The following is a 57,671-nucleotide window of genomic DNA, read 5'->3' on the forward strand; positions in this document are numbered from 1 at the left end:
CTAAAAATTTATTTATATTTGCGTAAATATTGATGATTATATGATGTTGAAAAAATATTTTTTATGGTTAATTTTATTGAGCAGTTCTATTCTATTTGCTCAACAAAATACTGTTTCTGGTAAGATTTCTAGTAACGGTGAAGAATTACCATATGTGAATGTTTATTTGAAGAAAACCAAAATAGGAACATCTTCAAATGATCAAGGATTTTACAGTTTAAAAAATATACCTAACGGAAATTACACAATGATAATTAGTAGTATTGGTTATAAAACCAAATCACTAAACATCAACCTAAAAAATAATCAGAAACTCATAAAAAACATTTCTCTTTCACAAGACAATTCTTTAGATGAAATTGTAATTTCAGGAACTTTAAGACCAGTTAAAAAAGCAGCAAGTCCTGTTCCTGTAGAAATTTACAGCAAGTCTTTTTTTAAGAAAAATCCTACGCCTTCTATTTTTGAATCCATGCAAAATGTAAATGGAGTTCGCCCACAATTAAATTGTAACGTATGTAATACTGGTGATATTCATATCAACGGTTTAGAAGGTCCTTATACGTTTGTATTAATTGACGGAATGCCTATTGTCAGCGGACTTTCTACTGTATATGGTTTAACTGGAATTCCACAAGCCTTAATAGAAAGAGTTGAAGTTGTTAAAGGACCAGCTTCTACTTTATATGGTTCTGAAGCTGTTGGAGGTATCATTAATATCATCACCAAAAAACCTACAAACGCTCCAAAATTAGCAACAGATGTTTTTGCAAGTTCTTGGGGAGAAGTGAATACAGATATTGGTTTACGATACAAAATCTCTGAAAAAACACAAGGTTTGTTGGGTGTTAACTATTTTAATTTTCAGAATAGAATCGATAATAATAATGACAATTTTACTGATTTAACGTTACAAAACCGAATCTCGATTTTTAACAAAATAAACATCGAAAGAGAAAGTAATAAAGTATTTACAATTGCTGGAAGATATGTGTATGAAGATCGTTGGGGTGGCGAATTAGATTGGCAAAAAAAATACAGAGGTTCTGATATTAAATATGGAGAAAGTATTTATACAAACCGTTGGGAAACTTTTGGAACTTATCAATTACCAACTTCAGAAAACATCAATTTTCAATTTAGCGCCAACGGACATTATCAAGATTCTTTTTACGGAATGGATGCTTATGACGCCGAACAATTAATTGCTTTTGGACAATTTGTTTACAGCAAGCAAGTAAAACAAAATCACGATTTATTAATCGGTTTAGCGTATAGATATACTTTTTATGATGATAATACTTTTGCTACTTTTCTAAATGATGGTATTACAAATAATCCTTCAGTTACCCATTTACCTGGAGTTTTTATTCAGGATGAAATCAGTTTAAGCAAGAGAAAAAAATTATTACTTGGCGCTCGTTGGGATTATAATAACAACCACGGAAGTATTTTTTCTCCAAGGATAAATTATAAGTGGAATTCTAAGGATAATTCTAACATTTTTAGAGCAAGTATCGGTAACGGATTTAGAGTTGCCAATGTTTTTACAGAAGATCATGCAGCCTTAACTGGTGCTCGTGAAGTTGAATTTGAAGGCGATTTACAGCCAGAAACTTCATGGAATGCCAACATCAATTTTGTAAAAAAAATAAATACCGAAAATTCCTTTATTACTTTTGATGCAAGTGCTTTTTACACTTATTTTGATAATAGGATTTTACCTGATTACGAAACTGATTTTAACAAAATTATTTATGCAAATTTAGACGGACATTCCGTTTCTAAAGGAATTTCTTTAAATACAGATATCATCTTTACAAATGGATTAGCAATTAGTGCAGGCGCTACTTTAATGGATGTTTCAGTTACCGAAAACAACATAAAAACGAGACAATTATTAACCGAAAGTTTTAGCGGAGTTTGGTCTATTTCTTATAAATTTAATACTAATTTTAAAATAGATTACACTGGTAATTTATACGGTCCAATGCGTTTGCCTTTATTAGGTGATAAAGATAAAAGAGCAGAATTTTCTCCTTGGTTTAGCGTTCAGAATATACAATTAACAAAAAAGTTTTCTAATAGTTGGGAAGTTTATGGTGGTGTAAAAAACTTGCTAAACTTTACACCTGCAGCCAATAGTATTAATAGTTCAAATAATCCTTTTGATGTTGGTGTGGATACAGAACAAAATCCAGAATTGGCTTTTGATCCAAGTTATGTATATGCATCCAATCAAGGTATTAGAGCGTTTTTAGGTGTACGTTATACTTTATTTTAAATTTGATTGATGAAAAAAAACATACTTCTTTTTCTGCTTTTCTTTGGATGTTTAACCTTAAACGCCCAAAATAAAAATATTGAATTAAAAGTTCATACATTTTCTGAGGTTGAAAAATTGCATCAGCAAAACCCAAAAACATTGGTAGTGTTTATCTATACAGATTGGTGTAAATTTTGTCATGGAATGAAAAAAACAACTTTTAAAAACGAAAAAGTAATTCAACTTTTAAATGACAACTTTTACTTTGTAACACTAAATGCTGAGCAAAAAGAATCGATTACTTTTTTAGGAAAAACATTTGTTTTTAAATCTAATGGAAGTTCAGGCATTCATGAATTAGCAAAAGAACTCGCATTAAAAAATGGTAGAATCAGTTACCCAACAACAACTATTTTAAATAATAAATTTGAAATTGATTTACAAGTTGATGGCTATATAAATAGTAAGAAGATGACTAGGTTTTTAAAATCTTTCAATTAATCTCTATCCCAAAGTCTTCTTTCTAAGACTCTAGAACCAAAACTATAGACAAAACCTACAGAAACTTGGGCATGAGATTTCATACTTTGATATTCGGCTGGAGAAAGTTTATAGGTAAATTGTGTGTTCATCCCTATATGTTGGTGAAACCAGAATGTTGCACCAGAAATAAAATTGTATGTGTTCGTTAATTTAGAACCAGGTATGGTACTCGGCGCTCCAACAAGGCTTCCACCAATTCCTATATAAGGCACAAAATTTTCGTTAGAATTGTTAAAATCGTACCGAATAGCCCCATCAATAGAAAAGTAAGAAAAAGCGTTGCCGTAAAAACCTTCAATTCTATCAATTAAACTTAAAGAGAATCCTGCATCTAAAATTAATCCTTTAGAAAAATACCTTGAAACGTTTATTTTTGTAGTCTGAAAATTGAAATTTTCGCCAATAATCTTAGCATCTTCGTCGTTAAACTTTACCATAGCCAAACTATACCCTGCTGTCCATTTACTTTCCTCATTTTGAGAATAAATGATGCCAACACTCAATAAAAAGAACATAAAGCCAATACCTAGCTTTCCCCCGAAGCTTTTAATCATGTAGATAGTCCTATTAGTTACTTGGTTAATTAACTATATTTCACCAAAAATATTGTTTTTTATTAGAATTAAAAGGATAATTTCAAATTAAGAATTTATTTTTGCACAAATATTTTTTCCGTTGAATACGCAGACAATTGTCAATTCATACCAAAAATCTGCAAAGACAAAGCAGGTTTTAGACCAACTTCAACAAGAACAAAACCAATTTCAGATTACGAATTTGGTCGGTTCTTCGTTGTCTTTTGTTATTTCAGAAACTTTTAAAGCCATAGAAAAACCTTACTTATTAATTTTTAATGATAAGGAAGAAGCTGCCTATTATTTAAATGATTTAGAGCAATTATTAGGCGATAAAAACGTGTTGTTTTATCCGGGTTCTTACAGAAGACCTTATCAAATAGAAGAAACTAATAATGCTAATGTGTTATTACGTTCGGAAGTTTTAAACAGAATTAATTCCAGAAAAAAACCTGCGGTAATTGTTACCTATCCAACAGCGTTATTTGAAAAAGTAGTTACTAAAAAAGAACTTGAAAAAAATACACTAAAAATTAGTATTGCCGATAATTTATCTCTCGATTTTGTAAACGAAGTTTTATTCGAATATCAATTTAACCGAGTAGATTTTGTTACCGAACCTGGAGAGTTTTCCGTGAGAGGTGGAATAATAGATGTTTTTTCTTTCTCAAATGATGAACCATTTAGAATTGAGTTTTTTGGTGATGAAATTGATAGCATTAGAACTTTTGATGTAGAGACCCAACTTTCTTTAGAGAAGTTGAAGAAAGTAAACATTATGTCTAATGTAGAAAACAAATCTTTGCTAGAACGAAGAGAAAGTTTTCTAAAATACATCTCATCAAAAACTAGAATTTTTGCTAAAAATGTTGATTTACTTACAGATCTATTAGATAAATTTTATGCAAAAGCAGAAACTTCTTTTACCGAATTATCTTCAGAAATAAAACATGCAAAACCCGAAGATTTATTTTGTAATGGTGATTTTATAAAAAATCAATTGAGTGATTTTACTGTTGCTCATTTTGGTGCTACGCGTCACGCTGAAACTAGTTCAGCGTCTCAACAGAATGAGATTCCGAAACAAGTTCGGAATGACAAAATTATTTCTTTCGATACAAAACCTCAACCTTCATTTAATAAAAAGTTTGAGTTACTAACGCAAAACTTTAACGAGTTTTCTAATGCTAATTTTACCAATTACATTTTTTGTGCCAACGAAAAACAAGCACAACGTTTTGATGATATTTTTGAAGATTTAGAAAAAGAAGTAAGCTATCAAACGGTAATTTTTCCTTTATATCAAGGATTTATAGATCTTGATGAAAAAATAGTTTGCTATACCGATCATCAAATTTTTGAGCGTTATCATAAATTTCGTTTAAAAAACGGATATGCTAAAAAGCAATCCATCACATTAAAAGAATTAAACAATCTTCAAATTGGCGATTATGTAACGCATATCGATCATGGAATTGGAAAATTTGGCGGCTTACAAAAAATTGATGTAGAAGGCAAAAAGCAAGAAGCCATCAAACTAATTTATGGAGATCGAGATATTTTATATGTAAGTATTCACTCGCTTCACAAGGTTTCTAAATTCAACGGAAAAGACGGAAAGCCTCCAAAAATTTACAAACTTGGTTCTGGAGCTTGGAAAAAAATCAAACAAAAAACCAAAGCTAGAGTTAAACATATTGCGTTTAATTTAATTCAATTATACGCTAAAAGAAAACTCCAAAAAGGATTTGCTTTTGGTCCAGATACGCACATGCAACACGAGTTGGAAGGTAGTTTTATGTACGAAGATACGCCTGATCAATTTTCTGCTACGCAGGATGTAAAAACGGATATGGAAAAAGAGCAACCCATGGATCGATTGGTTTGTGGAGATGTTGGTTTTGGGAAAACAGAAGTTGCTGTAAGAGCTGCTTTTAAAGCCGTTGATAACGGAAAACAAGTAGCTATTTTAGTACCAACAACCATTTTAGCTTTTCAACATTTCAAAACTTTTTCTGAGCGTTTAAAAGGCTTTCCCATCAAAATAGATTATTTAAATCGTTTTAGAACTGCAAAACAAAAAACAACAGCAATTGATGGCGTAAATAGCGGTGAAGTTGATATTATTATTGGTACACATCAACTTACAAATCAACGTATAAAATTTAAAGATTTAGGTCTTTTGGTGATTGATGAGGAACAAAAGTTTGGAGTTGCCGTAAAAGACAAATTAAAAACCATCAAAGAAAATGTTGATACGCTAACGTTAACTGCAACGCCAATCCCAAGAACCTTACAATTTAGTTTGATGGCTGCGCGTGATTTATCGGTCATAAAAACACCGCCACCAAATCGTCATCCTATCGAAACAAACGTGATTCGTTTTTCTGAAGAAACCATTAGAGATGCTATTTCTTATGAGATTTCTAGAGGCGGTCAAGTATTTTTTATCCATAATAGAATTGAAAACATAAAAGAAGTTGCTGGCTTATTACAACGTTTGTTGCCGAGTGCAAAAATTGGTATTGGTCACGGACAAATGGAAGGCAAAAAACTAGAAGGTTTAATGCTTGGTTTTATGAATAATGAGTTTGATGTTTTGGTCTCGACCACAATTGTAGAAAGTGGATTGGATGTACCAAATGCCAACACAATCTTCATCAATAATGCCAATAATTTTGGCTTGTCGGATTTGCATCAAATGCGTGGTAGAGTTGGGCGTTCTAACAAAAAAGCATTCTGTTATTTTATTACGCCGCCGTATCATATGATGACGGATGATGCAAGAAAACGAATTACTGCTTTAGAGTTATTTTCTGATTTAGGTAGCGGAATTAACATTGCCATGAAAGATTTAGAAATTCGTGGTGCTGGAGATTTATTAGGTGGTGAACAAAGCGGATTTATTAATGACATTGGGTTTGATACCTATCAGAAAATACTACAAGAAGCTATTGAAGAGTTAAAAGAAAATGAGTTTAAAGAATTGTACTCATCCGAAGTTAAAAAACCAAAAGAGTTTGTAAAAGAAGTAACTATTGATACTGATTTTGAGATTCTTTTTCCTGATAATTATGTGAATTCAATCTCAGAAAGATTGAGTTTATATAACAATTTAGGAAGTCTTAAAACCGAAGAAGAATTATTGGTTTTTGAACAAAATTTAGTGGATCGTTTTGGTGAAATTCCGAATGAAGTGAAAGATCTTTTATATTCGGTTAGAATAAAATGGTTGGCAAAAAAACTAGGTTTAGAAAAAATCATTTTAAAACAAAAAAGAATGATTGGGTATTTTGTTTCCGATCAACAAAGTGCATTTTATCAATCGGTACATTTTACAAAAATGCTGCAATACGTTCAGCGAAATTCTAAAAGTTGTGTGATGAAAGAGAAACAAACTAAAAATGGTTTGCGTCTATTAATTACCTTTATAAAAATAGATTCTGTAAAAACTGCATTTAATATTTTAGAGAAAATCTAATGGAAAACTCGCACTTAAAAAATCTTTCTGGTTTACTTTTAGGAACACTTTTTATAAGTACTTCAGGTGTTTTAGGGCGATATATTGACATGCCCACAGAAGTAATTATTTGGTTTAGATCTTTTTTTGCGATGCTTTTCTTATATGCTTATTGCAGGTATAAAAATATCGATTTAAGCATTAAAAAAAGAAAAGACTACGGCCCATTTTTACTTGGCGGCATTTTTATGGCTGCGCATTGGGTTACCTATTTTTATGCGTTAAAACTTTCTAATGTAGCACTTGGTATTTTATCTTTATATACATTCCCTATTATTATTGCACTCTTAGAGCCAATCTTTTTAAAAGTGAAATTTAATCCAATTTATATTTTATTAGGATTAATGGTTTTGGCAGGATTATATATTTTAACGCCAAGTTTTAATATCGAAAGTACCCATACAAAAGGTATTCTTTTCGGTGTTTTTTCAGCTTTTTGTTACGCAATAAGAATTTTGATTTTAAAGAAACAAGTTGCTAATTACAACGGAACAATGTTAATGTTTTATCAAGTTGTAATTATTAGCGTGCTATTGATTCCTACATTATTTTTTATGGATTTATCGAATGTGAAAAGTCAATTACCGTATTTACTACTCTTAGCTTTATTAACCACAGCAATTGGCCATAGTTTAATGCTACATTCTTTAAAGTTCTTTTCTGCTGCAACAGCTAGTATTATAAGTAGTTTACAACCTATCTTCGGAATTATTTTAGCCTTCTTTTTCTTGAGTGAAATTCCTTCTATGAATACCTATATTGGAGGTGCATTAATTTTAGCAACAGTTATTATTGAAAGTTTAAGAAGTAAAAATCAATAATTATTTGGTACTAATATCTAAATAATTACGCTTTACAAAATCTAAAATTGTTTCTAATATTTCTCCCATATTATTACATTTTTTAAATGCTAAATCATTGGTGTAATTTCCTACTTCACTTTTTAATTGCTCAATATTTTCTGGATAAGAAATACTATCATTTTTCATACATTCTATCAATTCTTCTATTCGATCTTGAAAACTAATCATTCGTTTTGCAACAATAGAACGTTCTTCAATTTTGTACTGATCTACCGAGTTTTCTTGCAGTCTTTCAGTAACCATTTTTACCATTTTATAGTTCTCTTTAAAAAACTGAAGGTTGTATACTTTTAGCTTTCCTTCAAAACATTGCTGATCAAAATCAATCGCTCTAATTTTATAAACTATATGATCAAAATCATGCGTTGGAACAACAACATAGTTATACGAACGCATATCACCTAACAAACGAATCATTGAACGCTCATTAAATTTCACAAACTCCTTAGCTAATTGTGCTTGCTCGGAAGATGTACATTTTGGTAAAAAATCTTTTATAAAATCGTCTCCAGGAATTCCTGCAATATGCTCTTCAATTAAAGTGTCTTTATAGACTAAAAAATTCAAATTATATGGTGATAACATATGTTCTAACTCCAATCCGTAAACACGTGAAGCATCAGTTTTTTTTACATAAAAATATGTGAAATTATCGTTTAAAATATTCCTGATTTTAATACGAAAAGGCTTAGAATTTCCGAACGTACAATAATCAATAGCATCTACATTTAGAAATGGAATAGTATCTTCATTTCCGTTAGAATGCAAAATGGTATAGATTTTTTTAAGACTTAAATCAATTTCTATACGATCAAATTCTGAGTAATACGTTCGTATCCAAAGTGTGTCTTTATCATTTTTATCATACACTGTAATTGACCCTTGAAAACGTAATAAATCGTCATAGAAAATAGGGATTTTTATATCTCTATTATATTCTTTTAAATAGATATTCAACATTTCATTCAAAGGAAATGCTGGTTTCTTTTTAGACATTAATTTTTCTTCTGACGACATTTATCTAGGTATATTGTCAAAAGTAATAATAATTTGTTCAATAACATTTAACATTTTATTTAACATAATTTTAAAAATATTTCTTCTAGTTTTTTCTAGGTTTAGAACTCGAAACTACTAATACTATGACACGTTTTTTCTTTTTTTTGCTGATTATTTTCTTTGGATGTAATCAAAAACCATCATTAACAAGTAAACAAATCTTAGAAAAAAGTATAAAAAAACACGACCCTTATAACAATTTAAAAAGTTTAAAATTTAAACTTCGAATTCAAGAACCAAGAATAAATAATCCTGAAAGATTGTCTATTGTAACTCTTAATAACTCAACAGGTGAATTTGAATTACAAAGAAATAGAGATACACATATTTCAACACATAAAATTGATAAAAATGGGGATGCTATAACTTTTTTAGATGATAAAATTGAAAAAGATTCTTTATTAATAAAAAAATACAGATTACAACCTAAAAGAAATTCAAATTATAGAAGGTTTTATCAAACCTTTTCTTTACTTCCTATGTCATTGAAAAACGAAAAATTTGATCTTAATGATAACGTAGTTGTTGTTGATTTCAATTCTAAAAAAGCTTTTAAATTATCTATAGAATTACAAAAACCTATATTTTCTAAATCCTTAAATTTATTTTTTTCAAAATCAGATTATCAATTTTTAGGATTAGAAATTATGTATCCAGAAAATTCTGGAAGAGAAGGGCAAAGAGTAATCTTTGATGGAGTTTTTAATATTGTTGATGTAAATTTCTCACGCTTTCATCATTGGTTAAATTTAAAAAATGAATACCTTGGTTCAGACATCTTTGTAAAAGAACTTAAGTAGCTTCAAAAACCTTTCCTGGTAGTGGTTTTATAACACCTTTTAGTTCCATTTGCAATAAAATAGATGATAATTGGCACATAGGAATTGTAGTTTCTAAAGAAATAATATCCAAGATTTGTTTGCCAGTTTTTTGTAAGTAGTTATAAATTTTTTGTTCTTTTTCTGTAAGACTTACAAATAATTCTTTTTGTCTAGGAATAGATGCTTTCGACACATCCCAATTCAACATTTTAATAATATCGGAAGCTGAAGTTAGCAAATGTGCTTTATTATTTTTAATTAAACTATTACAACCCTTACTATAAATATCTGTTGTTCTTCCAGGTACAGCAAAGACATCTTTGCTGTAAGAATTTGCAATATCTGCAGTAACTAACGAACCTCCTTTTTCTGCAGATTCTATAATAATTGTAGCTTTTGATATTCCTGCAACAATTCTATTTCTCTTTAAAAAATTTTCACGTAAAGGTTGTTCTTCACTCCAAAATTCAGTAATAAAACCACCTTTTTCATTAACTTGATTGATATACTTTTTATGAACCTTCGGATAGATTTGATCAAAACCATGAGCCAAGACTGCAAAAGTTTGTAATTTGTTTTTTATTGCAGCTTTGTGCGCACAAATATCAACTCCATAAGCAAATCCACTTACAATAATTGGATTATGTTCTGTTAAATCTTCAATAAGTTGATTACAAAAATCGCGTCCATAAGATGTTATATTTCTTGTACCAACAATCGATATTATTTTCTGATTGGAAAAATCGATATTTCCATCTTTAAAAAACAAAATTGGAGCATCAATACAGTGCTGTAAATTGACTGGGTAATCGTCTTCTAAAAAGTAAGAATAATCAATTTTATTATCTTGAATATAATTGAGTTCTTTTTCTGCTTCTTGTAAATTTTTAGTATCAAATAAATGATTCGTTACATGAGAACCGATTCCATTTATCTTTTGTAACGTAGTAGGTTTTTCTTTAAAAATTTGTTCTACATCTCCAACTTTAGCAATTAACTTTTTAGCCAAAATATCGCCCACGGCCTTACTTCTTTGCAGTCTTAAAACAGCAAGCAACTTTTCTTTTTGCATATCATGAAATATCAACACACAAGATACAAAAAGGTTCTTATGACAAAGTTACCTACTGTACAATAATTTTTTTGCTGATATTTTTATTGTTTTTAGTTTTAATATGCACCAAATAAACTCCTTTAGAAACTCCTGAAATATCTAAATTTTTAGCTTTAGATACTCTAATTTTTCTGCCGTTTAAATCTAAAAGAGATAACTCTCCAACCTCAACTCCAGAAATAATTACTCTATTTCTAGTAGGATTTGGATGAACAGAAACTTTACTTGTTAAAAGTTGTTCTACTTCAATATTTAGAATACTGTTATAATCTATTTCTGGTTTAAATAACAAGCCATAATTTGTATTCATAAAAGTGGCATATTTATAATTTGAATAGCCAATAACTACCATTTTATAAATTTTAAAATCGCTTGGTAAATTATTGAATTCAGACCCTGTAATATTTTTTGTTTTTAGTACTTCATCTGCATTAGAGTTTTTTATTCTGTTACCCACAGTACCATCTTCATGTGCTAAATAATGCCCAAATCTTTTTCTTAAATGTTTTAAAGCATCATTTGAAGCTAGATTATCATCATGAATCCTAAAAATTCCAACAATACTATTAAAAAAAACTCCAGCATCATCATAAATTTCATCGTCTACCCATTTATCATCAACCTCTTCTAAAGAATCTACTTCTCCATCCTTATTTTTATCAGCACTGTAAAAAAACTTAACAGGTTCATTACTTGTTTGACTTATACTTGCAATTCTTTCCCCATTATCACTAATTATATGGGCTTTTGGATTGTTTACACCATCTGAGCGTGTATCATCTAAAAATGCAATATCTCTTACAATATTTGTAACTATTTCTGAGATTAATGTTTCTAAAACTGGTGTGCCATTTCTAGTCGCTTTATCAAGTTTTATTATTTTTATTGCATTTTCGCCTGAGTTGTTTTTTTTAATAACTCCACAAACTAATTCTGTATCAGAAGTTTCTTGACAACTAAATGTAACATTGCTTGTTAAATTTCGATCATTAGCAAACATCTCTGTTGACTCACTACAAGTGTTCTCAGAAAAATCACATTCTTTATAAAATATTTTTCTATCACTACCAACAAACTCGCTATATACAAACTGGGCTTTTTCTGTTATAGAAAAGCCTCCTTTTTTTGTTTTAATTAAAGAGCCTGCATTAAAGTTTTCTATTGTAGTTACACTATTATCTTTATCTACTTTTTGTATTTCTTTTTTATTGTTTGTGACTAAAAATTTGTCTTTATGAGTTAATACATCATATTGAAATGTGCTTACTGGATTTGGAATTGGCAGTGTTAGGTTTGCAAATTGTTGTTGATGAGGCGCGATATGTACATTTAAAATATTAAACCCTTTATTATTGGTAAAACCAACATCGATTGTACCAGAAGCTTTTCCTGGTCTTGTATTAAAATTTGAATATGAATTTATATTTTCTGCATCTAAATAATTAAAATCAATTTCTGAACAGGTATTATTTTTGTAATCAAAAACCATGTTTTTTGCAAGATTAAATCCTTGAAAACTTTCTATAGCCAAAATTTTAGATCCATCAGCATTATAAATTGAATGATCCATCGTATTTTTATTCACACAATTAGTATCATCTTGTTTAAAAATTGACCAAGTGTTATTCGCTAATTCAATCCTTGTAAATCCTTGGTGACTGGCAGAATTATTTGTTGATGTTCTTACGACTACTTCATTATTATTAGGATGTATATCAACCTGAAAACATGGATAGTTTAATGTAGAATTAGGTTGTAGTTTTTCATATTTGGTAAAAACACCATTATTCAATGAACATAAACCCCCATAACTAGTAATGTATAAAACATCATTAGCATCTAGTCCTAAATCTGTTAAACCGTTATTGTTTAACCCAGAATTATCTTTTGTATAATTTACCCAAGAATCATTTGCAAAATCTAATACCCACAGACCTTTTGTAGCGCTAGCGAAATATACTTTTGTACCGTCTTTATTTTCTATTATTGATGTAGGTATAAAATCAATATCTTTTTTAGCACTTAATACCCCATTCTCTAACGTTTGATAAAATTTTTTACTTCCACCAAAAATATATAGCGTACCATTTTTAGCCCAATAGATTTTAGTATGATCAAAATTATTATTAGTAAAATCTTCTAAAGTTTCATTAAATAAAGGATATTTAATTTCATTTGTAGTTAAATTAATTTCTAATATATTTTTACGATCTGTAATGGCATACAGCAAATTATTATTTGAAGAGTTTATTGCAATTTGTTCAAGTTTTCCCACAGGGAAAGTTTGCGAAGTCAAATTTTTAAAATCTACTACTTTAAGAGTATTATCTAACTTTACATACCCCATATCGGTGCCACAATGTAGATTTCCTACACTGTCATACTTCATGTCGTAAATTTTCTTGGGTTGCGAATATTGATACCATCCGTTTGTTTGAGAAAACAAGCAATGAGTAAAAAACAATAAACTAAGGAATAGTTGTACTTTTTTCATGATAAATAAATTTTATGTGTTGATACACTAAATATATTTTTTAGAAAAATCTCTCGCAAAAAATTGTGATAAGCAACACATAAAACAGCATGAAATACATTACAAGTTCTTCTTATAATGCCTAGATAAAGGAATTACTATATCAGTATGTAAGATTATCGAATTACTATTCGTTGTTTTTATATAATTTTTATTAATAATATAAGACTTATGTATGCGAACAAAATTAGAAGGTAAAGTTTCTTGTAAAGTTTTTAATTTATTTCTGTCAACAATTTTCTTCTCTTCAATATGAAACTCAATGTAATTTCCATCAGATTTTATATACTTTAAAGAATTTAAATACACTTTACTTTTGTTGTTTAAAACAATAGCATCTGTTAAATTTTTTTGTTTCTCTTTAATTACTGAATCTACTAGTTGTTCTTTTTCATATATTATATTTTTCACCATTAAAACTAATGCAATGGTAATTAATACAATTTCTATAAAAGAAGAATAAAGTAGTATTGGTAGATTATTAATCATTCCGTTTACAAAACCACCACTATGGTATAAAACAGAAATTACCGCACCTAAAATCATACTTAAATACGCAAATGCAAAAAGGCCATGTTTTAACTTATTTTTTTTATAGATTGTTATGATTTGATAAGCTATTATTATAGTGCCGAATAAATGAATAGTGTACCATATTTTCATAAATATTGGTATGAAGCCTGCAAACAATTCATTAAAGAAAAAGTGGAGTAAGATTCTTAAAAAAACTGCAACTCCTAATACCCATAATAACGTTTTATACAACTTTGGCTGATACTTTTTAGCATCTAAAAAATGTTGAGAAAACAATACAAATAAAATCAATGCAATTTCACTAAAAACCACATAGTGTTTATACTTATTCAAAACTGCATGACCATCTAAAATTACTTGTTGGAAAACACCAGAATAAGAAACAATAAACAACCCTAAAAAAAGCACATATAAAGCATAAAACAAATACATTTTATCTTTTAAAACTATTAACAAGCAAATACTTATTAAAACACAAATAAGACTTAAACCAACATAAACACCAATTAAAATATATTCTTTAAAACTTGTGTTATTGTACGAATTATCATCCAATAATATTATGTTTGTCACCAACGGTCTACCTTTTGCTTTATTAAATTTTATTAAAAAAGTGGATGCTTCTTTTTCTTTCATTTGTATTGGAATTACAAAGTTTCTGTTTTTCTCTTTTCTTTTAAGAAAAGGATACTTTATCCCTGTTGAATCAACAATATTTAATCCTAAATTATCTTTTTTATATAACTCAATTTCATAAATTAACGCATTAGAAAATCTTAAAAAGTATGTATTCTCTTTTTTAGATATATTTTTAATAATAAATTTTAATAAGATTGTTTTTTGATTAAAATCGAAGTAAAAAAAATCTTTACTAGATTTATTGGTAATAAAATCAATTTCAGCAAAATCTTCTAATAAAATATCTTCTTCAGAAGTAAAAAAAGAAGTGCTTTTAGTTAAATTAACGTTTGTGTTTTCAGTAGAAACGAAAAGTGTGTCTTGAAAAGCAAAACTTTTTAATGAAAAAAAGATAATTATAAGGAGGATTTTACGCATTTCTTAGACCAGTTTTTTTTATAAACCTTTTGATAAAATTACAAAAACAATTGTAAATAAGCAGTTTACAAAATTGTGAATAAGTATTCGACCATAAACTTTATTTCTTTTACATAAATTTTTATATTTGTTATAATGACATTAGCCAACTACATCAACGATTTATTATACAGACATGAATGTGTTATTATTCCTAATTTTGGAGGTTTTGTAACCAATAAGATTAGTGCACAACTTCATAAAAATAAGCAACAATTTTATCCGCCAACAAAACAAATTTCTTTTAACAGTCATTTAAAACATAATGACGGTTTATTGGCAAATTATATTGCTGAAGTTGAGAATATTTCTTTTGATGATGCATTAAATTCAATTTCTAAAACAATTACTAGTTGGGAACAAAAATTAGTGTCAGAAACTGTAGAAATTGACTCTGTTGGTACATTATCTTTAAATGATAAAAAACAACTGATTTTTGAACCTAATACTACGATTAATTATTTAACTGATTCTTTTGGTTTAGCAGCTGTTAATTCTTCAGCAGTTACACGATTTAAAGAAAAAGTGATTCCAATTATTCCAGTAGAAAAAGAAGAAAGAAAAAGAGTTCCTGCTTTTATTAAATATGCGGCAACAGCAGCAATTTTATTAACCGTTGGCACATTGGGATGGAAAGGGTATCAAAATGATTTACAACAAAAACAGCATTTAGCTAAAGAAGAAGCTGCATTAGAAAAGAAAATTCAATCGGCAACGTTTGTAATTTCAAATCCGCTTCCAACTATCAATTTAAATGTTTCAAAAGAGCAGCCAAAATCTTTTCACATTATAGCTGGTGCTTTTCAGTTTCCAGAAAACGCTACAAAAAAATTAAAACAATTAAAAGCGAAAGGTTATAAAGCCAGTATTATTGGTAAAAACAAATGGGGCTTAACACAAGTTGCTTTTAGTAGTTATTCAACCAGAAGTGAAGCTACCAATAATTTGTATAGAATTCAGGATACTATTTCCGAAGATGCATGGTTATTAATTAAAAAAGCAATGTAGTCTTTTAACTTTTTTCCGAATTCCTTTACTTAACTAATACTTATCTTTGCTCAAAATATTTCTTTTAATGAGAGCAAAAACACCTAACGAATCTTTAGCAGTTTTAACCGACTTAGTTTTACCTGGAGAAACAAACTATTTAGATAATCTTTTTGGTGGCGAATTACTAGCTAGAATGGATAGAGCTTGTAGTATCGCAGCTAGAAGACATTCAAGAAGAATTGTAGTTACTGCATCAGTAAATCATGTTGCTTTTAATAAAACCGTTCCAGTTGGAAGTGTGGTGACTATTGAAGCAAAGGTTTCCAGAGCTTTTAATTCTTCTATGGAAATTTATGTGGATGTTTGGATTGAAGACAGACAGTCTGGCGAAAAAACTAAGGTAAATGAAGGTATTTATACTTTTGTTGCTGTAGATGAAACTGGGAAACCTATTAAGATTGCTCAAGTAAATCCAGAAACCGATCTAGAAAAAGAACGATATGAAGGAGCTTTAAGAAGAAAACAATTAAGTTTAATTTTAGCAGGTAAACTAAATCCTAACGAAGCTACTGAATTAAAAGCTCTCTTTAATTAAATGAATAACTATGGACTTTGATTTAAATAATTATAAAATAATTCAAACATTAATTGTAATTCTTTCTACCGTTCTAGTTCGATTTATCATTCTTTTTTCTCTAAAGAGAATTTATAAAAAATTAGGTTTTCAGAAAGCAAGATTTGTTGTTGCAAAAAAAGTTTTTTCTATTATAGTTTATATAACAGCAATAGTTGTTATATCATTTATTTGGGGTGTAAATAAAAACGAATTACTATTATTTATTTCTTCTTTTTTAACAGTTTTAGGGATTGCACTTTTTGCGCAATGGTCAATTTTATCGAATATTACAGCAGGATTAATCTTATTTATTAGTTATCCAGTAAAAATTGGAGATGTAGTAACCATCATGGAAAAAGACAATAGTATTACTGGAGAAATAAAGGATATTGGTGCTTTTTTTATCACGTTAAAAACTGACACTGAAGAGTTAATTACGATACCCAATTCTGTAATTCTTCAAAAAACAATAAAATACAAATCTTAGTTTACTTTTTCTCTAACGCTTCTATTTCACCACTTTCAGAAAGTATCATTGCTATTGAGCGTGTTTTTTCTATTTGAGAGAAAATAATCATCAGTATCACCGTAATTGGAACTGATAAAATCATTCCAGTAACTCCCCAAATTGCTCCCCAAATAGTTAAAGATAAAATAGTGACTAAAGGACTTAAATTCAATGATTTTCCAAAAACTCTAGGCTCAATAATATTACCTACTATCACTTGAACTAAACCAACAGCTAATAAAACAATGATGAATGGTGAAAACTCTCCAAACTGAATTAAGCTGAAAATCGCCGGAAATAATGTTGCAATTAACGATCCAATAGTTGGAATATAATTTAATAGAAAAATTAAAAAAGCCCAAAAAGGTGCAGAATCTACACCTACAATTATTAACGCTATATAACTTAATATTCCAGTTAATAAACTCATATAAGTTTTCAATCTTAAATAATTAGATATGGAATTTTCTATTTTATCTAACATCCCTTTTACATTGTTATACTGGTTATCTTTTATAAAAATCTTTCTTAATTTTTTAATAAAACTTCCTTCTTCTAAAATGATAAAAAGAGCATAAATTATAATCATAAAAGTATCACCCAAAATACCGCTAATACCGTTTGCAATACTCCCTAAAAAAGATCCATAATTAAAATCTCCAATAACTGACTTTACAGATTTAATAATATCTACATGAAAATAAGCACCTAAATTATTAATAATCTTTTCAATATTGGGTTCATACCTGCTATACGACTCTGTAAGGTCGGTTATGCTAGAAGTAATAATTCCAGAAATAAAACCGAAGGCTAAAATAATTAATGTAAAAACAAAAACATTACTTAACCATTTAGGAATAAACCGTTTAGAGAAAGGAATTTTATAAATTGTTTTTCTAATTTCTCTTGTTAAAAACCAAAAAATAAGTGCAAAAATAAACGGAATTAGAATCCCTTTTCCCACAATTAAAGCCGTAATAATTGCAATAGTTACAATAATAAAGTTTGTGATATTTTTCATTTTTTAAAGATAAGAAAAGCTATCGTTTTAATATCCAATCAGATGGATTTAAACGTTTTGTGTTTTTATACAACACAAAAATAAGTTTGGTTTTACCAGTAACTTTATTAGTAAAAACATCGCCAATAGTTTGTCCTGTAATTACTTTATCACCTTTTTTTACATAGGTTTTTTCTAAATTATTATAAGCAGTAATATAATTACCATGTTGTATTAAAACATTTTTATGACCATCAGCTGTCAATAAAATTTCAAAAACTTTTCCATTAAAAATGCTTTCTGCTTTTGCTGCTTTTTTAGTTGCTATGTGTAAACCTGTACTATTTATTGTAATTCCTCCAATTGTTGGATGCGCTTGTATACCAAATTTTCTAGTAATTAAACCCTCTTCAACTGGCCAAGGCAATCTTCCTTTATTTTGCTCAAATTTTCCTGCTAATGCTTTTGCTTCTGGTGTTAAATTAAATCCTTTAGATTTTTTTACCCCAGCTTTTCTTTTCTTATTAGAAAGCGCAATAGCATCTCTAATTAGTTTATCAATTTTAGCAGCTACCTTTTTTTCTTCTTTTAATTTATTTTGTAATTCTCTTTTAAATTTTTTCTCTTTTTTCTTAATGGTAGAAATTAACACTTCTTGCTGCTTCTTATCTTCTACAATACTATTTTTCTGCTCTTTTTCAGATAAAATTAATGTAACTTTTAACTGTTTTTGATACACCAAAGAATCTTTTAAACTTCTTACATCATCTGTTTTTATTGCAATTTCTTCACCTTGCTTTTTTCTAAAAGAAGTATATTGTTTCATATACTGTAGCCTTTTATAAGCCTGATGAAAGTTCTGCGATGATAACAAAAACATAGTCTTACTTTGTTGCGATTTGCTCTTGTATGATTTAAAAATCATATCAGCATAATCAGCTTTTAATACTTCTAGGTTTTTAGTGAGTTTTTGGATTTCTTTTTCTGTAGTTTTTATCTCGTTTGATAAAACTTTTGCTTCAAGATTTATAGTTCTTATCAATCTATTTCTTACATTAATTTTCTGATTTAAATCCTGTAAGTCATTTAATGCATTTTTCTCTTTTTTTATCGTTTCAAAAAGAAGTTTGTTAACTTTTTTAATTTCAGTTTTTAGCTTTTTTCGTTGACTTTCTAACTGTTTTCTAGTTTGAGCATTTATAGATAAAGCAATACATAGAAAAAGGAAAACAGATATGAAAAACCGAATATTTTTCATTAAAACTGTAACTTTTTATAACCGGAAGGAATTCTAAAAGGCATACTTAAATCTGTATCGTAAACCACAGATCTCACATTTATATCAAATGTTGTAGTTTTAGTATCGTCTGAAGCCTTGATAAACATTTTACTTGGAAAAAAAGTATTGTCTTTATCAAAATAACCTGGATATGATATCGTTAATTCTTGATTTTTAATAGTTCCAAGAATTGATTGATTTTTCAACTTATAATTTATAGGATTGATATGAAAAAAAGCCTCAAATAAATTGTTTTGATTTTTTGGCGATACTACATAAACATTTTCTACAGCTTCAACAGTTTGTTTTTCATTTTCTAAATCTGCCATTGCCTGACCCAATAACATATTTTGTAATTGATTAAAATTAACATCAACACCTAATATTTTTTTTAACATAGAAAAATCACCTTCAAAATAATCCTTTTTATAAGGCGAATAATAACTCACTTTTGTGGGTGTGATTTTTGCCTTAAAAACAGTAATAAACTTAGTCCCTTTTAACCAAATTACCTCATCTTTTTTAATTTTCATTCTCAAGGAAAAACCAATACTTTGCTTTGGATTTTTATAATTTACTTTAAGATTTGCATCGACAGTTTTTTTATTAAAATTAGCAGCAAGATGATTTTTTACTACTTTTTTTACTGATAATTTTTTAACTCCAGAATCTGTACCAACAAGATCTTTTTTTGCTTTACAAGAAGTAAAAACTACAGCAATAATTACTAAATATTTTAAAAGTTTCATCACTTACTTTATTAACTTTTTAGCTTTATTTTTAAACTTGTTTTCTTCTATTTTATTTCCCAACCCTTTATAAGCATTTGCTATTTCTAAATAAAACTTAGCCTCTAAATTAGTATCATCTATTACAAAATCGATACCATTTTGTAAAACATCTAATGCTTTTTGATGTGATTTCTTATTGTTTAAAGCACTCCCGTTCATTAAATAAACATACGGTTGAGCTGGAAAAAGCTCTAAACCTTCTTGGCTATACTTAAGTAAAACTTGTTTGTTTTCTATAAACGATTTTTCTAAAAGTTGTTTTAAAAGTGAATAATTTTTATCAGATTTAAATTGACTTTCTAAACTCGCCAATGTTTTTACTGTATTCTCTTTTTTTACTATTTCAGTTTTAGGTTGGTTATTTGATCTATTAAGATTCTCTTTAATACGCCTTAATCTAGAAGTTAACATTTTTGAATCTTCCAATTCATTCAATATTTTCTTCGCATCTACATGATTAGAATTCATTAAATATAAAAAAACCAGTTGTTGTTTTTTCTTTGGGTGCTTTAAAGCAATCTTCTTTTGAACTCTAATGGCATCATTAAAGTTTCTACCTTTTTTATGAATAGCTACTAAATGCTCTAACAACCAAATGTTTTCTGAATCTTTTTCTAAACTTTTATTAGCAAACTCTAACGCCTCAAAATTTTTATTAAGTTTAAAGTAATTTTTAGATAACTCGAATAAAACAGCTTTATTATTCGGAATTATTTCATTGCAATTGTCTAAATTTTCAATTGCTTTTTGATGATTATTAATCGCTTTTTCTGATAAAGCCTTAAAAAAATAGTCTTGAAATTCTAGGTTTTTTTTCTCAGAAAGATCCACTACAGTAGGAATGCTATCTTGAGCAAAAAAGAAGAAAGAAGAAAGAAGAAAGAAGAAAGAAAGCACAGCTTTAAGAAGTAAACTACTTTCTCTTCTCTCTTTTCTTTTCTCTATAAAATTTTTATGTAAGTTCTGTATAATCACCTATACTTACTGATGTATAATTTCCGTTATATTTTGCATGATTTCCAATCATAGCATTATCTAAATTAGCATTAGATATTTCAACATTATCCTGAATTAATGAATTCACAATAATTGAATCTTCTACTACACTATTTGTGCCAATTGATACATAAGGCCCAATTTTAGTGTTCTTTAAAACTACATTTTCTCCCACATAACATGGTTGTATAATTTCAGAATTTTCTAATACCACATTTTCTGCTACCAGATTATTTCCATCTGCATGCTCAAACCCTAACACTTGTTTGTTCGTATCTACCGTTGGATCTTTTTTTCCACAATCCATCCATGCAGAAACTTTTCCAGGAATAAACTGTGCTCCTTGCTTTTTTAGTGATTCAAGTACATTCGTTAATTGATATTCTCCATTTTCTCTTAAATCATTATCTAGTAAATACTGAATTTCTTCTTTTACTTTCTCACCATCTTTAAAATAATAAATCCCAATAATGGCTAAATCCGACACAAAGTCTTTAGGTTTCTCTACAAAATTAGTAATAATTCCATCTTGTAATTTTACCACTCCAAAAGCACTTGGATCATCAACTTGCTTCACCCAAATAGCACCATCTGCATTGGCATCCAATGTGAAATCTGCTTTAAATAAAGTATCTGCAAAAGCAACCACACAAGGACCACTTAACGATTCTTTTGCACAATGAATTGCATGAGCAGTACCTAAAGCTTCTTCCTGTACATACACCGAACCTTTTGCGCCTAAAGTTTTTGCAATTGCTAATAATTTTTTAGTGGTATTTGCTGGAAATCCTTTTGCTGCTGGACCAATAATAAAAGCTATTTCTTCTATAGTTTGATTGACAACACTTGCAATATTTTCTACTAAACGTTGTACAATTGGTTTACCTGCTATTACAGTTAATGGTTTTGGAATTGTTAATGTATGTGGTCTTAAACGAGACCCAATTCCTGCCATTGGAACAATTATTTTCATCAATATTTTTTTATAATTTTAAAGCTGCAATATAGTATTAATAAAGGATTGAAAAAAGTTAAATCCCTTTTGGTATTGCATTAATTAACGCTTTTGTATAACTGCTTTTTGGTGTTTTATAAATAACATCTGCATCTTCTATTTCCTCAATTTTTCCTTTATTCATTACTACTAATTGATCTGACATATATTTTACCACGGACAAATCATGTGAAATAAAAATATAAGTAAAGTTAAATTCGGATTTTAATTGATTTAATAAATTTAAGACTTGCGCTTGAACCGAGACATCTAAAGCTGATACCGATTCGTCACAAATAATTAATTTAGGCTGTAAAGCAATGGTTCTTGCAATTCCAATTCGTTGTCTTTGTCCACCAGAAAATTCGTGTGGATATCTATCAAAATGATTTTTTTCTAAACCAACCTTTTTCAACAATTGTAACACATATTCTTTTCGTTCTTTTTTAGATGATAAAATTCCGTGAACTTTCATGGGTTCCAAAATTGCATTTCCAACAGTAATTCTAGGATTTAATGAAGAAAAAGGATCTTGAAATATTATCTGTATTTCCTTACGCAACAATTTTAATTCAGTTTTAGAAAGCTGAGTAATATCTTTTTCGTTAAAAAAAATTGTTCCTCTTGTAGCTTTTTCTAGATGAAGAATTGTTCTTCCCAAAGTTGTTTTTCCACAACCAGACTCTCCTACTAAACCTAGTGTTTCTCCTTCATAAATTTTAAAAGAAACACTGTCTACCGCTTTTACAATTTCTTCCTTTTTAAACCAAGTTGCTTTGGTAATAAAATGTTTTTCTAAGTCTCTAACCTCTAATATTGGTTTTCCGCTATATATTTTTTGATGAAAATCTGCTCTTTCTTTATCTGTATAAATTTTAGCACTTACTTTATCATTTACAAAATCATCAACCGTTGGCAACACCTTTAATCGCTCTTCTAAATTTGGTTTCGACTTAATTAAGGCCTTGGTATATTCTTTTTTTGGATTTAAAAATATTTCCTCGGAAGAACCTTTTTCAACAATATTTCCTTGATATAAAACCACAATTTCATCTGCAATTTCTGAAACCAATGCCAAATCATGGGTAATGAATAAAATACTCATTCCTGTTTCTTGCTGAATTTCTTTCAACAACAAAATTATTTCTTTTTGTATGGTAACATCCAACGCAGTTGTTGGTTCATCTGCAATTAACAATTTTGGCTTACAAGCAATTGCCATTGCAATCATTACACGTTGTTTTTGTCCACCACTTATTTGATACGGATACGAAGAGAAAATCTGTTCTGGTCTAGGTAATTTTACTTTATTAAAAAGCGAGATTACTTCTTCTTTGATTTCTTTAGAAGTTAAATTAGTATGTTGTTCTAAAATTTCTGCAACTTGAAAGCCACAAGTTAAGGTTGGATTTAAAGAACTCATCGGTTCTTGAAAAATCATAGCGATGTCATTTCCTCTAATTTTTTGAAACTCTTTTTCCGAATACTTAGAAATATCTTCTCCATTAAAAATAATCTCACCTTCAGAATTAGCATTTTTTGGTAATAATCCTAAAATTGCCAACGAAGTAATTGATTTTCCACTTCCACTTTCTCCAACTAATCCTAAAATTTTATGCTTTTTTATTTTAAATGAAATGGTATTAACAACATTTTCATCTGAAGAAAAAGAAATAACAAGATTTTTAACGTTAATCATTCTAACAAATGTAAAACTTATTAAACAATTTTCGTTAGCTATAAAAACTATGAATTATTAACAGTGATAGATTAATATATTTTTTAGACTTTTGTCGAAATTATTAATCCCTCAATAATGCAACAGAAACTAATAAAGTGTTTAGTTTTGCTATGCCTTGTTAACGCGCCAAAAATCAGTTCTCAAGACAAAAAAGAAAGAAAAAATATTAATCAGAGTCACAATCTCATTCAACTTAAAAAGCTGAGTGAAAATTTTCAAAAAAAGGCTTTAAAAGAAAAAGAAAAGGCTCTTAAAACTGCTAGAAACAAAGATTGGAAAATTAACTATTCTAGCACGAATGGTCAATTTACTGAGTTAATAGCCATAAAGGATGGTAATCCTGTTTATTTTACAGAAAATAATACTGATGCTTCTCATGCTACTAGAACAAGTCATTTAAATACGAATGGTAGTTTAGGTTTAAATTTAGATGGTGAAGGAATGGTTATTGGCATCTGGGACGGTAAAATCCCAAAACAAAATCACCAAGAATTTAATAATACTTCTAACGGTAATAGAGTTTCTATTGGTGATAATAGCACAAGCTTTAATTCACACAGCACCCATGTAACAGGCACTATAATTGGTGCAGGTATTAACCCTATCGCAAAAGGCATGGCTCCAAAAGCAAAATCTATTAATTTTAATTGGTTAAATGATTTATCTGAAACCGCAAATGCAACATTAGATGGATTGTTAATTTCTAATCACTCTTACGGTTTGTTACTTAGGGATGCTAAAGGCAAAGTAATTGTTAACGCCTATCAGTTTGGCAATTACTCGAAACGCGCTAAAAGCTGGGACAATATCATGTATAACGCACCTTATTATTTAATGGTGAAATCCGCAGGTAATGACGGTTATGATTCTGAAGTAAATAACAACCCATTAGAAGGCAAAAGAAATTACGATAAACTTGTAGGAAGTTCAACATCAAAAAATAACTTAGTCGTTGCAAACACCAATGATGTTGAAATTGATTCTGAAGGTAATTTAATTTCTACCACTATTTTTTCTGGAAGCTCTCAAGGCCCTACAAACGATTTAAGAATTAAACCAGACATCTCTGGAAATGGAGTTAACATCTATTCATCCTCTTCTAAAAACAATAGTGATTATTCTTTTTTTACAGGTACATCAATGTCTACAGCAAATGTTAGTGGCTCGTTACTCTTAATTCAGCAACATGCAAAAAACACTCGTGATTCTTATTTAAAAGCTGCTACTCTTAAGGGATTAGCACTTCATACTGCCGATGATATAGAAGAAAATGGTCCAGACGCAAAATCTGGTTGGGGTTTATTAAATGCTAAAAAAATGGCTGAAACTATTTCTTCTGATGGTACTAAATCGAAAGTAAAAGAACTCACACTAAAAGATGGAGAAAAATATGAGTTAACTATTAATTCTGACGGAATAAACTCACTACAAGCTTCAATTTCTTGGACGGATAAACCTGGGACAGTTAACAAAATAATAAATTCATCCACGCCAATTTTGGTAAACGACTTAGATATTAGAATTACAAAAAATGATGATATTTTTTATCCTTGGAAATTAACAGGTGTTACAACAAAGGATACAGGCGATAATGTTGTAGATCCTTTTGAAAGAATAGATATTAATAACGCTAAAGGAAGCTATACTGTTACTGTAACCCATAAAGGCGTATTAACTGATAACAATCAAGATTTTTCATTATTAATAACTGGAATCACGAATGAAAGAATAATAAATAATTCTAATGATATCAACTTTAAAAAAGTAAAACTATATCCAAATCCTGTTATCAAAAATGAAAACTTACATTTAAATTTTTCATCAAAAAATTTACAAGAAACTTTAAAAATAGTAGTTACAAATTCACTAAATCAAAAAGTTTTAACTCAAAATATTGAAGGAGCAGGAGAAAATAATTCTATTATAATTAATACAAATAATTTAAAATCTGGAATCTATTTTTTAAGAATTGAATCATTAGAATATAATATTGTAAAAAAAATCATTGTAAAAAACCCAAATTAATTTAAATGCTTTTTTTAATTATAAACCTCTTTAATGTAAAACTTAAAGAGGTTTTTTTGTTTCTTTGAATCAAATTTATTTTAATGAATTACTTAACGGTTGAAAACATATCTAAAGCTTACGGTGAACGTGTCCTATTTGAAGATATTTCTTTTGGAATAAATAAAGATCAAAAGATTGCTTTTATAGCAAAAAATGGAAGTGGAAAAACGTCTATTTTAAACATTATTGCTGGAAAAGACACTTCTGATACAGGTCAAATTGTTAGTAGAAAAGATATTCACATAGCTTATCTTTCTCAGGCAGATAATTTAGACAGTGCACTTACGATTGAAGAAACCATTTTTTCAACAGAAAATAAAATTCTATCTGTCGTAAATCAATATGAAGATGCCTTAAAAAACCCTGATGATTCTGAAGCTTATCAAAAGGCTTTTGAATTAATGGAACAACATAATGCATGGGATTTTGAAACCCAATACAGACAAATTTTATCAAAATTAAAATTACACGATTTAACTCTTAAAGTAGGATCACTTTCTGGTGGTCAAAAAAAGAGATTATCGTTAGCTATCGTTTTAATAAGCAAACCTGATTTATTAATCTTAGATGAACCTACAAATCATTTAGATTTAGAAATGATTGAATGGTTAGAAGCTTTTTTTGCTAAAGAAAAAATAACATTATTTATGGTAACACATGATCGTTATTTTTTAGAACGTGTTTGTAATGAAATCATAGAATTAGACGAAGGAAAAATATATAAATACAAAGGAAATTATTCCTATTATCTTCAAAATAAAGAAGAACGCTTGGCATTAGAAGCAACCAATTTGGGGAAAGCTAAAAGTTTATTTAAAAAAGAATTAGAATGGATGCGAAAGCAACCAAAAGCAAGAACTACAAAATCGAAGTCTAGAACCGATGATTTTTATCAAATAAAAGAAAAAGCACATCAGCGAAGAAAAGACCATACTATTCAGTTAGAAATAAATATGGAGCGTTTGGGAAGCAAAATTTTAGAGCTTCATAAAGTCTATAAATCGTTTGGTGATTTAAAAATTCTAGATGGTTTTGAGTATGTTTTTAAACGTGGTGAGCGTATTGGAATTATTGGTAAAAACGGAACTGGAAAATCGTCTTTTTTAAATATTATTACAGAAAAATCTCCGGTAGATAGTGGAAAAGTGATTTTAGGAGAGACTGTAAAATTTGGATACTACACACAAGCTGGAATTACGATTAAAGAAGGTCAAAAAGTTATTGAAGTTGTAAGAGAATTTGGAGATTATATTCCGTTAAGCAAAGGGCGAAAAATATCTGCTTCTCAACTTTTAGAACGTTTTTTGTTTGATAAAAAAAAGCAATATGATTTTGTTGAAAAGCTTTCTGGTGGAGAACAAAAAAGACTGTATTTATGTGCGGTATTAATACAAAACCCTAACTTTTTAATTCTCGATGAACCTACAAATGATTTAGATGTAGTTACTTTAAATGTATTAGAAAATTTCTTATTAGATTATCCAGGTAATTTATTGGTGGTTTCTCACGACCGTTATTTTATGGATAAAATAGTTGATGCCTTATTTGTTTTTAGAGGAAATGGCTTGGTAGAAAATTTTCCTGGAAACTATTCAGATTTTAGAGTATATGATTCTTCTTTACCAAAAGAAAAAACTGAAAAAAAGCAAACAAAAGAGGTTAAAAAAGTAGCAACCAAAAATATATTATCTTATAATGAAAAACGTGAATTTGGTGCTTTAGAATCTGAAATAGAAAAACTTCAAAAAATAAAACTTAGAATCGAAAATCAGTTCTTAAATGTTGAGATAGAACCTGATGATATTTCAAAAAAATCTGAAGAACTACAAAATACCATTGATACTTTAGAACAAAAAGAAGAACGTTGGCTAGAGCTTTCTATGAAATTAGAAGGTTAATTTACATTCACAATATCTTCATCTGCAATTAATTCTTGATTATTAAATTTCAATAAAATTTGAGCAACTGCAATGGTGTCTTTTTCACAATAAGAAACAATTCTTTCTATGTTTTTTTCTTTGTAATATACATCTGCAACTTCGCTGCCATCTATATCATCTTTTGGAGATGGAATCCCTAAAATGGACGTTAATAATTTAAGTGAAGAATAATGCTTAAAATCACCAAACTTCCATAACTCCATTGTATCCAAGTGTGCGACTTCCCATGGTTTCTTACCAAACAAATTCAATTTTTCAGGTAAATCAATACCTTTAATAATCATTCTTCGTGCAATAAAAGGGAAATCAAATTCTTTACCATTATGAGCACATAAAACATTATTTTTTTTAGCAAAATGTTTGTCGAGTAACAATTTAAAATCTATTAAAATTTTGTACTCATTATTTCCATAAAAAGAGGTAACCCTTAGTTGATTTTTCTTTTCATTTTCTACAAAATAACCAACAGAGATACAGATTATTTTACCAAACTCTGCCCAGATTCCAGCTCGAACATAAAATTCTTCTGTAGTAATATCTTCTTTTCTTTGATAGGATGTTTTTTGCTGAAATAGTTCTTTTTTATCATCAGGTAAATCAGAAAAATCTTCAATTTCTGGAACGGTTTCAATATCTAAAAAAAGAATGTTTTTTAGGTTTACTTTTAAATTCATAGCAACAATATTTTGTTTAAAAATACAAAAAGTATCTTGGTTAATTTAATGTTACCTCAACTTAGCTAAGATTAAATGATTGTTAAGGAATTGTTCTACAGTGGTTTTATTATTACATTTGAGTATTGATAATATCAATTATAAAGAATGAATAAAGGAGAGATTAAAATTTTATTAGTTGACGATGAGCCTGATATCCTAGAGATTGTTGGATATAACCTAAAAAATGAAGGTTATCAAATCTTTACTGCTTCTAACGGAAATGAGGCTATAAAATCTGCTAAAAAAAATATTCCACATTTAATATTGTTAGATATTATGATGCCAGAAATGGACGGAATTGAAGCGTGTGAAAAAATCAGAAAAATTAAATCTTTAGAAAATGTAATCATCTCATTTTTAACGGCAAGAGGCGAAGATTATTCGCAAGTGGCTGGTTTTGATGCAGGAGCAGATGATTATATTACAAAACCTGTAAAGCCTAAAGTTTTAATGAGTAAAGTAAAATCTTTATTAAGAAGGCTTAAAACAGACAAACAAACTGAAACTACTTTTACTGTTGGAGATATTGTGATTGATAGAGACGAGTACGTTGTTTTAAAAGCTGGAAAAAAAATCACACTACCTAGAAAAGAATTCGAACTTTTTTCATTGTTAACTTCTAAACCTGGTAAAGTGTTTAAAAGAGAAGTTATTTTAGATACCGTTTGGGGAAATGAAGTTGTAGTTGGTGGAAGAACTATTGATGTTCATATTAGAAAATTAAGAGAAAAAATTGGAGATCATCATTTTAAAACCGTTAAAGGTGTTGGTTATAAATTTGTATTAGAAGGAGCTGATAAGTAAATTTGCTCTTGTATGAAAATAAAAAAAACCTATTCTTACGCACTTTTATCTGCATTATATTTAACACTTATTTCTGCGTTAATAGTTATAATTTCTTACTTCATTTTTTTTAAATCTTTAGGACCAGCTGCGATTATTTTTTTTATAATCATCCTTTTTTTAGCCTCCTTTTTTATCATTCAATATAGAACAGAACATTTTATTTATCGTAGAATGAAAAACATTTACGATGAAATATCTTTTCTTGAAGCGGATGAGATTTCTAAAGTTTCTGTAACTACCGATATAGAAACGCTCTCTAAAAGTGTACAAGATTTTGTGGAAGGAAAGCGTCTAGAAATTAAAGATTTAACCGAAAGAGACTCTTTTAGACGTGATTTTTTAGGAAACGTTGCGCATGAGCTTAAAACACCGCTTTTTACCGTTCAGGGTTATATTTTAACATTGATTGAAGGCGCAGCAGAAGACAAAGAGATTCGGACAAAATACCTTAATAGGGCTAATAACGGAGTGGAAAGATTAAACGCAATTATTAAAGATTTGGATATGATTTCCAAATTAGAAACTAACGGCGTTAAAGTTAATAAAGAAGTATTTAATATTCTCGAATTAATCCAAAATGTGATGGATTTATTTGAAATGAAAGCTAAAAAAAGAAATATTACTATACAATTTGATAAATTATACGAGTTTCCAGTTTTTGTAAAAGGTGATGTAGAAAAAATTGAGCAAGTTCTAATCAATCTTATAGTAAACTCAATAAAATATGGTAAGCCAAACGGCACGACAGTTATTGGTGTTGAGGATTATTCTGAAGGTAAATTTATCATCAAAATCTCCGACAACGGAGAAGGTATTAAAAAAGAACATTTATCACGTTTATTCGAGCGTTTTTATCGTGTTGACCAAAGTAGGTCTAGAGAACAAGGTGGTTCTGGATTAGGACTTTCTATTGTTAAACATATTGTTGAAGCACATAACGAAACTATCTTATTAAAAAGTATTTACGGTGAAGGCTCTGAGTTTTCATTTACGTTGGAAAAGGCTAAATAAACCTGAATTGAACTTAGTTTTTTCTGATTTTAACCCTTCATAATTTTTAATTTCTGCTAATTTTTCAATTGAAAAATCGTCTTCTTTACAAAATGGAGCTAGGTTTCTTTCTTCCATATATTTTGCTAAATATTCTTGTTCAGATTGATTTTTAGTAGGAATAAAAAAAGCTTTTTTATTTAAAACCGCTAAATCCATGATAGAAGAATATCCAGATCTACAAACAACAATTTCTGATTGATTAATTAACTTTTCTAATTCCGATGAGAGTACATAATTAAAAATTGTGATGTTATTTTCTTCTGTTATTTTTTGTTGAGATTCAATATTTCCTTGCACTAAAACAACAGTTCCTTTAAAATTAGAAAACTTTTCAATTAATTTATATTCTAGCTTACTTCTGTTTGGTTCTGGGCCAGAAAGAATGATTAGAATATCAACTTCTTTCGTTAACGTTTCTTTTTTAAACCGACTTAAAACACCAATATATTTCTTAGGTATTTTAATAGTTTTTGCTTGTGATAATGTTCCTGAAAAGTCAGAATTTAGCGTATCTGGAATCCAACATTCATCAAATTTATTAATAAATTTTTGATGAATTTTACTTGTAAAAAAAGTTGTAATTCCTGATAAAACTTGTAATTGATGTGTAATATAAACCGACTTTACTTTATCGCTTGTAACACCAAATCGATTATCAGAAATTATACCAATAACCTCATCATCAGCATTTATAAAATTATTAATTACCTGTTCTTCTTTTTTTATTGCTTTTAGAATTTTTGGAGTTTGTAACAATAAATTCCATCGTAGGTTTTTACCATATTTTATATGATAACTAGGAAGTTGGATAGTTTCTAAACTCGAGAATTCTTTTTTAAGAAATTGTAATGAATCATCGTCTGAAGCAATAATGGGCGTAAATCTATTTTCTATTAAAGACTCAATAATTGGCACACTTCTAGTAGCATGACCTAAACCCCAATTTAGTGGTGCAACAATTATTTTCTTTTTTGTCATTTCTTTTGAAAATACCTGAATGACAAGTTACATTTTTTAGACTAAATCGAAACCAATATCTTTTCTGTAATTCATTTTATCGAAATGAATTTTATTAATGCTATTATATGATTTCTCAAGAGCTTCTTCAATAGTATCTCCAAAAGAAGTTACTGCCATCACTCTTCCTCCTTTAGATAAAACAGTATCGTTTTCTAATTTTGTACCAGCATGATATACAATTGAATCAGACACATTCTCAATACCCGTAATCTCTTTGCCTTTTTCATAAGCTTCAGGATATCCTCCAGACACTAACATTACTGTAGTTGCTGTTTTAGAAATCACTGAAAAAGATTTTTCTTCCAATGTTTGTTTAGCAACACCTTCAAATAAATCTAATAAATCAGATTCTATCCTCGGTAAAACAACTTCTGTTTCTGGATCTCCCATTCTAACATTGTATTCTACAACAGAAGGATTTCCTTTATCATTCATTAATCCAATAAAAATAAAACCTCGATAATCTATTCCGTCTTTTTGTAAGCCGTTTATTGTCGGTTTTACAACCAATTCTTCTACTTTATTAAGAAAGGCATCATCCGCAAACGGAACTGGAGAAATAGCTCCCATACCACCTGTATTTAAACCTATATCACCTTCTCCAATTCTTTTATAATCTTTTGCTGAGGGTAAAATTTTGTAATTTTTTCCGTCCGTTAATACAAAAACAGATAGTTCAATTCCTTTTAAAAATTCTTCAATAACAACTGTTGATGATGCCTCGCCAAACTTTTGATTGGATAGCATTTCTTCTAGTTCTGTTTTTGCTTCATCTAAATCATTTAAAATCAACACTCCTTTTCCAGCAGCTAATCCATCTGCTTTTAAAACAAAAGGAGGTTGTAATGTTTCTAGAAACTTTTTACCTTCATTTAACGTTAATGCCGTAAAAGATTGATACTTTGCAGTAGGAACTCCATGTTTTTGCATGAATTGCTTAGAGAAGTCTTTAGAACCTTCTAATAAAGCTCCGTCTTTTTTAGGTCCAATAACTGGTATTTTTTTTAGCTCAATATCAGCGAGAAAAAAATCATGAACTCCTTCAACTAAAGGAGCTTCTGGCCCTACAACAACCATTTCTATTTTATTCTTTAAAACAACTTCTTTAACAGCATTAAAATCGGTTGGATTGATATTGATATTCGTTGCTACTTTATGTGTCCCAGCATTTCCTGGTGCTACAAATAATTGGTTGATTTTTTTGCTTTCAGAAAGTTTTAAAGCGAATGCATGTTCTCTACCTCCAGACCCTAAAATAAGAATGTTCATTACTATTGTATTTTGTGAGTGCAAATATATTTAAATTCTTTAGAGAATTTATACTCCCCACTTTAAATAATATTTAATTGCTGACGAAAGATGATAAAAAAGTAATTTTATTTTTTTGGAAGAACCTCTTCTATGTTGATGGATTATTTCAACATTTGGAAAATATAATTTCTTTTTTCCAATGGCATCAATTTTTTTACAAATATCCACATCTTCCATATAAAGAAAATAACGTTCATCAAATCCATTCAACTTTATAAAATCTTCCGTTTTAAATAACATATAACATCCTTGGATAAAATCTGGATGAAAAGGTTTATCTAAATTTCTGTCTTGATATGTATTGTGAAATATTTGTTTATTTGATATTTTTACTCTTCTATTAATTAAATCAAAAAATGTAGGGAATTTTCTACATGCAAATTGTAATGTCCCATCAAAATTTAAAACTTTAGGGGAAATCATACTTAAACTTTTATCCTTTTCTAATTCACTTATTAGTACAAAAATTATTTTTGAATTAAACACTACATCCGGATTAAGAACCAGATGAAACTCTGACTTTCCATTGATTTTATCAATTATTAAATTATGAGCTTTTCCAAAACCTAGATTTTTTCCAACAAAAATATATTCAACTTCTTTAGATTTAAAATATGTTTTAAATTTATTAACTGAAGAATTATCTATTAAGTAGAGTTTTTTACTAAAAGAAATTTGTAGAAAAGAATTAATAGTTTTTTTTAATGTTTCTAAATCCTCATTATATATAACGATAGAAGCAGTGATGGTAAAATTAGAATCCATTTAATAAGCTTTTTCATCTCCGTTAAAAACACTTAATACAGTTCTAATAATAATTTTTAAATCTAAGAAAAAAGACCAGTTTTCTATATAAAATATGTCTAACCTAACTCTATTTTTTATATCAGATTTTTTAGTTATTTCACCTCTATAACCACTAATTTGTGCCAATCCTGTTATTCCTGGCTTTACAATATGTCTTTTTAAATAATCATCTACATCTTTTTGATATTCAATAGATAAACTTTCTAAATGTGGCCTAGGCCCAACAACACTCATATCTCCTAATAGAACATTAATAAATTGTGGTAATTCATCTATGCTTGTTTTTCTTAGAAAGGAACCAATTTTTGTAACTCGTACATCATTTTTTATTGCGTGAATTTTATCAGCTTTATCATTTATCTTCATGGATCTAAATTTATAACACACAAATTCATTACCATTAATCCCTTCTCTTTTTTGTTTAAATACCAAAGGTCCATTAGATTCAAATTTAATTAATACCCCTAAAACTGGTATTAACCAAGATAGAACAAAAACACAAATTAGAATAGAAAAAACAATGTCAAAAATTCTTTTAATATAATAGTTTTCTGCAAATTCGAAAGGTAACTTTTTGATATTCAGAACCATTAACGTATCATCATAAAACTCAACGTTTTGATTTTTACTGTAAAGTTCATTTGAATTTGGAATTAATTTTAATTTTATTCCATTTTCTGTTGCAAATTTTTTAACTGTGTTGATTTGTAATTTGTTAAAACTTGATAAAGAGCAATATATTTCGTCAACAACATTAGTTTTAATAAAATTAAAACTTTCATCAAAAGTTCCTAAATGCTTTGATTTATTATTTTTTTTATCTGAAAAATACCCTAAAAATTTATACCCCAAGTTTGCTTTACTTTCAAAAATTTTAATTACTTTTTTAGATGAATCATCATACCCATATACAACAGTAGTCCTAAAATTATTACCTAGTGATCTAAATTTATTTAATAAAAAATACCAACAAAACTTAACAATTGTAATACTTGATATTATATAAGTGAGTATAATAAATTGATTATTTATTACTGTCCCTTCTCTAATAAGTCCAAAATAAGCAAAATAACCAAATATAAATACTAAAAACTGCCTAGTAAGAAGTGTGAAAATTCTTAGGGCATTTGTAAATCTATAAACCTTATAAAATCCAGTAATAAAACTTATAACAAGCCAATAAACTGATATATAACTTAAAAAATAAAAATTTAAATAATCTTTATCATAAATAAAATATATGATAAAGTTTATTATAATTAAATCAACTATTATCTTTAGAGGTCTTAATAAATGTGAATATCTTTTCTTCAAACTTATTTTTTTATAAATTTCTCAACGCAATTCTTAAAATTAATCAAGAATTTTGATTCTTTAAATTTCTCAGCATGTCTTTTTATATAATTTTTATCAAAATTACTTTCAACTGATTCAAAAAAATCAATTTCTGCTATTAGTGATTCTTTAGACTGGGTATCAAAGAAAATTCCTGTCGATTTTTTAATTTCTTTTCTGTTTTCTATTACAGTTTCTAAAGCACCACCTTTTCTATATGCTATTACAGGTACTCCAAATGACATTACTTCTAAAGGAATCATTCCAAAATCTTCTTCACCTGGAAATAATAAAGCTCTAGATTTAATTATATATCCTTCTATTTCATGCCATTCTAATTTACCAACAAACTTAATGTTTTTATTTGCAGTTTTTTCAAGTTTCTTCTTTTCAGATCCATTCCCAATAACTATCAATTTTTTACCATTACTATTAAAAGTTTCTACTAAAAGGTCTATTCTTTTATATGGAGTAATAGCTCCAAAGCTTAAATAGTATTCTTTTTTTCCAACCAAAGACAACTCTTTTTCAAATAACTTATCTTCAATTGGTGGGTAAATAACTTTAGCTTTTCTTTGGTAAAATTTTTCTACTCTATTCGCAATATTTATTGAATTTGCGATATATAAATCTACATTGTTAATTGTTGTTTTGTCCCATGTTTTAAGCTTATTAAAAAAATATTTTGCTAATGGTCTTAATATAGGATTAATAGTTCTTAAATATTCATCAGTATATCCCCAACAATACCTCATCGGGCTATGAATATAACAAATATGCTTTGCTGTATTGTTAATCTTAATCCCTTTAGCAGGGCCTGATTCTGAAGAAATAATTAAATCATACTCTTTTTTTAATTTTAAAGAATTTATTGCTTTTGGATATAAAGGAAATATTTTTTGATAATGTTTTCTATAAAAAGAGGTGTCAAATGAAGATGAATAGATTGTATGATTTTTTAAAAAACTTCCATATTGTTTTTTATCATAAAACAATGTATAAACATCTGCATCTGGAAACAATTTTAAAATAGATTCAACTACTTTTTCTCCACCTCTTCGAGTAATAAACCAATAATGTATTATAGCTACTTTCACTATTTAAATATTATTTTTTTATTAAAATTAATAACAAAAATTAATAAAAAACAAACCAAAATAATATATATGCCTAAGCCTCTAAGATAATTAAATGTTAACATAAAAAAGTTAACGAAGAGTAAGAATATAAAAAGAGGTAAAAACTCATTTTTATTTATTAATATTTGATTGTACGAGTATCTTTGAAACATTCCGTAAAGAAACATAATTATAACACCATACCAACCAAAGTCTAAAAATAATCCTCCAAAAAAAGTTATAAAAGTATAGCCTCTAGGGTGTAATAATTGAATTTTTTCTAAATCTGTGTTAGTAATTCCATACTTATTAGTGAATCTATTTAAAGTGAAAAAAGTATACTTTCCTAATGTAAGTTTATGTGGTTTATTTTTATAGAATTTCACTAAATTATCAAATTCAAAAACACCATGTACATAATATTGAGATATTTGAAAACCAGAAACTAAGCTTTTTTTTATTGGTTGATTTTCTATTGAATGAATTTTTTTAAAAACACCTGGATTAGGTTTTAAAAATTCATTCAAATAGGAATTAGTTGTTAAAGTAGAATAATTATAATCTGTTTTGTCTGCCTCTCTACTCATAATAATTGAAGTAGCAATAGTAAAAAGTATTACAGTAATTGACAAACTAAAAATAATATGTTTTTTTTTGAATCTAATTTTTTTAAAAAATAAAAGTATTACAAACAATAAAATAATAGGTATAAAAAACATATTTCTACTCCCTCTGATAAACCCTTCAATAAAAGGGAATAAAAACAACATTGATGTAAGAATTATTAACTTATTATCTTTAATTTTTTCTTTTAATATAAGAATTAGCGGGATGAAATAAAATTGTTTAAAAACAGAAGCAATTATAAAAATGATCATAGGTTTTGTTTTTGTCAACAACTCCCTATTTAACCAAACACCATTTGAAAAACTAATTTTTCTATAACAAAATAAATCAATATATCTTATAATAAAACTAATTATAGAAATACAGATTATAATACAAATAAATGATTTACTAAATTTGGTAGAATTTCCTTCTTTGTTGTTCAAAAACTTAAGGGGAACAAAATAGCCTAAAATTAAGGAGCAATATGAGATAAAAATAAATCCAAAAGCTTCATTTGAAAATGGATATACAACTTTTGCTGGAAAAATTAAAAATATTAAAAACCACAAAAATACACCTCCAAAAACACTTATTAGAAAAGGAAAATGAATAGGCTTTTTCATCTATTATTTTATTAAATATAAAATGAAAATTGATAACACATAAATAGACGATATAGCATATAACGATTTTTTAAAATAAATGTTATTTTTTCTTAATGTAATAATTTGTGTAATGTTAGTAATAAAAAATATTGTGTAAATAATAAAAGTTAAACTTAATAAAGTTATATTATTTTTAAGTAAATAAAGAACCAAAAAGGAGAATAAAAAAACGCCCAAGAAATACCAGTTATTCATTTTAGCCAAACCTTCTCTATCTACAATATTAGAATTTAGTGCAGAACCTATCCACATTGTCATTTTACAAAAAATAACAAAAAATATAATTTTATTCTCTTCATAGGTTTCTGAAAAATATTCTGAAACATAGGGCATAATATATGGTAAAATAAAATATATAATAATAGATAAAGTAAATATAAATACATAAAAATAAGAGAAATAAGTGTCTAATTTTTGTGGTTTTAGTGTATAGATATCTTTAAAGTATCTAACAGATATAATTTGATGAATCATTACTACAATTACTGCTAATCTAAAATAAAAACCATAAATTCCAGTTGCTTCATAACCAAAAAAATGTTTTGTCAATATTCTTCCACAAACAGCAAGAAAAAATAAAAAAGATGAAGATACAAGTATATGAAAACTAAACTTTAATATTTTAATATAATGATTAAAAATATTATTTTTTTCGGTCTTAATAATCTTAATTAATCCAAATATCGCAAATGTAATCGCATAAAGTAAAACTCCAAAACTAATATTATTTATTGAAGGAGAAATTAATTTACTATAATGTCCAATTACAAATACAAATAATAAAAAATAGAGTCCTGCATCTAAAAATACAGCTTTAAAAATATTCTCATGACTTTTTAATTTTGTGGAAAAATATTGTTGATTTGCAATAATATAAGATACGTTTATAGCCATAAAAAACTCTAAACTATATAGGTTAAATCCAAAAAATAAAATCTGATTGAAAATTAAAAATATTAATAACCAAATTGGATGAAGATTAAAACCATTTTTAATAGCATAATTTTTTTTTCTTAAAATAAAATATGGATAAGCTCCAGTAACTCCTAAATTAATTATTGCATTTATTAACATTCCTACACCTGCTAACGCATACTCTAATGCTCCAAAATCTCTTTCCGATAAAATATCGGCTAATAGAATTGGCACTAAAAAAACGATTCCTTTAGCGGTAAAAAAAGAGAATAAAAATGTAATGTTTTTTTTCAAAAGATTATTCAATTATTTTGATTTTTTATCATGATAAATTGATAATATTGAAATTAAAAAAACAAAAAACACAACTCCATGTTGTCTAGTAAATACACTTTCAATAAATAAAAATAAAAACATTACTAACAATAAATGGGTTAATAATTTATTTTTCTTTATAAATGCAGTGTAGAATAAAAACATTAAAAAAAATAAAAAAAATACTCCGCCAATAATTCCAAATTTTACAAATTCTTCTAGAAATTGATTATGAGTATTATATTTATAAACCATCCCTTTTTTAAAATCAATTTCTTCATATTTTTCATTTAATTTAATTTGATAATCACCAGATCCAACTCCAACTAATATATTTTCTTTTACTATTTTAATAGCACAATACCATTTTATTAAACGTAATTCTAAAGAATTAGATGTCTTATCATCATAATCAAATGTGAAAACTTGATGGTTATAAATATTTTTTTCAATATTCCATTCAATTTTTGCTAATCTATAAAACTTGTTTATAAAACTTGTTTTTGTAATCATTAAATATGATGACAAGATTAAGATTGAAATTAAAATTATTTTTGAATTTCTTTTACTTCTTAAAATTTGTACCGTAAAAAAACCAATGCATACTAATAAAGCATAAAAAGTTGTAACTCTTGCACCAAGAAGTGTTATAAATATTAATAAAAAAGAAAGCTGAAAGTAACCTGAAATTTTGTGAATACTTCCATTTTTTATTTGTTGTAAAACAAAAAACAAACAGAATATATAAAATAAAGAAAAATAAGATTGATGAATATTAGTAATAAATAATAAAGAATGGGTTGATATTGTAGATACTGGTCCACCAACAAAAAAGAGTTTGTGTATAATTAAAAAAACAGCAAAACTTAATACCCAATATTTAAAATATATAAAAATTTTATTAATTTTTTCTTTAGATATTTTTTCTGAAAAAATAATAAGAGGCAAAACTAAAAAAGATAATCTAACTTCAATTTCATGAACTGCTGTCACTTTATTTTCGGAATACAGATACCCAACTAGATAAAAAAGAAAATAAATAAAAAATAGGAAAGGAATTTTTGAGTTAATCCTTTTTATCTTTAAAAGTAAGTTTATGTCAAAAAGATAAAAAACAGTAAGTAAAATTATACTTAATGCGTTAATTTTATAACCAATTACTGCCGTAAATATTACTAAAAAAAGAAGTAGAGAATATATGTTTTCTCTATTTTTAAAGATTTTTATATTCATTATTTAATTATTAAACCAACTTTTACACCTGTGTTTTTCACAAAACGAATTGGTAATGTTCTATTAAAATTTTCAACTTCTAAATTTTGAATTATGACAGGTTTTTTCAAATCTCCTTCATCAAAATTAGCTGTAAAAAAACCTTTAGAATCTATATTATTTATATAGATATTATTAATAATAGAGTTGTAGCATTTATTAATCCACACTGCCGAAAATAATTTTTCCTCAATTAAATCTGCATCTTGCATTGGCAACATATAATTAGAACTACCAACTCCAAATTTATCTATAACAATATTTCCAATAAAATGATTTTCTCCTGTAATATATACTCCATGTCTATCAGTAGATTTTATATAAACTTTATCTATTAAAACATTTTTAGGTTGGTTACCCATTCCATCAATTGTTAAAGCAGCATGATTATTACTATATCTTTTATCTCCAGATCCAAAATCATATATCTCCAAATACTTAATTGAAATATATTTACTACCATAATAAATATGACAACCTCTTGCTCTCATTTTAAGTGCACTTTTTACTATATCTGATTTAATAATAATTGTATCTATTTTGACATTATTAGCCCCAGATATTCCTAATTGATCAAATGAAATTATAGTCCCTTTAATTTCAATATTTTTGGGTTGCTTTTTAGTTTTTGGGTTTATGGTAATATGTATAATATCGAATTCAGCACTATCTGAATTTATTTTAATATTTTCTCTAGAATCTAATATAAGTGGTAAATTATAGTGTCCTTTAGGAAAAAAAAGCTCTACTCCTTCATTTTCTGCTATATCTAAAACGTCTGTGATTTTAGGATTATTAGTTAATGGATGCCTGTATAAGTTAGCACTATCTGGAAAAATACCATATCGTCTTACATCTCCAATTTTATATTTTTTATGTAATGAAAGTTGGTTTTCAGTATATGTTTTTTTTGTCAATAAAGTTGGTTCAATTTTTTTTGACTTTTTTTTAAGTTGTTCTTTACTATTGCAAGAAAAAAAAACAATCGAAAAAATAATTAAAAATATATGGTTTTTCATTACATCTTATTTTTACTGTAGATTTCCTCGATTAAACCTTCTGTTGTTATTCTTTTAAAATTTTGTTTAGCATTATCAATATTGATTTTTAAATATCTTAAAGCTTGATTTACATACATTCCTGGTTCTTTTAAATCTTTAGAAATAACTGAATTACCACCAATATTTATAGAATCTGCAACAGTAACTCCAGGATTAAATAAACACCTTGAACCAATGTAAACATTATTCCCTAAAACTATTTCACCATCAATTCTAATTCTTTCTATGCCTTTGTCTGCATGTATATAACCATGAGTCCAAAATTGTGATGATGATCCAGCAACTTGACAGTGTTCCCCAAAAATTATACTATTCGTTAAATCAAAAAAATTAGAATTTGTAATTCCAGTCCCTTTCCCTAATTTTAATAATTGTTCTCCATATGTAATTGGAAAGTATCCTGAAGTGAATTTATTATTTTTATTAATGATACTTTTTTCATCTAAAAAAATTTTAAAAGGGCCTTTAAATAAATTTAGCAAACCTATGATAGAGTTTTTTTTTAAATGAATAGATTTAGTTTTAATAAAATTAAAATGCCCTATTCTAGAATCTTTATCTAAAATAATTTCATCAACATAAATAAAAGAAAAACCAATATTAGCACCCAAACTCACTTTATGTCCAATAAGTTTTAGAAATAAAACAGCTATTTTACTTGGTAATAAGCATATTAAAAGTGTAGATATTTTTTTCATTTTTTTATAATATTTTTACATACTTCTTATTATCACCTTCTTTTTTTAATATTAATTTTCCAGTTAAAACTTTATATATTATTGAAAAAATGATAAAGGTTGTAATGATATAAAGACCTTGAGCCCCATTAATAAAATTAAAAACTGGCATAAAAAAATTAATTATTAAAAAATAAAAAAGTAATGGTATAAATTGAAACCTACCTTCTAAGCATTTATTATAAATTGTTTTTTGAATAGCACCGAAAAAAAACATAAAAATAAACGTAAACCAACCAAAATCAATAAACACTGGCCCAAAAAAACTTGTATATACTCCTGTTCTTGGAGGTGAATTCTCAACTTTTTTTAAATCGATATTTGTTCTAAAAATTATATTGATAAACTTAACAAAAACATTAAAAGTATATGCCCCAAAATAATGTTGCTTATTATAATTTCTGTATAAATATCCAAATTCGTAAACACCATGTAAATAATATTGAGCAAAATTAATTACTCCCAATTTTACCGCTTGTGATGTTTTATTTTTTGTTTTTATTATATTATTTTTAGTTGAATTTCTGGGTGTTATCGTAAAATTATAACCTGAGTGTTTCAAAATATGATTAATAGCTATTTTATCTGTTTTTGCAAAATCTCTTGTTCTTTCTAAAAATAGTTTGGTAGAAGCCATTCCTAAATATGCTAATACAAAAATTACTATAATAACTTTTATTGGATTAAGTTTCAATTTTTTATAATAAAAAAGGTAAAGCCCTAGTAAAATTATAATAACAAAAATACCTGAACGAGATCCCATCATTAAAAAATCAATAGTAGGAGAAAAAAAAAGCAAAATACTAGTAAAAAACCATAACAAGTTTTTTTTGGGTAACTTATAATAAAGAAATAAAGGTAGAAAACTAAAAGGTGTTGTCAAAGCAGAAATTATACTGATAATAGAAGGCCCTGAATTTTCTAATATTATTCTGTTATAAGATATAGTATATAAAAACGAAGCGCCCCTTATATAAAACTTATCAATTATTTTTAATAAAAAACCAAATAAAGCTATAACAACAATAACATAAAAAAAACTCTTTAAAACTTTAGAGTTAATTGAATCAGTATAGTTGTTTAAGTTTTCTTTTTTTGTAGTTGTTATTATTTTTAATCCAATTAAAAAAGATAAATAATTTAAAATTAAAAATAATGATGGAAAAATTCCTAAAGGTTGCTTTATATTAAAAGGAACTAAAAAAAACAATATTAACCAAAATAACAATCCATATAATGTAGCTTTAACCAAATTATTATTTTTAATAAAAGCTATATTATTCATTTTTATATTGGATTATTATTTCTTGAATCTAATATTATTTTAAAAGCAATTAATAAATCTTCTATATTACTCTCATTTATACAATTAGGATCTGAAAAAGGGTCTGAAACAATTCCTTTAAAGCTCGTTTTATTTAATTCATTAATAAAATTCACTTTTTTATTCATATCAATTATAGGGAAAGTTTCATTCAAAATAGTTTTTATTACTTTAGGAATTTCAGATATTGAAGAAATATATTTACAATTCTGACAATAATCGTTTATGGATTCAACAAGAGTAATAATTGGAACATTACTTAATATACACTCTATTGCAACCGTTCCAGTAACTGTAACAACTAAGTCTACTTTTGATAAAACATCTTCCATTTTACTTAAATGATGTAAATGAATGACATTATTTTCACTTTCTACAAAATCTAATAATTCTTGGGTTAATTCTAAATTAGATTTTGGGTTGGGTTTTATAAATAGTTCACAATTCTCTGGTAAACTTTTATATATTTCTTTTATTAAATTCGTTTGATCTATAAAATCTTTTCCATACACATCAATACTAGATTCTGGCTGCATTTGTAAAGGGTACAAAACCTTAAACTTTTTATCTTTTTCATTAATTTTAGTAACTGATTTAGAATTCCAGTTAGTGATTTTAGTTTTTCTTTTTTTCTCTTTTAAAAATTTTACAATTGGATTAGGAGTATTATATCTTTCTCCTCTTACATAAGATTTAACTTTTAAATACTTATCATATACAATTCCTATTTTGTTAACCTTTAACGGGTTCATGTAATTTGGAATTATACTTCTTTGAATAATTGAGTTAACAATTTTTTCTGCTTCTTTATCTTCTAATATTTCGTTACTGCCTAAATAAGGGATTAATGTATCATTTAAGTAAAAAGAAAATCTTCCAACTGGATAACGACATGATGAAGGATTTAAAAATAAAATTTGCTTTTCTTGACAGTATTTTATTGTTAATAATTCATGGAAAACTGTAGCCTCGCCAAAAATAAAATTTGGTTTAATCTCATTTAAAATTTGTTCAATTTTTTTATCATAAAAATAAAAATAAGATTTTTCTTTTTTATTGAAATGATTTTGTTGTCTATCTATTTTTATAATCTCTTCAATTAAAGGATCATTTTTTTCAACTGAGCCTTTTTCAGGGAATGGTAATACATGATTTTCAAATTCATTAGATTTTGGAGAAAACTCTTTGTTTTGAATTAACCAATGAATTTTATAACCCAGCTTTTTTAATTCAAGTGCTATAGGTTCATATAAAAAAGTTTTATATCTATTTTCAATAAAAACTATTGTCATATTTAATTTTTAATCATTTTTAAATTAAAAGCTTCTCCTTTCTCTAAGTCTCTTATCGCTTTTTTTCCTATAATTTGATGTAGATATTTTGGATGTAATCCTGCATTTGGTCTTTTTGATTTAACATTTATTGTTGTTATAGTATCTCCTACTTTTATATCTTCACAAACAAATAATGATCTAGAAAATATCCTACTAGACATCTTCTTATCTGTCATTTCATAATCTACTTTTCCAATTAACCTTTCGGTTAATCGTACCGCATCAACCATTTGCGTAAATTCTTTTTCATCTAATGAAAAATGAGCATCTGGACCACCAATATTTTTGTTTAAGATAAAATGTTTTTCTATAACTTTTGCTCCTAATGCAACTGCAACCATAGGAGCTTCAACACCCATGGTATGGTCAGATAAACCAGATTTTACCTTAAACTTTTCTATGATATCTGGTATAGTGATTAAATTTGCATCTTTTGGATCTGCTGGATATGCAGATGTACATTTCAAAATAGTTATATCATTATTCCCAACCTTTTTACAAGTATTTATAGCTAATTCAATATCTTCAATAGTAGCAATTCCTGTTGAAATAATTATTGGCTTTTGTTTTGAAGCTACATACTCAATAAGAGGTATATCTGTAATTTCAAAAGAAGCAATTTTATAAATTGGAGTTTCTAACTCTTCTAAAAAATCTACCGCTGTAAAATCAAATGGAGATGAAAAACAAACTAAACCTTCTTCTTTAGCTATATCAAATAATTCTTTATGCCACTCCCATGGTAAAGAAGCTTCTTTATATAAATCATAAAAATACTGTCCATCCCATGCAGTTCCTTGATTTATTTTAAATATATCAGACTTGACATCTAATGTTATAGTATCTGCTGTATAAGTTTGTAGTTTAATCGCATCGGCACCAGCACGCTTTGCAGCCCTAATTGTCTCTTTTGCAATTTCGATATCACCACCATGATTCGCAGATAATTCTGCTATTATAAAGACACTATTTTGATTCATATCTATACAAATTAGCTAATTCTTCATTAATTTTTACTTCTTTGTTAAAAATAAAACCTGCTCTTTCAAATGATTTACTGGATGCAATATTTGACTTTTTTATATAAGCAAATATTGGATTAGAATTTTCTTTCAAAAACATATTACAAGCAATTTTCAAAAATTTTGAGGAAACTTTACTTCCTCTAAAATTAGCGTCAATATTAATTCCTATTACAGCATTATCTTCACTACCAATGTCGAATCTGATCAATCCTGCATCTTCTTTATTAATCTGACAAATATAATAATTAGATTTCTCATCAAGTAGTTTATTTTGAAACCATATTTTATGCTTCTCTAAAGTAATTTTTTTTGATTGAAAAGAGTTTTCACGTGCTTGGCTTTCATTCGCTAAATTGTACAAATAAATAACATCATTCTTCTCAATTTTTCTTAAACTTAAATACCTATTTGTCTTTGAATGTATAATGACATCTATATAATTATTTTCAAATAAACAATGTTCTTTTAAAATCGCTTCTTTTTTATAATCACATTGTTCTAATGAATCATATAAACGGGGTCTAAGATCAAAAGCATAAGTAAATATTTTATGAAAATTAAGAATATTAAAAGCGACTTCCTCTATACGATTTAAGAAAGTTTTCCAATGAAATTGAAACGCTGTTTTTTCTAATGATGTATTCATTATAAATGAAATTTCCGCATTCCTATCAACCCAATTTAGATGTACTAAACCACCATATCCAATACAGGTTTCTCCTTTTAAATAAGAAAAAAGTAATTGATTTGGTTTTTCTTCACTAAATAGCGGTTTAATTGTTTTTAAAAAGTAATTCTCTTGGTCAACTTGTGTTAATTTCTTGTCTTGCCTTAAATGATAAACTTGTTCATTCCTCCAATTCATAATATCTAATCTATCTTCATATCTTATTGGAACAATAGAATAATCTTCAATAAAAAAAGAACTTTTAGATAAACATAAATATTCGATTGGAAAAGTCATAATTAATTTAATCGTTTAAAACCTCCATGACACACTGGACTTTCCAACAAATCATCAATCCTTAAATTTTCATTCTCACACTTTTCAATAGTTAGAAATACTGTGTGTAATTCTTCTAAATATAAATCAATTATTGGTATTGTATGAGCTGTACAACTATATAATACAGTTGATGCTAAATATCCTTTTTTTAATAACTCTTGGGTTATAAAAGTTTTATATTTCAATGCATCTTCGGAGGCAAAAGAAAATCCTGTAAGTGCCGGGATACCAAAAGTATTAATCTTTAAATTTGTATTATCAGCTATTTCTTTCCATTTTTTTGTAATATAACCTCCTAGTTCAGTTATATATTCCCATGGTTTTTCTCTTTCAAAAACTTCTAACGTTTTTAAAGCAGCCGAGGGACCAATCCTTTCAGTCCAAAAAGTTGAACTGATAAAAGTATTTTGTGCAGCTTCCATCACTGCTCTTTTACCTACTACTGCTGTTAATGCATATCCATTAGCTATCGTTTTACCGAATACTGTCATATCTGGTTCTACACCATATTTTTTAAAAATGGGTCCATATGTCTCTCTAAAGCCAGAAGTACATTCATCAAAGATTAAAACGATATTGTTATCATCAGCTAACTTTCTAACTTTCTGTAAATACCCTTCTTTTGGTGATTGATTTCTTTGAACTTCCATCTTAATAACACCGATATCATGGTTTTTTACTAAGTTTTCTAACTCTTCATAATCGTTGTATAAAAAAGGTAATGTGCTTCCTTTTAAATGATTTGGAACTCCTACTGGGTTTAGCCCTGGAAGTAAGTGCTGATCCAGTCCTTCATCATTCCCCAAATTAGTAGATAAATACCAATCATGCCATCCATGATACCCACATATAGCAACCTTATCTTTTCCACTTGCTGCTCTAGCTATTCTTATAGCAATAGCATTCGCTTCTCCACCAGACCTAGCAAACCTAACCATATCTGCCCACGGATTTATTTCAATTAACTTTTCTGCAAGGTATACTTCTTCAGGGCAATTGAATGTAGACATGTTACCAGTTTTAACAACATTAGAAACAACTTCATCAATTTCTTTATTCCCATAACCTAAAATATTTGTTCCAATACCCATAATTGAAACATCAGTATACTTATTTCCGTCTAAATCCCACACATAACATTCTTGAGCTTTAGAATAATAAGATGGCCATTTTTCTGGCAAAAACATTTCTGGTCTTTTAGACAACAACATGGTTCCGCCTGGAATAATTTTCTTTGCTTTTTTATATAAATTTTGACCTTTGTTCATTAAACCATTATTTTAATTTAAATAAACCTGAAAATGTCCAATTGTAATCATTATTTTCAATTGAAGAGTCTATTAAAGAAATTTTATCTTGGAACAAATAATTTTTTAATTTTCTATTATCCCATAACCTAAAATCTTGAAGATTAAATTCATTCAATTTTTGAATATAAAAATCTAAATTTCTTTTATATACTTTAAATTTTTTATTATGAAAATCTTCATTTTCTATCATCTTTCTTGTTAAAAAATCATATATAAAAATATATCCTCCTTTTTTTAATTTTTGTTTTGTATTATTAAGTAATATATTAAATTCCTCATTAGATAACATATAAGTAAAAAATCCAAATATAATCACATCATATTTTCTCAATGATTCAAATTGATCACCCAGGTCTACATGTTTACCATCAATATTTTCAATACTCTTTTTTAAATTCTTAAGATTTAATATAGACTTTTTTGAACCATCATAGCCATCAATTTGTTTAGCATAATTGCTTAGAAAACGTATATTATTACCTCGCCCAACACCAAATTCAGCGATTGAGGAATTTATTAAATAATTTCTTGGCATAATATCCACAAAATAACTGGTAAAACAATTGTGATTTAAGCTACAATTTCTTTCATACCACTTATCTGCATCTTTCTTAATATATTCTTTTCCTTGTTTAGTCATTTTTTAATGATTTTTGGTAGCCTTCATTTCTTAAAATATTTTTATTCAAAATTGATATTTGTGAATTTTTTAGATAAGATTCTGCATAGTCTCTCCAGCCTCTATCAGCACCTAAAGATTCAATTAACAATTTTATTACTTCAAAATCTGAAGTTTCATCAACTGTCATCCTAATATCTTTATACTTTAATTCTTTTGATTGATAATTAAATGCTCTAAAAATTTCTTTATTGAAAAAAGAAGAATTATTTCTAATATAAGGCGTTACATGCTCTCTTTCAGAAATTAATTTAGCATTTTTCCAAGCTTTTTCTAAAGCAAAAAAAGTTAATACTTCAATATCCTGACCGTCAGGAAACGTATTCAAAAGAACATTAGAACAATAATCTACTTTTTTATCTATAGCAGATTGAATAACAGAATCAATTAATTTAGGGTCAAGTAAGGGACAATCAGAAGTTACACGAACTATATAGTCTGGTTTATCATCTTTTACAGCAAAATAAAATCGATCTAAAACATCATTTTCAGAACCTCTAGAAAAAGGAAAACCTAATCGTTTTGCTTCTTTTTCGATTAAATCGTCTTCACTATTAATTGTTGTTGCAACAATAATCTTTGTTGCTAATAAACTTTTTTTTATTCTTTCTAAATGAATTTCTAACAAAGATTTACCTTTTATGACTTTTAACACTTTATTTGGCAATCTTGTAGAACCTGTTCTTGCTTGTGTAACAATAAAAATCTTCATAGCTTCCAGTTTGACGGATTTAGTAATTCAGTTTCATTAAAATTAATATTGTCTATCGTTTCAATCTGTTTTTTTGAAATTGATTTGTTAATTGAATATAAATTTTGCTGTAATTGCTGAACTGTATCTACACCAATTAAAACGTTATTGATATTCTTTTGTTGATAAACATAATTTAATGCTAAATCATTCATCTCATATCCCTTACAACAAAGGTTTTTAAGTTTTATAATTGAAGATTTTAGTCGTATTAAATTCCCATGAAATTCATCAGTTTTTTTAAAAAATAAACCTTGTAAAAAAACAGATCTAGTATGTATTTCAATTTCCTTTTTTTTTGCTTTAGAGATTATCTCACCTCTCTTTGATTTATTATCTAATAAGTTAAATGGTAATTGAATTACTTCAACTTCATTAAATTTAAGCACTTCTTCTAATTCATTGTTAGAATAAATAGACACTCCTATTTTTCTGATTATTTTTTCTTTTTTTAAAACCAATAATTCTTTTCTATATTTTGCAAAATAAGTTTTAAAATCAGAAAAAGAGTGAAACATATAACAATAAAGACTATCGATTTGTAATATTTCTAAGTTTTTTAAAACTCTTTCTCTAATATTAGAAGGTAAAAATTTAACGGAAGCACTAAATTTAGTAATTATTTGAAATGCATTCTTAGATTTTCGATGATATTCTCCAATTACTTTTTGCGAATCACCATAGGCTTCTGCGGTGTCTAATATTTTGATTTTATTCTCAAATGCAGTATCTAATATTTCTTTTACCCTTTTGCTTGACGGTTTGCCTCCTTGGTTATTGATTCCATAATTTAAACCAAATTGGACTGTACCTAGTATTAATTTATTTTCAATCAAAAGATAAAAATTTAATTAACAAATTCTAAAACTTTTTCAATAACAAAATTTTGCTCAGTAACTGTTAATGTAGGAAACATAGGTAAACTAATACATTTCGAATAATAATTTTCAGCATTTTCCAAGCTTGCATCTCCATAACCAATACTTTGATAATAAGGTAGTTTATGAACTGGTATGTAATGTATTTGAGCAAAAATACTATGAGCTCTTAAAAAATCATATAAACCTTTTCTCTCTTCTACTTCAATAACAAATAAATGATGCGCATTAAAACTACGCTCTGGTAAACTTTGATACTTTATTCTATTTTTAAATTCTTTTTTATATTTATTTGCGATCTCATTTCTTCTATGAACTCCATCATCATTCTTTGCTAGTTGTGTTATTCCGAGTGCTGATTGAAAATCAGTTAATCTATAATTAAAACCTAATTCTTGCATTTCATAAAACCATCCTCCATGATTTTCACTCATATTCTCTCTAGAAATACCATGAGTTCTTAAAAGAGATAATTTATTATATATATCCTTTGAATTTGTAGTAATCATTCCACCTTCACCACAAGCAATATGCTTTACAGGGTGAAATGAAAAAATTCCAACATCTGCATATTTACCATTTCCACATTGCTGTTTTCTATCTTTTGAATCAACGAAATAACCCCCTGGAGCATGGCACGCATCTTCAATTATCCATAAATCATGTTTTTTTGCAAGTTCTCTGAAATTTTCTAAATTTACAGGCAATCCTGCAAAATCTACAGGAATAATTCCTTTAAAAAAGCCTTTAGGTTTACTCTCAATTAATTTTTTTACACTATTAATAGAAAGTAAATATGTGTTAGGATCTACATCTGCAAACCAAACTTCTCCTCCAGCATAACGAACACAGTTAGCAGATGCCGCAAAAGTTATTGGTGTAGTTATAACTCGCTCTCCTTTTTTTAAACCGAGAGCTAAAACAGACAAATGTAATCCTGCTGTTGCATTATTAACTGCAACTGCATATTCTGTTCCTATATAAGATGCAAATTTTTCTTCAAACTCTTTAACTTTTGGGCCTTGAGTTAAAAAATCTGCTTGTAAAGTCTCTAATACTGTATCAATATCTTTTTGATCAATGTGCTGTCTTCCATAGGGTATTTTCATTAGATAGTAAATTTAGAATCTACATGTTTCTTTACTAATTCTCTTAAATTCTCAATGGATTCCCAATCAGAATTTGTTCCAGAATCATACGAAAATCCTTCTGTAACATCTTTAGCATTAAAAGCTTCTTTATAATCTTCTTTAGTATAAGTTGTATATGGTGATTTTTGTGGTAAAATAGCATAATACCTTCCCAAATCTACAGTATTATAAGAATCAGAAGAAGTAATCATTTCTTCATGAAGTTTTTCTCCTGGTCTAATTCCAATTACTTTTTGTTCTAATTCTGGAGCAATAGCTGTAGCTACATCTATAACTTTATAGGAAGGTATTTTTGGAACAAAAACTTCACCTCCCCAAGCTTTTTCGATAGCATAAAAAACCATTTCACATCCATCTTCTAAAGATATGTTGAAACGTGTCATATCAGGGTCTGTAATTGGTAAAAAAGGATCTCCTTTTTTTCTTTTATTAAGGAAAAAAGGCATTACTGATCCATTAGAACCCATAACATTACCGTATCTAACTACAGAAAATTTAATATCTCTTTTGCCTTTAATATTATTAGCTGCAATAAATAGCTTATCGGAAGCTAATTTAGTAGCTCCGTATAGATTTATTGGCGCGGCTGCTTTATCTGTTGATAATGCAACAACATTATTAACACCACATTTTAATGCCGCAGTAATTACATTTTCAGCTCCATTAATATTTGTCTTTACACACTCCATTGGATTATATTCAGCTAAATGAACATGTTTCATTGCTGCAGCATGAATTACAATATCTATATCTTCAAAAGCAATTTCTAACCTTTTAGGATCTCTAACATCACCAATAAAATAGCGTATTTGAGGATATTCTGATTCTGAAAACTCTTGTGCCATTTGAAAATGCTTTTGTTCATCTCGTGATAAAATCACCAACTTTTTAATTGTTGGATGATTTTTTAAAATTAATCGAGTGAACATTTTTCCAAATGAACCAGTACCTCCAGTAATTAAAACTGATTTATTGTTTAAGTTTAGCATCTTCTATTTTTATATATTCATCAAAATTTAATAATTTTTTATCTTTATTTGATATAATTATTTCTTCTTCTTTTAATATCCAATTAATATTTAGTTGTTTATCATTGTATCTAATACCACTCTCAAAATCTTTGTTATAATAACAGTCACATTTATAAGAAAAAATTGTATTATCTTCTAGAACTAAATAGCCATGAGCAAATCCCTTTGGTATAAAAAGTTGCTTTTTATTTTCTTCAGATAAAATACATGAAAATGTTTTTGCAAAGGTTTTAGAGTTTTTTCTTAAATCCACCACTACATCTAAAACTTTACCTTTAATTACTCTTACTAATTTTGCTTGAGCATATTTCCCTGTTTGAAAATGTAATCCTCTAAGAACCCCTTTATTAGAAAATGCTTCATTATCTTGAACAAATTTAACATTTATTCCTAACAACTCTTCAAAATTCAATTTATTAAAACTCTCATAAAAATATCCTCTTGTATCAAAAAATAATTTCGGTTCAATTACAAAACAACTATTTAAATATGTTTCTTTTACTTTCATTTTAATCTACATATTCAATAGTTGATTACCATATCCGCTCTTTAAAAGTTTTTTAGCTATTTTTTGCAATTCCAATTTTGAAATAAACCCTGACCTATAAGCAGCTTCTTCGACTGAACCAACTTTTAATCCCTGTCTTTCTTCAATAACTTCAACAAACTGACTTGCTTGCATTAAAGATTTAAATGTACCAGTGTCTAACCAAGCAGTTCCTCTATCTAATATTCTAACAGATAATCTTTCTTGTTCTAAGTATACTTTATTTATATCTGTAATTTCTAATTCACCTCTATTACTTGGTAAGATATTTTTAGCTATATCAATTACAGAATTATCATAAAAATAAATTCCAGGCACGGCATAATTCGATTTCGGTATTATTGGTTTTTCTTCTATTGACATTGCTTTTCCTTTTTCATCAAATTCAATCACTCCATATCTTTCAGGATCATTAACATGATAGGCGTATACAATTCCGCCTTCTGGATCGTTATTTGCTTTTAACAAATCTGACAAACCAGTACCATAAAAAATATTGTCTCCCAAAATTAAGGCAACTTTGTCTTTTCCGATAAAAGCTTCTCCAATAATAAAAGCTTCAGCTAATCCTTTAGGGTTTTCTTGAACTATATACTCAAATTTACAACCAATTTGATCCCCATTTCCTAATAACCTTTTAAATAATGGTAAATCTTCTGAGGTAGAAATAATTAAAATTTCATTAATCCCAGCCGATATTAAAGTAGAAATAGGGTAATAAATCATAGGCTTATTATAAACAGGCATTAATTGTTTACTCACTGCCAATGTTATTGGATATAACCTAGTCCCAGTACCTCCAGCTAAAACAATTCCTTTCATGGTTTTTTATATTTTTTTAAATACCATTGAATCGTTTTTAAAATTCCAGTTTCAAAATTTTCTACGGCATTCCATCCTAATTCATTTTCAATTTTAGCAGCATCAATTGCGTATCTAAAATCATGTCCAGGTCGGTCAGAAACAAAGTTAATTTGATTTTTATAAGAAACTTTTTGAGGATAAACTTTATCTAATATTTCACAAATAGTATTTGCTATATATAAATTATTTCGTTCATTTTTACCACCAATATTATAAGTATTACCAGATTTTCCTTTTCTATAAACCAATTCTATACCTTTACAATGATCTAAAACATACAACCAATCTCTAATATTTTTTCCATCTCCGTAAATTGGAATACACTCGCCTTTAATAGCTTTTTTTATTATAGTTGGGATTAATTTTTCATTATGCTGTTTTGGCCCATAATTATTTGAACAATTAGTGGTAACAACATTCATTCCATAGGTGTGATAATAACTTCTTACTAAAAAATCTGAAGAAGCTTTTGAGGCACTATATGGACTATTAGGTGCATATGATGTTTTTTCTGTGAATAAACCTTGTTTACCCAATGAACCATAAACTTCATCTGTAGAAATATGATGAAATCTACAATTTTTATATTCTGTTTTATATTGATTAGGAGCATCCATCCAATAATTTTTTGCGACGTCTATTAGGTTAAAAGTTCCAAATACATTTGTTTTAATAAATAAATCTGGACTTTTAATTGAATTATCAACATGTGATTCTGCTGCAAAATGAATTACTCCATTAAAATCATATTTTTTAAATAAGTCTGTAACCAATTCTCTATTACAAATATCTCCTTTAACAAAATTGTATCTTTCATTATTTAAAACTTCAATAAGATTAGTAAGATCTCCAGCATAGGTTAGTAGATCTAAATTAACAATTTGAACTCCTTTATTTTCTTCTAGAAAATAAGGAATAAAATTTGAACCAATAAATCCTGCTCCTCCTGTTATAAGAATAGTTTTCATTCCTATTTTTTATATTCATTTAAATACTTATTCAATTTTTTTAGAAGTAAAAAAACAAACATTAATATAAATGCAACAAAACCGTACTTTAAAATTGCGTTACTAAAAATACCGCCTGATATTTTTCCTACAGATTGAAAATTAGAGACTACATTTATTATTTTAGAGTTGTTTGCAAACTCTTCATTATTTTCTGTTAAAAAATCTACAAATCTTTTACTAACATTAAACAATTCTATTTCTCTAATCTTTCCATCTCTACTTGCAGTTGATAAAGAATTTCCTTGAGAAATAATTTTAGCATCATCTATTAATGCTTTTTGATATGCTTCACTTAAATTATTTACTCTAGCTAAATTACTTAAGAATATTGAGTCGATTCGTTTATAATTTTTTTCTGAGGCATTTTTTAAAAGTTTTAAAAATTCATTTTCTGAAACATCATTAATTATTACATCAGTTAATTTTGTGAAAATTTGACTATTCGTAGATTTAACAATGACTTCAAATAACTTGTAATCAAATTTTGTAAAAGATTTTGTAAAATCTAAAAAAGTGTATTTTTTAATAGAAAATGTATCTATCTGTTGTACTATTTCATCATAAGCTTCAATTACATCTTTAGAATTAATAATTGGTTTTACAGAAAATCCTTTTAAAGAAGCAACTTTATTAAAAGGTAAATTAAATTTATTACTTAAAGTAATAGAATCTTTATGAAGTATCAATTGGTTATAATATTCTATATTGCTATATAATTGTTTTACACTATTAAAGTTTGGCTGAACTATTAATTTAGATTCAAATTTTTCTACATCGTCTTTACTTATAATAAAACCAACTATAGCTCCTAAAGTAATTGCTATTACAAATTTTATTATGTGTTCTTTAAAAAATAAAAGTATTTGAATGAAAAAATGAAATATCCCTTTAAAAATGCTTCCAATAAAATTGAAAAATTTTGAAAACCCTTTTCCAATAATAATAAATAAAGAACCTAATTCTACTTCTTCTTCGGTTTTGTTTGGTTGTGTTGACATAGTTATTTTGGTTGTATCTTTTTTAAAAAATTTGTTCTAATATTTTTTGTGTTATTGCATAAGTTGGTATCACACCAGTCATACCTAGCCCTCCTGAAGCTAATGTTGCACCAGTTTCCAACGGATTATCAGAAGCATAATATGCATAACGCACTTTTACATTTTCAGAAATGTTTCCTCTAATTTTTGATGCTGACTGAATCGCTTTTTGATAATGTGCTCCCTCCATTTCCAAACCAATTACATTCCAAGTAGAATCATGAAAAAACTTTAGAACGTCTTTATTCTGTAACGAAGTTCCTAAAACAGAAACCATTGTACCATCAAAAACACCAACTCCAAAATCTTGTAAATCCTCTTTTTTCAATTCGTTTTTAAATGGATAATTATCTGCTGTTCCTTCAAAAATATGTGCAGTAGGAATCATAATATCTCCTTTCCCTCCTTCTAAAATACCTGCTTTACCCATTATAGAAACTGATGCAACATCTAAATGAATTTTCTTTCCGTTATTTTCGTAAGGCTTTAATAATTCATCCATTGTTTCATAAGCTTGTTCACCAAAAGCATAATCCATAACAATTATTACTGGGTCTTTTCCTTTTGAATGTTCTTTCTTAAACGGAGTATTATCCCATTTTATTTTACTTGAATCAATAATTTGTACATTTATATTTGTACCCGACTCATCTCTAATGTAAATCAACCCATTTTTAGAAGCATAATTCTTTACTTTTTTCTGTAAAGGTTTACTATCATTATCGCTTAATAATTCATATAAAGCAAAATCTAAGTGTGTTTTAGCTTCGGTTGGCAAGGCATTTTGTGCATAAATTGAATTTAATACACTATGCATATTTGCGCTAATAATATGAATTGGTCTTTCTAAAAGTTGATGATCTAAAAGTGTTTTTTTAATGTTATTTGCCCAAATTTCACCATAAATATGATGTCCGATTTCATCAACTAAAACAGAACTAAAAGTTACTAATCTTTTTTTATTGTTTGATGATTCATTTATTGCAAGTTTTCCTAACCAATAAATTAACTGAAAAAATCTATCTGGATTTTCATCCGTAGAGAAAGTAGCATGAATATCTACAACCTCTTCATACGTTCTCCCTAAAATATTACTAAGATGAACAATCGTAATTTCACGCTCATCGTTAGATAATTTTTTATTATTTAAAACGATAGATTCTAAATTCTTCCATTCTCTAGTGAAAGACTTTCCGTAGTTTAAAATTACTTTATCTTTAATTTTATGAGATTCAATAAAAAGAAACGTTAGATGTGTTAGAATATCATAAATCTCAGATCTACCTCTGGTAATTTCGATATTCATTTGATCTTTATCTATTCGATAACAGTTTCTTCTTCTTTTTGGTGGAATAATAGGCTTAAAATGTGAATCAGAATATCCTTCATCCGTAGTAAGATTAATAAACTGACACTCTTCAATTCCTTCTGGTAAACGTTCAATTACATAAACCAAGCCATTTAACTCAACTCGTTCTTCTGCGATTGAACCATAAATTTCTGGACGTAAAAGCAATAAAGATTTCCTAAGTGTTTCACCAGAAATTCCCATAGGTTTATAAAACCCACGCGTAAACAAATGGCGCATAGTAATATACAAACGCTCAATTGCATTGGTAGATTCTTGTGCCCTAGTTCTTTCTTTTTGCTTAGTGTTTGCCATATACAATTAATCTGCAAAGATAGTAATTTATATAACTACTTTTTCTCTAAAATTTGGCGGTATTTTTTCGAATTTGATAATAATTCTGATGCTTGTTTTATCGTTTTATCATTTTTTAAATGATATTGATACACACCTTTCTTATAAAAAAATCTTTTTAAAACTTCATCTTCAATTCTCTCAACAATAACATCTTTATTTTCAGTCACACTAACAACCTTTTCTTCTTTAATTTTTGAAATGATTTGCTGATACTCTCTTGTTATTTTTTGATTTTTATCCGTGGCTAAAAAAGCTTTCTTAAACAATCGTTCTTGTTTAATTGTAAATGCTGTATCAGTCTTTTTTAAATATTCTTGAAAATCTTGAAAATCAGAATTTGACATTTTAAAATTCTCAATATTAATACTTGAGTTTTTTGCTACATAATTTGTCG

50 protein-coding genes (1 of these 50 cut by a window edge) are annotated in these 57,671 nt (G+C 27.4%); 12 read left to right on the forward strand and 38 right to left on the reverse strand.

Features of this window, described 5'->3' with window-relative positions; genetic code table 11:
• Positions 1-40 precede the first annotated feature (40 nt).
• On the forward strand, positions 41-2,284 hold the full coding sequence (locus OD91_RS07040; protein ID WP_144895680.1) for a TonB-dependent receptor: 2,244 nt from the start codon (positions 41-43) through the stop codon (positions 2,282-2,284).
• 9 nt (positions 2,285-2,293) lie between these two features.
• Positions 2,294-2,767: a thioredoxin fold domain-containing protein gene (locus tag OD91_RS07045; protein ID WP_144895681.1), complete on the forward strand. Its 474-nt coding sequence runs from the start codon at positions 2,294-2,296 to the stop codon at positions 2,765-2,767.
• Here OD91_RS07045 and OD91_RS07050 read toward each other — a convergent pair.
• Positions 2,764-3,363 (reverse strand): porin family protein, encoded by a 600-nt coding sequence (locus OD91_RS07050; RefSeq protein ID WP_144895682.1) that lies wholly within the window; start codon positions 3,361-3,363, stop codon positions 2,764-2,766. The genes OD91_RS07045 and OD91_RS07050 overlap by 4 nt on opposite strands.
• A 121-nt stretch (positions 3,364-3,484) precedes the next feature.
• Between OD91_RS07050 and mfd the strand changes: the two genes are divergently transcribed.
• Both mfd and OD91_RS07060 read left to right on the forward strand, forming a co-directional pair.
• Positions 3,485-6,865: a transcription-repair coupling factor gene (mfd, locus tag OD91_RS07055; protein WP_144895683.1), complete on the forward strand. Its 3,381-nt coding sequence runs from the start codon at positions 3,485-3,487 to the stop codon at positions 6,863-6,865.
• Complete coding sequence (locus OD91_RS07060) at positions 6,865-7,725, forward strand: DMT family transporter (protein ID WP_144895684.1); 861 nt, start codon at positions 6,865-6,867, stop codon at positions 7,723-7,725. The genes mfd and OD91_RS07060 overlap by 1 nt, the downstream gene beginning before the upstream one ends.
• Here the strand turns inward: OD91_RS07060 and OD91_RS07065 are convergent, their stop codons facing one another.
• A complete protein-coding gene (locus OD91_RS07065; protein ID WP_144895685.1) occupies positions 7,726-8,784 on the reverse strand; it encodes a hypothetical protein in 1,059 nt (352 codons plus the stop codon).
• Positions 8,785-8,909: 125 nt separating this feature from the next.
• Between OD91_RS07065 and OD91_RS07070 the strand changes: the two genes are divergently transcribed.
• The gene (locus tag OD91_RS07070; protein WP_144895686.1) at positions 8,910-9,626 is read left to right on the forward strand and encodes a DUF6503 family protein; all 717 of its coding nucleotides are present in this window, start codon (positions 8,910-8,912) and stop codon (positions 9,624-9,626) included.
• Here the strand turns inward: OD91_RS07070 and dprA are convergent.
• The 3 genes from dprA to OD91_RS07085 form a co-directional block, all read right to left on the reverse strand.
• Complete coding sequence (dprA, locus tag OD91_RS07075) at positions 9,619-10,719, reverse strand: DNA-processing protein DprA (protein ID WP_144895687.1); 1,101 nt, start codon at positions 10,717-10,719, stop codon at positions 9,619-9,621. The genes OD91_RS07070 and dprA overlap by 8 nt on opposite strands.
• Positions 10,720-10,771: 52 nt before the next feature.
• Positions 10,772-13,255: a T9SS type A sorting domain-containing protein gene (locus tag OD91_RS07080; RefSeq protein WP_144895688.1), complete on the reverse strand. Its 2,484-nt coding sequence runs from the start codon at positions 13,253-13,255 to the stop codon at positions 10,772-10,774.
• Between the two features lie 99 nt (positions 13,256-13,354).
• On the reverse strand, positions 13,355-14,884 hold the full coding sequence (locus OD91_RS07085; protein WP_144895689.1) for a 7TM diverse intracellular signaling domain-containing protein: 1,530 nt from the start codon (positions 14,882-14,884) through the stop codon (positions 13,355-13,357).
• 135 nt (positions 14,885-15,019) lie between these two features.
• On the opposite strand from OD91_RS07085, the gene OD91_RS07090 reads away from it, so the two are divergent.
• The 3 genes from OD91_RS07090 (at position 15,020) to OD91_RS07100 (ending at position 17,016) form a co-directional block, all read left to right on the forward strand.
• Positions 15,020-15,931: an SPOR domain-containing protein gene (locus OD91_RS07090; protein ID WP_144895690.1), complete on the forward strand. Its 912-nt coding sequence runs from the start codon at positions 15,020-15,022 to the stop codon at positions 15,929-15,931.
• A 67-nt stretch (positions 15,932-15,998) separates the two neighbouring features.
• A complete protein-coding gene (locus OD91_RS07095; RefSeq protein WP_144895691.1) occupies positions 15,999-16,508 on the forward strand; it encodes an acyl-CoA thioesterase in 510 nt (169 codons plus the stop codon).
• A 10-nt stretch (positions 16,509-16,518) separates the two neighbouring features.
• Entirely contained in the window at positions 16,519-17,016 is a 498-nt protein-coding gene (locus tag OD91_RS07100; protein WP_144895692.1) for a mechanosensitive ion channel family protein, read from the forward strand.
• A gap of 1 nt (position 17,017) precedes the next feature.
• Here the strand turns inward: OD91_RS07100 and OD91_RS07105 are convergent, their stop codons facing one another.
• From OD91_RS07105 to OD91_RS07130, 6 genes are read right to left on the reverse strand one after another with little or no spacing between them, the layout of a single operon-like run.
• Complete coding sequence (locus tag OD91_RS07105; RefSeq protein WP_144895693.1) at positions 17,018-18,058, reverse strand: AI-2E family transporter; 1,041 nt, start codon at positions 18,056-18,058, stop codon at positions 17,018-17,020.
• A gap of 19 nt (positions 18,059-18,077) precedes the next feature.
• Entirely contained in the window at positions 18,078-19,295 is a 1,218-nt protein-coding gene (locus tag OD91_RS07110) for a murein hydrolase activator EnvC (RefSeq protein WP_144895694.1), read from the reverse strand.
• Entirely contained in the window at positions 19,295-20,065 is a 771-nt protein-coding gene (locus OD91_RS07115; protein ID WP_144895695.1) for a DUF4292 domain-containing protein, read from the reverse strand. Before OD91_RS07115 ends, OD91_RS07110 begins: the two co-directional genes overlap by 1 nt.
• 3 nt (positions 20,066-20,068) lie before the next feature.
• The gene (locus tag OD91_RS07120; RefSeq protein ID WP_144895696.1) at positions 20,069-21,082 is read right to left on the reverse strand and encodes a lipopolysaccharide assembly protein LapB; all 1,014 of its coding nucleotides are present in this window, start codon (positions 21,080-21,082) and stop codon (positions 20,069-20,071) included.
• On the reverse strand, positions 21,060-22,076 hold the full coding sequence (locus OD91_RS07125; protein ID WP_144895697.1) for a sugar phosphate nucleotidyltransferase: 1,017 nt from the start codon (positions 22,074-22,076) through the stop codon (positions 21,060-21,062). Before OD91_RS07125 ends, OD91_RS07120 begins: the two co-directional genes overlap by 23 nt.
• Before the next feature lie 58 nt (positions 22,077-22,134).
• On the reverse strand, positions 22,135-23,796 hold the full coding sequence (locus tag OD91_RS07130; protein WP_144895698.1) for an ABC transporter ATP-binding protein: 1,662 nt from the start codon (positions 23,794-23,796) through the stop codon (positions 22,135-22,137).
• Between the two features lie 117 nt (positions 23,797-23,913).
• Here OD91_RS07130 and OD91_RS07135 point away from each other — a divergent pair, with 117 nt between their 5' ends.
• Both OD91_RS07135 and OD91_RS07140 read left to right on the forward strand, forming a co-directional pair.
• The gene (locus OD91_RS07135) at positions 23,914-25,863 is read left to right on the forward strand and encodes a S8 family serine peptidase (protein ID WP_144895699.1); all 1,950 of its coding nucleotides are present in this window, start codon (positions 23,914-23,916) and stop codon (positions 25,861-25,863) included.
• A gap of 83 nt (positions 25,864-25,946) precedes the next feature.
• Positions 25,947-27,803 carry an ABC-F family ATP-binding cassette domain-containing protein gene (locus tag OD91_RS07140; protein ID WP_144895700.1) on the forward strand — a complete coding sequence of 619 codons (1,857 nt, stop codon included), beginning with the start codon at positions 25,947-25,949 and terminating at the stop codon, positions 27,801-27,803.
• On the opposite strand, the gene OD91_RS07145 is transcribed toward OD91_RS07140, so the two are convergent.
• On the reverse strand, positions 27,800-28,519 hold the full coding sequence (locus OD91_RS07145; protein ID WP_144895701.1) for a 3'-5' exonuclease: 720 nt from the start codon (positions 28,517-28,519) through the stop codon (positions 27,800-27,802). The genes OD91_RS07140 and OD91_RS07145 overlap by 4 nt on opposite strands.
• A 147-nt stretch (positions 28,520-28,666) precedes the next feature.
• On the opposite strand from OD91_RS07145, the gene OD91_RS07150 reads away from it, so the two are divergent.
• Both OD91_RS07150 and OD91_RS07155 read left to right on the forward strand, forming a co-directional pair.
• Positions 28,667-29,365, forward strand: a complete 699-nt coding sequence (locus OD91_RS07150; RefSeq protein WP_144895702.1) for a response regulator transcription factor — start codon at positions 28,667-28,669, stop codon at positions 29,363-29,365.
• A 12-nt stretch (positions 29,366-29,377) separates the two neighbouring features.
• Entirely contained in the window at positions 29,378-30,418 is a 1,041-nt protein-coding gene (locus tag OD91_RS07155; protein ID WP_144895703.1) for a cell wall metabolism sensor histidine kinase WalK, read from the forward strand.
• Here the strand turns inward: OD91_RS07155 and OD91_RS07160 are convergent.
• The 26 genes from OD91_RS07160 to OD91_RS07285 form a co-directional block, all read right to left on the reverse strand.
• On the reverse strand, positions 30,392-31,438 hold the full coding sequence (locus OD91_RS07160; RefSeq protein ID WP_144895704.1) for a glycosyltransferase: 1,047 nt from the start codon (positions 31,436-31,438) through the stop codon (positions 30,392-30,394). The two genes, OD91_RS07155 and OD91_RS07160, sit on opposite strands and share 27 nt — an antisense overlap.
• Positions 31,439-31,474: 36 nt before the next feature.
• Positions 31,475-32,749 (reverse strand): phosphoribosylamine--glycine ligase, encoded by a 1,275-nt coding sequence (gene purD, locus OD91_RS07165; protein WP_144895705.1) that lies wholly within the window; start codon positions 32,747-32,749, stop codon positions 31,475-31,477.
• A 48-nt stretch (positions 32,750-32,797) separates the two neighbouring features.
• The gene (locus OD91_RS07170) at positions 32,798-33,556 is read right to left on the reverse strand and encodes a glycosyltransferase (RefSeq protein ID WP_144895706.1); all 759 of its coding nucleotides are present in this window, start codon (positions 33,554-33,556) and stop codon (positions 32,798-32,800) included.
• A complete protein-coding gene (locus OD91_RS07175; protein ID WP_144895707.1) occupies positions 33,557-34,912 on the reverse strand; it encodes an exopolysaccharide biosynthesis polyprenyl glycosylphosphotransferase in 1,356 nt (451 codons plus the stop codon).
• A 2-nt stretch (positions 34,913-34,914) separates the two neighbouring features.
• Positions 34,915-36,030: a glycosyltransferase gene (locus tag OD91_RS07180; RefSeq protein ID WP_144895708.1), complete on the reverse strand. Its 1,116-nt coding sequence runs from the start codon at positions 36,028-36,030 to the stop codon at positions 34,915-34,917.
• Complete coding sequence (locus OD91_RS13585) at positions 36,030-36,683, reverse strand: hypothetical protein (protein ID WP_222428672.1); 654 nt, start codon at positions 36,681-36,683, stop codon at positions 36,030-36,032. Before OD91_RS13585 ends, OD91_RS07180 begins: the two co-directional genes overlap by 1 nt.
• A gap of 603 nt (positions 36,684-37,286) precedes the next feature.
• Entirely contained in the window at positions 37,287-38,534 is a 1,248-nt protein-coding gene (locus OD91_RS07190) for a hypothetical protein (protein ID WP_186434418.1), read from the reverse strand.
• Between the two features lie 12 nt (positions 38,535-38,546).
• Positions 38,547-39,548 carry an O-antigen ligase family protein gene (locus OD91_RS07195; protein WP_186434419.1) on the reverse strand — a complete coding sequence of 334 codons (1,002 nt, stop codon included), beginning with the start codon at positions 39,546-39,548 and terminating at the stop codon, positions 38,547-38,549.
• 239 nt (positions 39,549-39,787) lie between these two features.
• Positions 39,788-40,744, reverse strand: a complete 957-nt coding sequence (locus tag OD91_RS07200) for a hypothetical protein (RefSeq protein ID WP_144895712.1) — start codon at positions 40,742-40,744, stop codon at positions 39,788-39,790.
• 101 nt (positions 40,745-40,845) lie between these two features.
• A complete protein-coding gene (locus OD91_RS07205) occupies positions 40,846-41,586 on the reverse strand; it encodes a hypothetical protein (protein ID WP_144895713.1) in 741 nt (246 codons plus the stop codon).
• A 4-nt stretch (positions 41,587-41,590) separates the two neighbouring features.
• Positions 41,591-42,910 carry an O-antigen polymerase gene (locus tag OD91_RS07210; RefSeq protein WP_144895714.1) on the reverse strand — a complete coding sequence of 440 codons (1,320 nt, stop codon included), beginning with the start codon at positions 42,908-42,910 and terminating at the stop codon, positions 41,591-41,593.
• Between the two features lie 2 nt (positions 42,911-42,912).
• Positions 42,913-44,241, reverse strand: a complete 1,329-nt coding sequence (locus tag OD91_RS07215) for a hypothetical protein (protein WP_144895715.1) — start codon at positions 44,239-44,241, stop codon at positions 42,913-42,915.
• Positions 44,242-44,243: 2 nt separating this feature from the next.
• Entirely contained in the window at positions 44,244-45,263 is a 1,020-nt protein-coding gene (gene pseI, locus OD91_RS07220) for a pseudaminic acid synthase (protein WP_144895716.1), read from the reverse strand.
• Positions 45,250-46,272: a GNAT family N-acetyltransferase gene (locus OD91_RS07225; RefSeq protein ID WP_144895717.1), complete on the reverse strand. Its 1,023-nt coding sequence runs from the start codon at positions 46,270-46,272 to the stop codon at positions 45,250-45,252. The genes pseI and OD91_RS07225 overlap by 14 nt, the downstream gene beginning before the upstream one ends.
• A 2-nt stretch (positions 46,273-46,274) precedes the next feature.
• Positions 46,275-47,582: an aminotransferase class III-fold pyridoxal phosphate-dependent enzyme gene (locus OD91_RS07230; protein ID WP_144895718.1), complete on the reverse strand. Its 1,308-nt coding sequence runs from the start codon at positions 47,580-47,582 to the stop codon at positions 46,275-46,277.
• A 7-nt stretch (positions 47,583-47,589) separates the two neighbouring features.
• Positions 47,590-48,264, reverse strand: a complete 675-nt coding sequence (locus OD91_RS07235) for a class I SAM-dependent methyltransferase (protein ID WP_144895719.1) — start codon at positions 48,262-48,264, stop codon at positions 47,590-47,592.
• Positions 48,257-49,015, reverse strand: coding sequence for a cytidylyltransferase domain-containing protein (locus OD91_RS07240; RefSeq protein ID WP_144895720.1), 759 nt, complete (start codon positions 49,013-49,015; stop codon positions 48,257-48,259). Before OD91_RS07240 ends, OD91_RS07235 begins: the two co-directional genes overlap by 8 nt.
• Positions 49,012-49,890 (reverse strand): aldo/keto reductase, encoded by an 879-nt coding sequence (locus OD91_RS07245; RefSeq protein ID WP_144895721.1) that lies wholly within the window; start codon positions 49,888-49,890, stop codon positions 49,012-49,014. Before OD91_RS07245 ends, OD91_RS07240 begins: the two co-directional genes overlap by 4 nt.
• 11 nt (positions 49,891-49,901) lie before the next feature.
• Positions 49,902-51,041, reverse strand: coding sequence for a UDP-4-amino-4,6-dideoxy-N-acetyl-beta-L-altrosamine transaminase (gene pseC / locus OD91_RS07250; protein ID WP_144895722.1), 1,140 nt, complete (start codon positions 51,039-51,041; stop codon positions 49,902-49,904).
• On the reverse strand, positions 51,041-52,072 hold the full coding sequence (gene pseB, locus OD91_RS07255; RefSeq protein WP_144895723.1) for a UDP-N-acetylglucosamine 4,6-dehydratase (inverting): 1,032 nt from the start codon (positions 52,070-52,072) through the stop codon (positions 51,041-51,043). Before pseB ends, pseC begins: the two co-directional genes overlap by 1 nt.
• Positions 52,053-52,622: a dTDP-4-dehydrorhamnose 3,5-epimerase gene (gene rfbC / locus OD91_RS07260; protein WP_144895724.1), complete on the reverse strand. Its 570-nt coding sequence runs from the start codon at positions 52,620-52,622 to the stop codon at positions 52,053-52,055. Before rfbC ends, pseB begins: the two co-directional genes overlap by 20 nt.
• 6 nt (positions 52,623-52,628) lie before the next feature.
• Positions 52,629-53,483 carry a glucose-1-phosphate thymidylyltransferase RfbA gene (rfbA, locus tag OD91_RS07265; protein WP_144895725.1) on the reverse strand — a complete coding sequence of 285 codons (855 nt, stop codon included), beginning with the start codon at positions 53,481-53,483 and terminating at the stop codon, positions 52,629-52,631.
• The gene (gene rfbB / locus OD91_RS07270; RefSeq protein WP_144895726.1) at positions 53,480-54,493 is read right to left on the reverse strand and encodes a dTDP-glucose 4,6-dehydratase; all 1,014 of its coding nucleotides are present in this window, start codon (positions 54,491-54,493) and stop codon (positions 53,480-53,482) included. Before rfbB ends, rfbA begins: the two co-directional genes overlap by 4 nt.
• 2 nt (positions 54,494-54,495) lie before the next feature.
• Positions 54,496-55,533, reverse strand: a complete 1,038-nt coding sequence (locus tag OD91_RS07275) for a hypothetical protein (protein WP_144895727.1) — start codon at positions 55,531-55,533, stop codon at positions 54,496-54,498.
• A 22-nt stretch (positions 55,534-55,555) separates the two neighbouring features.
• Positions 55,556-57,235: a hypothetical protein gene (locus OD91_RS07280; RefSeq protein WP_144895728.1), complete on the reverse strand. Its 1,680-nt coding sequence runs from the start codon at positions 57,233-57,235 to the stop codon at positions 55,556-55,558.
• Between the two features lie 35 nt (positions 57,236-57,270).
• On the reverse strand, positions 57,271-57,671 hold the 3' portion of the coding sequence (locus OD91_RS07285) for a S41 family peptidase (RefSeq protein WP_255513203.1). It continues 1,228 nt past the right edge of the window; the window shows 401 of its 1,629 coding nt (coding positions 1,229-1,629); the start codon falls outside the window, past its right edge; it ends in the stop codon at positions 57,271-57,273.

It is taken from the genome of Lutibacter sp. Hel_I_33_5, from assembly GCF_007827455.1.
Lineage (GTDB): Bacteria > Bacteroidota > Bacteroidia > Flavobacteriales > Flavobacteriaceae > Polaribacter.

Excerpts from the sequence above, each read along its gene's own strand:
- OD91_RS07135 (WP_144895699.1), top strand. The coding sequence starts at position 23,914 with ATGCAACAGAAACTAATAAAGTGTTTAGTTTTGCTATGCCTTGTTAAC.
- purD (WP_144895705.1), bottom strand. The coding sequence starts at position 32,749 with ATGAACATTCTTATTTTAGGGTCTGGAGGTAGAGAACATGCATTCGCT.
- OD91_RS07130 (WP_144895698.1), bottom strand. The coding sequence starts at position 23,796 with ATGATTAACGTTAAAAATCTTGTTATTTCTTTTTCTTCAGATGAAAAT.
- dprA (WP_144895687.1), bottom strand. The coding sequence starts at position 10,719 with ATGCAAAAAGAAAAGTTGCTTGCTGTTTTAAGACTGCAAAGAAGTAAG.
- rfbA (WP_144895725.1), bottom strand. The coding sequence starts at position 53,483 with ATGAAAGGAATTGTTTTAGCTGGAGGTACTGGGACTAGGTTATATCCA.
- OD91_RS07090 (WP_144895690.1), top strand. The coding sequence starts at position 15,020 with ATGACATTAGCCAACTACATCAACGATTTATTATACAGACATGAATGT.
- OD91_RS07045 (WP_144895681.1), top strand. The coding sequence starts at position 2,294 with ATGAAAAAAAACATACTTCTTTTTCTGCTTTTCTTTGGATGTTTAACC.
- OD91_RS07240 (WP_144895720.1), bottom strand. The coding sequence starts at position 49,015 with ATGAAGATTTTTATTGTTACACAAGCAAGAACAGGTTCTACAAGATTG.
- OD91_RS07115 (WP_144895695.1), bottom strand. The coding sequence starts at position 20,065 with ATGAAACTTTTAAAATATTTAGTAATTATTGCTGTAGTTTTTACTTCT.
- OD91_RS07080 (WP_144895688.1), bottom strand. The coding sequence starts at position 13,255 with ATGAAAAAAGTACAACTATTCCTTAGTTTATTGTTTTTTACTCATTGC.
- OD91_RS07085 (WP_144895689.1), bottom strand. The coding sequence starts at position 14,884 with ATGCGTAAAATCCTCCTTATAATTATCTTTTTTTCATTAAAAAGTTTT.
- OD91_RS07170 (WP_144895706.1), bottom strand. The coding sequence starts at position 33,556 with ATGGATTCTAATTTTACCATCACTGCTTCTATCGTTATATATAATGAG.
- OD91_RS07110 (WP_144895694.1), bottom strand. The coding sequence starts at position 19,295 with ATGAAAAATATTCGGTTTTTCATATCTGTTTTCCTTTTTCTATGTATT.
- OD91_RS07205 (WP_144895713.1), bottom strand. The coding sequence starts at position 41,586 with ATGAAAAAAATATCTACACTTTTAATATGCTTATTACCAAGTAAAATA.
- OD91_RS07150 (WP_144895702.1), top strand. The coding sequence starts at position 28,667 with ATGAATAAAGGAGAGATTAAAATTTTATTAGTTGACGATGAGCCTGAT.
- rfbB (WP_144895726.1), bottom strand. The coding sequence starts at position 54,493 with ATGAAAACTATTCTTATAACAGGAGGAGCAGGATTTATTGGTTCAAAT.
- OD91_RS07050 (WP_144895682.1), bottom strand. The coding sequence starts at position 3,363 with ATGATTAAAAGCTTCGGGGGAAAGCTAGGTATTGGCTTTATGTTCTTT.
- pseC (WP_144895722.1), bottom strand. The coding sequence starts at position 51,041 with ATGAAAATACCCTATGGAAGACAGCACATTGATCAAAAAGATATTGAT.
- OD91_RS07060 (WP_144895684.1), top strand. The coding sequence starts at position 6,865 with ATGGAAAACTCGCACTTAAAAAATCTTTCTGGTTTACTTTTAGGAACA.
- OD91_RS07040 (WP_144895680.1), top strand. The coding sequence starts at position 41 with ATGATGTTGAAAAAATATTTTTTATGGTTAATTTTATTGAGCAGTTCT.
- OD91_RS07230 (WP_144895718.1), bottom strand. The coding sequence starts at position 47,582 with ATGAACAAAGGTCAAAATTTATATAAAAAAGCAAAGAAAATTATTCCA.
- OD91_RS07095 (WP_144895691.1), top strand. The coding sequence starts at position 15,999 with ATGAGAGCAAAAACACCTAACGAATCTTTAGCAGTTTTAACCGACTTA.
- OD91_RS07145 (WP_144895701.1), bottom strand. The coding sequence starts at position 28,519 with ATGAATTTAAAAGTAAACCTAAAAAACATTCTTTTTTTAGATATTGAA.
- OD91_RS07140 (WP_144895700.1), top strand. The coding sequence starts at position 25,947 with ATGAATTACTTAACGGTTGAAAACATATCTAAAGCTTACGGTGAACGT.
- OD91_RS07280 (WP_144895728.1), bottom strand. The coding sequence starts at position 57,235 with ATGGCAAACACTAAGCAAAAAGAAAGAACTAGGGCACAAGAATCTACC.
- pseB (WP_144895723.1), bottom strand. The coding sequence starts at position 52,072 with ATGCTAAACTTAAACAATAAATCAGTTTTAATTACTGGAGGTACTGGT.
- OD91_RS07070 (WP_144895686.1), top strand. The coding sequence starts at position 8,910 with ATGACACGTTTTTTCTTTTTTTTGCTGATTATTTTCTTTGGATGTAAT.
- OD91_RS07105 (WP_144895693.1), bottom strand. The coding sequence starts at position 18,058 with ATGAAAAATATCACAAACTTTATTATTGTAACTATTGCAATTATTACG.
- OD91_RS07210 (WP_144895714.1), bottom strand. The coding sequence starts at position 42,910 with ATGAATAATATAGCTTTTATTAAAAATAATAATTTGGTTAAAGCTACA.
- OD91_RS07065 (WP_144895685.1), bottom strand. The coding sequence starts at position 8,784 with ATGTCGTCAGAAGAAAAATTAATGTCTAAAAAGAAACCAGCATTTCCT.
- OD91_RS07215 (WP_144895715.1), bottom strand. The coding sequence starts at position 44,241 with ATGACAATAGTTTTTATTGAAAATAGATATAAAACTTTTTTATATGAA.
- OD91_RS07125 (WP_144895697.1), bottom strand. The coding sequence starts at position 22,076 with ATGAAAATAATTGTTCCAATGGCAGGAATTGGGTCTCGTTTAAGACCA.
- OD91_RS07275 (WP_144895727.1), bottom strand. The coding sequence starts at position 55,533 with ATGTCAACACAACCAAACAAAACCGAAGAAGAAGTAGAATTAGGTTCT.
- OD91_RS07235 (WP_144895719.1), bottom strand. The coding sequence starts at position 48,264 with ATGACTAAACAAGGAAAAGAATATATTAAGAAAGATGCAGATAAGTGG.
- OD91_RS07100 (WP_144895692.1), top strand. The coding sequence starts at position 16,519 with ATGGACTTTGATTTAAATAATTATAAAATAATTCAAACATTAATTGTA.
- OD91_RS07225 (WP_144895717.1), bottom strand. The coding sequence starts at position 46,272 with ATGACTTTTCCAATCGAATATTTATGTTTATCTAAAAGTTCTTTTTTT.
- OD91_RS07155 (WP_144895703.1), top strand. The coding sequence starts at position 29,378 with ATGAAAATAAAAAAAACCTATTCTTACGCACTTTTATCTGCATTATAT.
- OD91_RS07160 (WP_144895704.1), bottom strand. The coding sequence starts at position 31,438 with ATGACAAAAAAGAAAATAATTGTTGCACCACTAAATTGGGGTTTAGGT.
- rfbC (WP_144895724.1), bottom strand. The coding sequence starts at position 52,622 with ATGAAAGTAAAAGAAACATATTTAAATAGTTGTTTTGTAATTGAACCG.
- pseI (WP_144895716.1), bottom strand. The coding sequence starts at position 45,263 with ATGAATCAAAATAGTGTCTTTATAATAGCAGAATTATCTGCGAATCAT.